This window comes from Geodermatophilus sp. SYSU D00965 (assembly GCF_054050075.1).
Genome location: NZ_JBJGYQ010000022.1, coordinates 57,672 through 99,628 on the forward strand (window position 1 = coordinate 57,672; position 41,957 = coordinate 99,628).

At 75.3% G+C, this 41,957-nt stretch carries 34 protein-coding genes (1 of these 34 only partly in view); 17 read left to right on the forward strand and 17 right to left on the reverse strand.

What is annotated here, in order from left to right:
* A protein-coding gene (locus ACI789_RS19395) for an aconitate hydratase (RefSeq protein ID WP_457010996.1) crosses the window boundary here: on the reverse strand, window positions 1-2,740 show its 5' portion. The gene continues 95 nt to the left of window position 1, outside the view; the window shows 2,740 of its 2,835 coding nt (coding positions 1-2,740); the start codon lies at window positions 2,738-2,740; its stop codon lies beyond the left edge, outside the window.
* Window positions 2,741-2,875: 135 nt separating this feature from the next.
* On the opposite strand from ACI789_RS19395, the gene ACI789_RS19400 reads away from it, so the two are divergent.
* Complete coding sequence (locus tag ACI789_RS19400) at window positions 2,876-3,625, forward strand: SIR2 family NAD-dependent protein deacylase (protein ID WP_457010997.1); 750 nt, start codon at window positions 2,876-2,878, stop codon at window positions 3,623-3,625.
* A gap of 43 nt (window positions 3,626-3,668) precedes the next feature.
* On the opposite strand, the gene ACI789_RS19405 is transcribed toward ACI789_RS19400, so the two are convergent.
* Both ACI789_RS19405 and ACI789_RS19410 read right to left on the reverse strand, forming a co-directional pair.
* Window positions 3,669-5,024, reverse strand: coding sequence for an FAD-binding oxidoreductase (locus ACI789_RS19405; protein ID WP_457010998.1), 1,356 nt, complete (start codon window positions 5,022-5,024; stop codon window positions 3,669-3,671).
* 50 nt (window positions 5,025-5,074) lie between these two features.
* A complete protein-coding gene (locus ACI789_RS19410) occupies window positions 5,075-5,488 on the reverse strand; it encodes a RidA family protein (RefSeq protein ID WP_457010999.1) in 414 nt (137 codons plus the stop codon).
* A gap of 113 nt (window positions 5,489-5,601) precedes the next feature.
* Here ACI789_RS19410 and ACI789_RS19415 point away from each other — a divergent pair, with 113 nt between their 5' ends.
* From ACI789_RS19415 to ACI789_RS19440, 6 genes are all read left to right on the forward strand, one after another.
* Window positions 5,602-6,735, forward strand: coding sequence for a LuxR C-terminal-related transcriptional regulator (locus ACI789_RS19415; RefSeq protein ID WP_457011000.1), 1,134 nt, complete (start codon window positions 5,602-5,604; stop codon window positions 6,733-6,735).
* Window positions 6,736-6,833: 98 nt separating this feature from the next.
* Window positions 6,834-8,369 carry an AMP-binding protein gene (locus tag ACI789_RS19420; RefSeq protein ID WP_457011001.1) on the forward strand — a complete coding sequence of 512 codons (1,536 nt, stop codon included), beginning with the start codon at window positions 6,834-6,836 and terminating at the stop codon, window positions 8,367-8,369.
* A 293-nt stretch (window positions 8,370-8,662) separates the two neighbouring features.
* A complete protein-coding gene (locus ACI789_RS19425; RefSeq protein ID WP_457011002.1) occupies window positions 8,663-9,946 on the forward strand; it encodes an NlpC/P60 family protein in 1,284 nt (427 codons plus the stop codon).
* A 309-nt stretch (window positions 9,947-10,255) separates the two neighbouring features.
* Window positions 10,256-11,569 carry an AAA family ATPase gene (locus ACI789_RS19430; protein WP_457011003.1) on the forward strand — a complete coding sequence of 438 codons (1,314 nt, stop codon included), beginning with the start codon at window positions 10,256-10,258 and terminating at the stop codon, window positions 11,567-11,569.
* Window positions 11,566-12,585, forward strand: a complete 1,020-nt coding sequence (locus ACI789_RS19435; RefSeq protein WP_457011004.1) for a DUF58 domain-containing protein — start codon at window positions 11,566-11,568, stop codon at window positions 12,583-12,585. Before ACI789_RS19430 ends, ACI789_RS19435 begins: the two co-directional genes overlap by 4 nt.
* A complete protein-coding gene (locus ACI789_RS19440) occupies window positions 12,582-13,538 on the forward strand; it encodes a VWA domain-containing protein (protein ID WP_457011005.1) in 957 nt (318 codons plus the stop codon). Before ACI789_RS19435 ends, ACI789_RS19440 begins: the two co-directional genes overlap by 4 nt.
* Window positions 13,539-13,605: 67 nt before the next feature.
* Here ACI789_RS19440 and ACI789_RS19445 read toward each other — a convergent pair whose 3' ends face one another.
* From ACI789_RS19445 to ACI789_RS19475, 7 genes are all read right to left on the reverse strand, one after another.
* Window positions 13,606-14,577 (reverse strand): quinone oxidoreductase family protein, encoded by a 972-nt coding sequence (locus ACI789_RS19445; protein ID WP_457011006.1) that lies wholly within the window; start codon window positions 14,575-14,577, stop codon window positions 13,606-13,608.
* Window positions 14,578-14,675: 98 nt separating this feature from the next.
* Window positions 14,676-15,593 carry a hypothetical protein gene (locus ACI789_RS19450; protein WP_457011007.1) on the reverse strand — a complete coding sequence of 306 codons (918 nt, stop codon included), beginning with the start codon at window positions 15,591-15,593 and terminating at the stop codon, window positions 14,676-14,678.
* 212 nt (window positions 15,594-15,805) lie between these two features.
* Window positions 15,806-16,321: a peptide-methionine (S)-S-oxide reductase MsrA gene (msrA, locus tag ACI789_RS19455; RefSeq protein WP_456917311.1), complete on the reverse strand. Its 516-nt coding sequence runs from the start codon at window positions 16,319-16,321 to the stop codon at window positions 15,806-15,808.
* A gap of 169 nt (window positions 16,322-16,490) precedes the next feature.
* Window positions 16,491-16,904 (reverse strand): helix-turn-helix domain-containing protein, encoded by a 414-nt coding sequence (locus ACI789_RS19460; RefSeq protein WP_457011008.1) that lies wholly within the window; start codon window positions 16,902-16,904, stop codon window positions 16,491-16,493.
* 192 nt (window positions 16,905-17,096) lie between these two features.
* Window positions 17,097-17,900, reverse strand: coding sequence for an MBL fold metallo-hydrolase (locus ACI789_RS19465; protein WP_457011009.1), 804 nt, complete (start codon window positions 17,898-17,900; stop codon window positions 17,097-17,099).
* Window positions 17,901-18,026: 126 nt separating this feature from the next.
* A complete protein-coding gene (locus ACI789_RS19470) occupies window positions 18,027-18,599 on the reverse strand; it encodes a CAP domain-containing protein (RefSeq protein ID WP_457011010.1) in 573 nt (190 codons plus the stop codon).
* Window positions 18,600-18,804: 205 nt separating this feature from the next.
* Window positions 18,805-21,531, reverse strand: a complete 2,727-nt coding sequence (locus tag ACI789_RS19475) for a LuxR C-terminal-related transcriptional regulator (protein WP_457011011.1) — start codon at window positions 21,529-21,531, stop codon at window positions 18,805-18,807.
* A 176-nt stretch (window positions 21,532-21,707) separates the two neighbouring features.
* On the opposite strand from ACI789_RS19475, the gene ACI789_RS19480 reads away from it, so the two are divergent.
* Together ACI789_RS19480 and ACI789_RS19485 are read left to right on the forward strand one after the other, a co-directional pair.
* Window positions 21,708-22,967, forward strand: coding sequence for a 3-deoxy-7-phosphoheptulonate synthase (locus ACI789_RS19480; RefSeq protein ID WP_457011012.1), 1,260 nt, complete (start codon window positions 21,708-21,710; stop codon window positions 22,965-22,967).
* 99 nt (window positions 22,968-23,066) lie between these two features.
* Window positions 23,067-24,131 (forward strand): GGDEF domain-containing protein, encoded by a 1,065-nt coding sequence (locus ACI789_RS19485; RefSeq protein WP_457011013.1) that lies wholly within the window; start codon window positions 23,067-23,069, stop codon window positions 24,129-24,131.
* Window positions 24,132-24,138: 7 nt separating this feature from the next.
* On the opposite strand, the gene ACI789_RS19490 is transcribed toward ACI789_RS19485, so the two are convergent.
* The 4 genes from ACI789_RS19490 to ACI789_RS19505 form a co-directional block, all read right to left on the reverse strand.
* Window positions 24,139-25,116 carry an NAD-dependent epimerase/dehydratase family protein gene (locus tag ACI789_RS19490; RefSeq protein WP_457011014.1) on the reverse strand — a complete coding sequence of 326 codons (978 nt, stop codon included), beginning with the start codon at window positions 25,114-25,116 and terminating at the stop codon, window positions 24,139-24,141.
* Window positions 25,113-27,680 (reverse strand): alpha/beta fold hydrolase, encoded by a 2,568-nt coding sequence (locus ACI789_RS19495; protein ID WP_457011015.1) that lies wholly within the window; start codon window positions 27,678-27,680, stop codon window positions 25,113-25,115. The genes ACI789_RS19490 and ACI789_RS19495 overlap by 4 nt, the downstream gene beginning before the upstream one ends.
* Window positions 27,677-28,702 carry a 3-oxoacyl-ACP synthase III gene (locus ACI789_RS19500; protein ID WP_457011016.1) on the reverse strand — a complete coding sequence of 342 codons (1,026 nt, stop codon included), beginning with the start codon at window positions 28,700-28,702 and terminating at the stop codon, window positions 27,677-27,679. The genes ACI789_RS19495 and ACI789_RS19500 overlap by 4 nt, the downstream gene beginning before the upstream one ends.
* A gap of 142 nt (window positions 28,703-28,844) precedes the next feature.
* On the reverse strand, window positions 28,845-29,759 hold the full coding sequence (locus tag ACI789_RS19505; RefSeq protein WP_457011017.1) for a LysR substrate-binding domain-containing protein: 915 nt from the start codon (window positions 29,757-29,759) through the stop codon (window positions 28,845-28,847).
* A 106-nt stretch (window positions 29,760-29,865) separates the two neighbouring features.
* On the opposite strand from ACI789_RS19505, the gene mdlC reads away from it, so the two are divergent.
* The 3 genes from mdlC (at window position 29,866) to ACI789_RS19520 (ending at window position 34,476) form a co-directional block, all read left to right on the forward strand.
* Window positions 29,866-31,458, forward strand: a complete 1,593-nt coding sequence (gene mdlC / locus ACI789_RS19510) for a benzoylformate decarboxylase (RefSeq protein WP_457011018.1) — start codon at window positions 29,866-29,868, stop codon at window positions 31,456-31,458.
* A gap of 44 nt (window positions 31,459-31,502) precedes the next feature.
* Window positions 31,503-32,462, forward strand: a complete 960-nt coding sequence (locus ACI789_RS19515; protein ID WP_457011019.1) for an ABC transporter substrate-binding protein — start codon at window positions 31,503-31,505, stop codon at window positions 32,460-32,462.
* Between the two features lie 91 nt (window positions 32,463-32,553).
* Window positions 32,554-34,476: an FAD-binding monooxygenase gene (locus ACI789_RS19520; RefSeq protein WP_457011020.1), complete on the forward strand. Its 1,923-nt coding sequence runs from the start codon at window positions 32,554-32,556 to the stop codon at window positions 34,474-34,476.
* A gap of 21 nt (window positions 34,477-34,497) precedes the next feature.
* On the opposite strand, the gene ACI789_RS19525 is transcribed toward ACI789_RS19520, so the two are convergent.
* Both ACI789_RS19525 and ACI789_RS19530 read right to left on the reverse strand, forming a co-directional pair.
* Window positions 34,498-35,193: an EthD domain-containing protein gene (locus ACI789_RS19525; protein WP_457011021.1), complete on the reverse strand. Its 696-nt coding sequence runs from the start codon at window positions 35,191-35,193 to the stop codon at window positions 34,498-34,500.
* A 5-nt stretch (window positions 35,194-35,198) separates the two neighbouring features.
* Window positions 35,199-36,176, reverse strand: coding sequence for an ABC transporter substrate-binding protein (locus ACI789_RS19530; protein WP_457011022.1), 978 nt, complete (start codon window positions 36,174-36,176; stop codon window positions 35,199-35,201).
* Window positions 36,177-36,558: 382 nt separating this feature from the next.
* Here ACI789_RS19530 and fabG point away from each other — a divergent pair, with 382 nt between their 5' ends.
* Genes fabG through ACI789_RS19545 form a run of 3 tightly spaced genes read left to right on the forward strand, consistent with a single transcriptional unit; the run spans window position 36,559 to window position 39,217 of the window.
* Window positions 36,559-37,263 (forward strand): 3-oxoacyl-[acyl-carrier-protein] reductase, encoded by a 705-nt coding sequence (fabG, locus tag ACI789_RS19535; protein WP_456917325.1) that lies wholly within the window; start codon window positions 36,559-36,561, stop codon window positions 37,261-37,263.
* On the forward strand, window positions 37,263-38,036 hold the full coding sequence (fabI, locus tag ACI789_RS19540) for an enoyl-ACP reductase FabI (protein ID WP_457011023.1): 774 nt from the start codon (window positions 37,263-37,265) through the stop codon (window positions 38,034-38,036). The genes fabG and fabI overlap by 1 nt, the downstream gene beginning before the upstream one ends.
* 38 nt (window positions 38,037-38,074) lie before the next feature.
* On the forward strand, window positions 38,075-39,217 hold the full coding sequence (locus ACI789_RS19545) for a ferrochelatase (protein ID WP_457011024.1): 1,143 nt from the start codon (window positions 38,075-38,077) through the stop codon (window positions 39,215-39,217).
* A gap of 95 nt (window positions 39,218-39,312) precedes the next feature.
* Here ACI789_RS19545 and ACI789_RS19550 read toward each other — a convergent pair whose 3' ends face one another.
* On the reverse strand, window positions 39,313-40,050 hold the full coding sequence (locus ACI789_RS19550) for a hypothetical protein (RefSeq protein ID WP_457011025.1): 738 nt from the start codon (window positions 40,048-40,050) through the stop codon (window positions 39,313-39,315).
* A gap of 86 nt (window positions 40,051-40,136) precedes the next feature.
* Here ACI789_RS19550 and ACI789_RS19555 point away from each other — a divergent pair, with 86 nt between their 5' ends.
* Together ACI789_RS19555 and ACI789_RS19560 are read left to right on the forward strand one after the other, a co-directional pair.
* Complete coding sequence (locus ACI789_RS19555) at window positions 40,137-40,580, forward strand: NfeD family protein (protein ID WP_457011026.1); 444 nt, start codon at window positions 40,137-40,139, stop codon at window positions 40,578-40,580.
* A gap of 29 nt (window positions 40,581-40,609) precedes the next feature.
* Window positions 40,610-41,827, forward strand: a complete 1,218-nt coding sequence (locus ACI789_RS19560) for an SPFH domain-containing protein (protein WP_457011027.1) — start codon at window positions 40,610-40,612, stop codon at window positions 41,825-41,827.
* The last annotated feature ends 130 nt before the right edge of the window (window positions 41,828-41,957 follow it).

Below are 41,957 nucleotides of genomic sequence, written 5' to 3' on the forward strand. Positions count from 1 at the left end.
TGGCGTCGAACTCCACGTCACCGGCCTTCACCTTCACCGTGCGCGGGGTCTCGCCGTCGTTGAGCGCGGTGATCCCGGTGATGGTGAACTCCTCGTCGCCGGTCAGGCCCAGCGACTCGCGGTTCTGGCCCTCGGGGAACTGCAGCGGCAGCACGCCCATGCCGATGAGGTTGGAGCGGTGGATCCGCTCGTAGCTCTCGGCGATGACCGCCTTGACGCCGAGCAGCGCCGTCCCCTTGGCCGCCCAGTCGCGCGACGACCCGGAGCCGTACTCCTTGCCGGCCAGCACGACCAGCGGGATGCCCTGCTCCTGGTAGGCGACCGACGCGTCGTAGATCGACGTCGTCTCGCCGGTGAGGTGGTTCTTGGTGACGCCACCCTCGGTGCCGGGCACGAGCAGGTTGCGCAGCCGGATGTTGGCGAACGTGCCGCGGATCATCACCTCGTGGTTCCCGCGCCGGGAGCCGTAGGAGTTGAAGTCGCGGCGCTCGACGCCGTGCTCCTGCAGGTACCGGCCCGCGGGGCTGTCGGCCTTGATCGAGCCGGCCGGGGAGATGTGGTCGGTGGTCACCGAGTCGCCGAGCACCGCCAGCGTGCGGGCGCCGGTGATGTCCTGCACCGGGGCCGGGGTCTCCGGCATGCCCTCGAAGTACGGGGGCTTGCGGACGTAGGTGCTCTCCGCGTCCCAGGCGAAGGTGTCACCGGTCGGCGTGGGCAGGTTCTGCCACTGCTCGGTGCCGGCGAAGACGTCCTCGTAGCTGCGGCCGAACTGCTCCGCCGAGATCGCCTCGTCGATCACCCGCTGGACCTCGGCCGGCGAGGGCCAGATGTCGCGCAGGTACACGTCCTGCCCGTCCTTGCCCTTGCCCAGCGGCTCGGTGGTGATGTCGACGTCCATCGAGCCGGCCAGCGCGTAGGCGATGACCAGCGGCGGACTGGCCAGGTAGTTCATCTTGACGTCGGGGTTGATCCGGCCCTCGAAGTTGCGGTTGCCCGACAGCACCGAGACGACGGCGAGGTCGGCCTCGTTCACGGCCGCCGACACCGGCTCCGGCAGCGGGCCGGAGTTGCCGATGCAGGTCGTGCAGCCGTAGCCGACCAGGAAGAAGCCGAGCTTCTCCAGGTACGGGGTGAGGTTGGCCTTCTCGTAGTAGTCCGTGACGACCTTCGAGCCCGGCGCGAGCGTCGTCTTCACCCAGGGCTTGCTCGACAGGCCCAGCTCGACGGCCTTCTTGGCCAGCAGGGCTGCGCCGATCATGACCTGCGGGTTCGAGGTGTTGGTGCAGGAGGTGATCGCGGCGATCACCACGTGACCGTGGTCGACGAAGGTCTCCGTGCCGTCCTCGAGCACCACCCGGGTGGGCTTCGAGGGACGGTCGGGGACGCGGTCGGGGACGACGTGGTGCGGCTTGCCGGCGTCGCCGTTGCCGTGCGCGAACGGGCTCACCGGGTCCGAGGCCGGGAAGGACTCCTCCGAGGCCTCGTCGACGGCCGACTCGGTGTCGCGCGGGGCGTCGTCGTCGTCCTTCTGCATCTCGTCGACCGGCGCGTAGGTGGGCAGCGCCTGCCGGAAGGAGGCCTTGGCGTCCGACAGCGCGACCCGGTCCTGCGGGCGCTTCGGGCCGGCGATGGAGGGGACGACGGTGGAGAGGTCAAGCTCCAGGTACTCGGAGAAGGACGGCTCGCGGGAGGCGTCGTGCCAGAGGCCCTGCTCCTTGGCGTAGGCCTCGACCAGCGCGACCTGCTCGGCGGAGCGCCCGGTCAGCCGCAGGTAGGAGATGGTCTCCTCGTCGATGGGGAACATCGCCGCGGTGGAGCCGAACTCCGGGCTCATGTTGCCGATCGTGGCGCGGTTGGCCAGCGGGACGGCGGAGACGCCCTCGCCGTAGAACTCGACGAACTTCCCGACCACCCCGTGCTGGCGGAGCATCTCGGTGATCGTGAGGACCAGGTCGGTCGCGGTGGAGCCCTCGGGCAGCTGGCCGGTCAGCTTGAAGCCGACGACCCGCGGGATGAGCATCGACACCGGCTGGCCGAGCATCGCGGCCTCGGCCTCGATGCCGCCGACGCCCCAGCCCAGCACGCCCAGGCCGTTGACCATCGTGGTGTGCGAGTCGGTGCCCACGCAGGTGTCGGGGTAGGCGACGACGCGGTCACCCTCCTGGCGCGGGAACACGACGCGGGCCAGGTGCTCGATGTTGACCTGGTGGACGATGCCGGTGCCCGGGGGCACGACCTTGAAGTCGCTGAACGCGCCCTGGCCCCAGCGGAGGAACTGGTAGCGCTCGCCGTTGCGCTCGTACTCGATCTCGACGTTGCGCTCGAAGGACTCCGGCGTGCCGAAGACGTCGGCGATCACGGAGTGGTCGATCACGAGCTCGGCCGGGGCGAGCGGGTTGATCTTCTGCGGGTCGCCGCCGATCTCGGCCATGGCCTCGCGCATGGTGGCCAGGTCGACGATGCAGGGGACGCCGGTGAAGTCCTGCATGACCACGCGGGCCGGGGTGAACTGGATCTCCTGGTCCGGCTGGGCGTTGGGGTCCCAGCCGGCCAGCGCCCGGATGTGGTCGGCGGTGATGTCGGCGCCGTCCTCGGTGCGCAGCAGGTTCTCGAGCAGCACCTTCAGGCTGAAGGGCAGCTTCTCGGAGCCCTCGACGGCGTCGAGCCGGTAGATGTCGTAGTCGGTGCCGTCGACGCTCAGCGTCGCCCGTGCTCCGAAGCTGTCCTTGCTGGCTGCCACTGCTCTGCGCCTACCCCTCGCTGGTCGATCGCGCTGATTGCCACCCCCGATCATCCCAGCCGCCGTCCGCAGGCGCGCAGGTGAGGCGACCCTTGCCTACGTCGTGACGTCCCGCACGGGCCCTACCGTGGCAGCGTGACCGTGCCCGACCCGCTGCCCGCATGGCTCGTCGAGGCCGGGCGGGTGACCGTCCTGACCGGCGCCGGCATCTCCACCGACAGCGGCATCCCCGACTACCGGGGCCCGAACGGCGTGTGGACGAAGGACCCGGACGCCGAGAAGCTCGTGACGCTGTCGTACTACGTGGCCGAACCCGACATCCGGCGCCGGGCCTGGCTGATGCGCCGCGACCTGCAGGCCCGCGACGTCCGGCCCAACGCCGGCCACGCGGCGCTGGTCGACCTCGAGCGGCAGGGCCGGCTGCGGGCGCTGCTCACCCAGAACATCGACGGGCTGCACCAGGCGGCCGGGTCCTCGCCGGAGCTGGTCCTGGAGCTGCACGGCACCGTGCACGAGGTGGAATGCCTCGCCTGCCGGGACCGGACGACGATGGCCGCGGCGCTGGCCCGCGTCGCGGCGGGTGAGCCCGATCCGGCCTGCCGGCGCTGCGGCGGCATCCTCAAGTCCGCGACGATCAGCTTCGGCCAGGCGCTCGACGCCGCGGTGGTCGAGGCCGCCGCGGAGGCCGCGACCGACTGCGACGTCTTCCTCGCCGTCGGCACCTCGCTGACCGTGCACCCGGCCGCGGGGCTCACCGACCTGGCGGCCGGGGCGGGGGCGCGGGTCGTCGTCGTCAACGCCGAGCCCACCCCGTACGACGGGCTGGCCGACCTCGTCGTCCGGGAGCCGATCGGCACCTCGCTGCCGCGCCTGGTCGCCCGCTGAGCGCCACCCGGCCCCGGTGTCCCCGGGGCCGGGCGGCGGTCGTTCAGCGGGCCGGCGCGAAGACCCCGGACGGGTCCACCCGGTGCCGGACGGCGGCCAGCCGCGCACGGTCCGCGCCGGTCCACAGCCGCTCGCTCGCCGGGGTCCCCAGGAAGTTGAGCAGCGAGCCGCCGGTGGACCACGGCGCGAGCCGGTCGACGACCGACGCGGTGACCGCCGGGACCACCTCGGCCACCGCTCCGGCCATCGGGCCCAGCACCCAGCAGGAGAAGGCGGCGTCCCGCCCGGTGACCGCGTTCGGCACCGCGGCCGGCCGGGCGAGCGCCCCGCCCAGGTGCCGCAGCTCCACCATGACCAGCGGCACGTCGACGTCCGGTCCGGCCACCGCGAGCAGCGCGTCGACGGCCTCGGCCGGCAGCTCGCGCAGCGCCGTCCCCCGGTCGTGGGTGGGCATGGGGTCCGTCGGGTCCATGTGGATGGCGTCGACCGCGGCGAAGGGCATGTCCGCGACGAGGTCCACCAGCGCCGGGGCGACCGCGCGCATCGGCGACAGCAGGGCCGCCCCCTCCTCGGCGGAGCCCAGGTGGGCGAACCGCAGGTGGACCACCGTCTGCCCGCGCAGCGGCTCGGGCAGCGCCGGGTCCGGCGGCATCCGCAGGACGGCGACCGACGTCGTGGTGTCCTCGGACAGCGTCGGCGCCCACTCCCGGTAGGCGTGCAGCAGGTCGGCGGCGGCCGCGCCGGGGAAGAAGATGCCCCCACCGTGCAGCCCGGCGACCGGCACGAGCTCGAACTCCAGGGCGGTGACGACGCCGAAGCCGGTCTTCCCCCCGCGGATCGCCCAGAACAGCTCCGGGTCGCTCTCGGCATCGACGGTGCGGACGGCGCCGTCCGCGGTGACCAGCTCCACGCGGCGCACCAGGTCGGCGGCGAAGCCGTACCGGCGGGCCAGCGGGCCGAGTCCGCCGCCGAGGGTGTAGCCGACCACGCCCACCCCGGACGACGAGCCCGACAGCGGGGCGAGCCCGTGCGGGGCGGCGGCGTCGATCACCTGCCGCCAGCGGGCGCCGCCGCCGACCCGGGCGGTGCGGGTGGCCGGGTCGACCACCACGTCGTCCATCCGCCGGGTGGAGACCAGGACGGTGCCGGCGAGGTCGTCCTGCAGGCCGTGGCCGGTGGCCAGCACGGTGACCGTCCGGCCCTCGCCGGCGGCCCAGCGGACGGCGGCGGCGACGTCGGCCGCGCTGGTCGCGCCCACGACCACGGCCGGCCGCGGGAGGTGGGCCAGGTTGAACCCGGTCACCTCGGCCGGGAAGGCGGGGTCGCCGGGGCGGAGGACGGGGCCGGCCACGCGGGCGGCCAGGGCGGCGGTGTCGGGCAGGACGGGCGTGCTGGTCACGGCGGGCTCCAGGGAGGGGGAGGGGCGGCGGCGGAGGCGGGAGAGGAGGGTCATCGGCCGGCGCTCGCGTCCAGCTCGACGAGCATGCCGGGCAGGGCCAGGCGGGCGACGCCGACGAGCGTGGTCGGCGGCGTGGCACCGACGCGGGCCAGCCGCTCGGTGAGGACGTCGTAGACGGCGAGGACGGCGTCGACGTCGGTGGCGTAGACGGTCAGCCGCAGCACGTCGGCCAGGTCCATGCCGCCCGCGGCGAGCACCGACTCGAGGTTGGCGAGGGCGAGTGCGAGCTGGGCGGCCGGGTCGTCCTCGTGCAGGAGCGCGCCGGTCTCGTCGACCGGGCCCTGGCCGGCGACGGTCAGCAGCCGGGACGGCGCCGGGCGCAGCTGCCCCTGGTCGAAACCGAAGGCCGCGCTCCAGGGGGTGGGGTTGAGCCGCTCGACCGGAGCGGCGGGGGTCGCTGTCATGCCGACGAACCTGTCGGCGCGGCGGCCGGCCGCCCATCCCACGGCCCTGGGGAGTTGCACCCCCAGGCTTCTGGGATACCCGCGGGAGGCCTCCCGGCCCCACACTCTCGGCCGTGACCAGCAGCATGCTCACCGAACGGGTCCGGGCGCAGGTCAGCGGCCTGGCCGCGGGCGGCCTGGACGCGGCGACCTTCGCGCAGTCCGCCCTGGAGGCGCTGGCGCGGGCCGTGCCGTTCTCCGCCGCGTGCTTCGCCACCGCCGACCCGGCGACCCGCCTGGTCACGAGCACCGTGAAGGCCACCTTCGACGACCACCACGACGACGAGTGGGCGCACTTCGAGTACGAGGTGCCCGACCCCTCGGCCTTCCTGGAGGTCAACCGCCGGCCCGGCGGGGTCCTGGGCCTGCAGACGGCGACCGACGGCCGGCTGGACCTCTCGCCGCGGTTCAGCCGGTTCATCCGCCGGCACTGGGACCTCGACGACGAGATGCGCGCCGCGCTCACCGTCGACGGCACGACCTGGGGCTTCCTGGCGCTGTTCCGCGACGGGCCAGGCGCCGCCTTCAGCCCGCTGGAGCAGGAGTTCCTGAGCAGCATCGGCGCGACCCTGGCCGTCGGCCTGCGCAGCGGGCTGCTGGCGGCCGCGGCGACCGACGACGCCGCGCACGTCGACGGCCCGGCGGTGCTCGTCGTCGGTGCGGACGGCGAGATCGCCTCGGCCAGCGTCGGGGCCGCGGCGCGGGTGGCGGAGCTGGGCGGCGGGCCGCTGGGGGACGCGCCGCTGCCGCTGGCCCTGCTCAGCCTGGTGGGCGCCGCCCGACGGACCGCCGCGGACGGGCAGCCGGTGGTCCCGCGGGTGCGGCTGCGCACGCGCTCGGGTCACTGGGTGGTGGCGCACGCGTCGCGGCTGATGGCCCGCGACGGCACGTCGTCCGACGTCGTGGTGACCATCGAGGAGGCGCGCCCGCCCGAGATCGTGCCGATCGTCGTGGCCGCCTTCGGGCTCACCCCGCGCGAGCAGGACGTCGTCCAGCTGGTGCTGCGGGGGGTGGACACCGGCGGGATCGCCGCCGCGCTGCACCTGTCGGCCTACACGGTGCAGGACCACCTCAAGTCGATCTTCACGAAGGTCGGCGTCCGCAGCCGCCGCGAGCTCACCGCGCGGGTGTACTTCGACCAGTACGCGCCCCGGCTGGCGGCGGGCCGGGAGGTCGGGCCGTCGGGCTGGTTCCGCGATCCGGCCTGAGCGCCATACCGCGCCGGTCCGGCGCTAGCGTGACGGGGACCACGTCGAGCGGCTGCCGGGCGCCTGCGCGCGGCGGCCCGACCACCCGGGAGCCGGACATGCGCGTGCCTCTGACCACCCGAGACTTCCTCGACCGCGCCGAGCTGGTGTACGGCGACCGGATCGGCATCGTCGACGAGCCCGACCAGCCGGCGCCGTCCCTGGGCGAGCTGACCTACCGCGAGGTCGCCCGCCGGGCCCGCGCGATGCAGGCCGCCCTCGACGAGCTGGGCATCGAGGAGGGCGAGCGGGTCGCCGTCGTCAGCCACAACTCCGGGCGGCTGCTGGAGATGCTGCTCGGCGTCCCGTCGTCGGGGCGGGTCCTGGTGCCGATCAACTTCAGGCTGGCGCAGGAGGAGGTCGCCTACATCGTCGGGCACTCCGGAGCCCGCGCGCTGTTCGTGGACCCCGACCTGGAGGCGTCGCTCAAGGGCATCGACGTGGAGCACCGCTTCGGCACGGGGGAGGAGTACGAGCAGCTGCTGCGCTACGACGTCGAACCGCGGCCGTGGGCGCAGCCCGACGAGGACGCCACCGCCACGATCAACTACACCAGCGGGACGACGGCCCGGCCCAAGGGCGTGCAGATGACCCACCGCAACGAGTGGGTGAACGCGGTGACGTTCGGCATGCACATGCAGGTCAGCGACCGCGACGTCTACCTGCACACGCTGCCGCTGTTCCACTGCAACGGCTGGGGGATGCCGTACGCGCTGGCCGGCCTCGGCGCCCGGCAGGTGCTGCTGCGCAAGGTGGACGGCGCGGAGATCCTCCGGCGGGTGGAGCAGCACGGCGTCACGCTGATGTGCGGGGCGCCGGCGGTGTGGAACTCGGTGCTCGAGGCGGCGGCCCACTGGGACGGCGAGGTCCCCGGGCGCGACCAGGTGCGGATCGTGGTCGCCGGGGCGCCGCCGCCGTCGCGCACCATCGCCCGCATCGAGTCCGAGCTGGGCTGGCAGTTCAACCAGATCTACGGCCTCACCGAGACCGCTCCGCTGGTCACCGTGAACCGGCCGCGCGAGGAGTACGACGCGCTCGACCCGGAGGAGCGCGCGAAGAAGCTGTCGCGGGCCGGGGTCCCGGCGTTGGGCACCCGGATGCGGGTCAGCGACTCCGGCGAGGTGCTCGTGCAGAGCAACACGGTGCTGGCCGGCTACTGGAACAACCCCGACGCCTCGGGTGAGGCCCTCGAGGGCGGCTGGTTCCACACCGGCGACGGCGGCTCCATCGACGAGGGCGGCTACCTCACCATCTCCGACCGCAAGAAGGACGTGATCATCACCGGCGGGGAGAACGTCTCGTCGATCGAGGTGGAGGACGTCGTCTTCAGCCACCCCGCGGTCGCGGAGGTCGCCGTCATCGGCATCCCCGACGACAAGTGGGGGGAGCTCGTGACCGCGATCGTCGTCCGCGCCGAGGGGCAGGAGGTCACCGAGGAGGAGATCGTGGCCCACTGCCGCGGCCGCATCGCCGGGTACAAGATCCCCAAGCGGGTGGAGTTCCGCGACGCGCTGGCCCGCACCGCCACCGGCAAGATCCAGAAGTTCAAGCTGCGCGAGGCCTTCTGGTCCACCTCGGACCGCCAGGTGCACTAGCGATTCGTCGGCCCCGTCCAGGGCACCGCCCCGAGCTTGCGAGGGGCGGGGAGGACGGGGTCCTTCTTCTCACCGCTCGCAGGCTCGCGGCGAGCCTCTGGACGAGGCCATCCCCGACCCAGGCCGTCGGGGGCCTTCACCCCACGGGGTGAGGGCCCCCTCAACGGCCTGCTCCTTCTCTCCGATCACACCACCAGCAGGCGTCCTGCGGGACGCCGACGGTGTCGGGTCGGGGAGAGGTCGGGTCGGTGGGCAGCGGAACGGACACACGGGGTACGGCCACGAGGGGCGCGGTGCCCCGGTGGCTCCTCCGGGGGATCGGCACGACCGTCGCCGCCCTCGTCGCGGTGGGCGCGGCCCCCGGTGCGGCCCTCGCCGCACCGGGGGACGCCGAGGTCGCCGACGCGCAGGCCGCCCGCGACGCGGCGGCCGCCCAGGTCGGCCAGATCAGCGCGCAGCTCGCCGCGGCCGAGTCCGCCGCGGCCGCCGCGCACCAGGCCGCGCAGATCGCGCTGCAGGAGTACGAGGAGCGCCGCGCCGCCCAGGAGGAGGCGCAGGCCGCCGCCGACGAGGCCGCGGAGGACGCCGACCGCGCCCGGGCGGAGCTGGCCCGCGGCCGTCAGCAGGTCGCCGACTTCGCGCGCTCCACCTACATGCAGGGCAGCACCGCGCCCGGCGCCGAGGCGCTGATGAGCGCCGAGGGCCCGACCCAGCTGCTGGAGCGGGCGGCGCTGCTCGACGCGGCCGGCGACCACCGCGTGGACGTCGTCGACCAGCTGACCGTGCTCGAGCAGGAGGCCGCCGAGGCAGACCGCGCCGCCCAGCAGGCGGTGGCGGAGGCCGAGGCCCGGCAGGACGAGGCGGCGGAGTCGCTGGCCGCGGCCCAGGACCAGGAGATCTCGGCGCGCGCCCAGACGGCGGCGCTGGCCGAGCAGCGGGAGGCCTGGCAGGCCGAGCTCGACGAGGCGCAGGAGGCCCTGTACGGCGCCCAGGGCGCCCAGGCCGCGGCGGCCGCGGCCGCCGCGGCGCAGGAGGCGGCCCGCACCACCCCGCCGGCCTCGACGCCGTCCACCTCGGGCGGCAGCTCCTCGGGCGGCTCGTCCGGCGGCTCCGCCGGCGGTGCGCCGGCCCCCGTGCCGACGACGGCCGACTCGCCCTCGGGCTCGGCGGTGCAGACGGCGATCGCCGCGGCGAAGTCGCAGCGCGGCCTGCCCTACAGCTGGGGTGGCGGCAACAGCTCCGGCCCGACCTACGGCATCACCCCGGACACGGCGATCTACGGCTTCGACTGCTCGGGCCTGACCGAGTACGCCTACGCGCGGGCCGGCGTCGCCATCGGCGGCACCAGCCGCGACCAGTACTGGCGGTTCCGGGACCGCACCGTGGCGGCGTCCGACCTGCAGGCCGGCGACCTGGTGTTCTGGGGCTCCGGGTCGGCCTACACGTCGATCTACCACGTGGCCCTCTACATCGGCGGAGGCCAGGTGATCCAGGCGCCGCAGAGCGGGGACGTCGTGCGGATCTCGTCGATGTGGTTCGGCAGCGACTACTTCGGCGCGGTGCGTCCGACCGGCTGAGAAAGGACCTCACAGGCTCGCGGCGGGCCCCTGCGGCGAGGCCACGCACGGGCCGGGACGTGGGGCGTCGGGCAGCCACGGGGGGAGCTGCCCGACGCAGTGCCGAGGCTAGCAGTCACCCGCCCCCGCGGGCAGGGGTGTGCACACGCCACGCGGACGGTCGGGGCGCCGGATCGCGGGCGACTCGGTGGTCGCCGACGGCGACCCGGCTGCCGTGCAGGAACGTGTAGGACACTGGCGCGGGGACGGGCACGCCGCCCCGTCGCCGGCCTCCTCGAGGCCGCGGACCCGCACGATCATGGGAGTTCCGTGAGCAGCGCCGCCAGCACCCCCCTCGGGCAGTCCGCCGGGTCCCCGGCCGCCGGTCAGCCGGTGCCGCCATCGGCCGACGCGGCGCAGCTGGAGCGCGTGCTCTTCGAGATCAAGCGGGTCATCGTCGGGCAGGACCGGCTGGTCGAGCGGATGCTCGTCTCGCTGCTCGCCCGCGGCCACGTGCTGCTCGAGGGCGTGCCCGGGGTGGCCAAGACCCTCGCGGTGGAGACGCTGGCCACCGTCGTCGGCGGCTCGTTCACCCGCCTGCAGTTCACCCCCGACCTGGTGCCGGCCGACATCATCGGCACCCGGATCTACAAGGCCGGGCAGGACGCCTTCGACACCGAGCTCGGCCCGGTCTTCGCCAACTTCGTCCTCACCGACGAGATCAACCGCGCGCCGGCCAAGGTGCAGTCGGCGCTGCTGGAGGTCATGGCCGAGCGGCAGGTCTCCATCGGCGGGGTCACCCACCCGCTGCCCGACCCGTTCCTGGTGCTGGCCACGCAGAACCCGATCGAGTCCGAGGGCGTCTACCCGCTGCCCGAGGCGCAGCGCGACCGCTTCCTCATGAAGGTGCTCGTCGACTACCCGAGCCCCGAGGAGGAGCGGGAGATCATCTACCGGATGGGGTCGACCCCGCCGGTGGCCGAGACGGTGCTCGCCCCCGGCGACCTGCTGCGGATGCAGCGCACCGCCTCGCAGGTGTTCGTCCACCACGCGCTGGTCGACTACGTCGTCCGGCTGGTGGTGGCCACCCGGGCGCCGCGCGAGCACGGCATGGACGACGTCGCCTCGTGGGTCTCCTACGGCGCCAGCCCACGTGCCTCGCTGGGCCTGATCGCTGCCAGCCGGGCGCTGGCGCTCGTCCGCGGCCGCGACTACGTGCTGCCGCAGGACGTCCTCGACGTCACCGCCGACGTGCTGCGGCACCGGCTGGTGCTCTCCTACGACGCGCTGGCCGACGGCGTGCCCGCCGACCACGTGGTCAAGCGGATCCTCCAGACGGTCCCGCTGCCGCAGGTCACCCCGCGGCAGCGGACCGGCGGCTTCGGCCCGGCCACGCCGGGCGGGCCGGCCGTGCCCGCGTTCGGCCCGCCGCAGGGCGTCCCCCAGTTCGGCCAGCCGGTGCCGCAGTTCGGCGCGCCCGGGCCGGCGGCGGGTCCGTTCGCCGGCCGGCCGGGGGAGGCGCAGCCCGGCACCGGCGTCCAGGGCCACCCGGGTGCCGGCGTGCAGGGCCACCCGGGCCCGGCCCCGCAGGGCCAGCCGGGGCCGGCCGGCAACGGCTACGCGCCCGGGTCGTCGCCGGCGTGATCCTCCGCCGTCGCTCCGGGAGCTCCGGCACCGCGACGCCGGAGCCGCCCGGGCACGCGCCCACGCCCGGGTCCGGGATCGACCCCGGGTCCGGGGACGGCGCCCCGCCGCACTTCGCCGAGGGCCCGGCCGACGTCCTGCTGCAGCGGCTGGAGCTCACCGTCCGGCGTCGCCTCGACGGCCTGCTGCAGGGCGACCACCTCGGGCTGGTCCCCGGGTCGGGCACCGAGGCCGGGGACTCGCGCACCTACCACCCCGGCGACGACGTCCGGCGGATGGACTGGCCGGTCACCGCGCGGACGCAGGTGCCGCACGTCCGGGAGACGATCGCCGACCGCGAGCTGGAGACGTGGGCCGTCGTCGACCTCTCGGCGAGCCTGGACTTCGGCACCGCGCGCTGCGAGAAGCGCGACCTCGCGATCGCCGGCCTGGCCGCCGTCAGCCACCTGACCGTCCGCGGCGGCAACCGGCTCGGCGCCGTGGTCACCACGGGGGAGCGGGTGGACCGCTACCCGGCCGCGGCCGGCCGGCTGGCCGCCGACCGGCTGCTGCGCGCGGTGGTGGCCACGCCCCGGGCCGCCGGGGGACGGCGCGGTGACCTCGCGGCCGCACTGGAGTCGCTGCGCCGCCCGCCGCGCCGGCGCGGGCTGGTCGTCGTCGTGTCGGACTTCCTCGGCGACAGCGACTGGGAACGGCCCCTGCGCGGGCTGGCGGGGCGGCACGAGCTGCTCGCCATCGAGGTGGTCGACCCGCGCGAGCTGGAGCTGCCCGACGTCGGGCTGCTCACCGTCGTCGACCCGGAGAGCGGCCAGACCCTCGAAGTGCCCACCGGCGACGCGGAGTTCCGCGCCCGGTACGCGGCCGGGGCCGCCGGCCAGCGGGAGGCGATCGCCGCGGCGCTGCGCCGGGCGGGCGCCGGTCACCTGCAGCTGCGCACGGACCGCGACTGGCTCATGGACGTCGTCCGGTTCGTCGCCGACCGCCGGCGCGCCGGCAGCGGAGGAGCCTCCCGATGACCTTCCAGGCACCGCTGTGGCTGCTCGGCCTGCTCGCCGTCGTGGCGCTGGTCGCGCTGTACGTCGTCCTGCAACTGCGCCGCAAGGCCTACGCGGCGCGGTTCACCAACGTCGCGCTGCTGGGCAGCCTCGTGCCGAAGCGGCCGGGCTGGCGGCGGCACCTGGCCTTCGGGCTGGTGGCCCTCTCCCTGGCCGCGCTGGTGGTCTCCCTCGCCGTGCCGAGCACCGAGGTGCGGGTGCCCCGCGAGCGGGCGACGGTGATCATGGCCGTCGACGTCTCGCTGTCGATGCAGGCCACCGACATCGAGCCGAGCCGGTTCGAGGCCATGCAGAAGGCGGCCAAGGAGTTCGTCGACGTCCTGCCCGAGCGGATCAACCTGGGGCTGGTGTCCTTCGCCGGCACCGCGACCACGCTGGTCACCCCGACGACCGACCGCGGCCAGGTGCGCAGCGCCATCGACAACCTCGACCTCGCGGAGTCGACCGCGATCGGCGAGGCGGTGTTCACGTCGCTCTCGGCGATCCAGAACTACCAGGCCTCGCTGGAGGCCACCGAGGAGGACCTGCCGCCCGCCCGGATCGTGCTGCTCTCCGACGGCTACAACACCGTCGGTCGCGACGACACCCAGGCCGTCGACGCCGCCGTCGACGCGGGCATCCCGGTCTCCACGATCGCGTTCGGCACCGACTACGGCACCCTCGACCTCGACGGGGAGCGGGTGCCGGTGCCGGTGGACCGGGAGACCCTCGAGCGGATCGCCGACGACACCGGCGGCAGCTACAGCGAGGCGGCCAGCGCCGCGGAGCTCGAGCAGGTCTACGAGGACCTCGGCAGCCAGATCGGCTACACCACCGAGCCGCGCGACGTCAGCTACTGGTTCGTCCGCGGCGGGGTGCTGCTGGCCCTGCTCGGCGTCGTCCTCAGCCTGCTCTGGACCAACCGCCTGCTGTAGCCCCCGCCCGGCCCCGTCCAGGGCCCCGCCGCGAGCCTGCGAGTGGTGGGGAGGACGGGGTCCTTTCTCAGCGGGAGGGGTCGAGGACGAGCTTGCCGGTGGTGCGGCGGGCGAGCAGGTCCTGGTGGGCCTCCCGGACGGCGGTCAGCGGGTAGCGACCTCCGGCGATCGGCCTGAGCGCCCCGTCGGCGACCAGCGGCAGCAGCTCGGTCATCGCGTCGTCCATCATGTGCGGCCGGGTCATGCAGTGGGCCAGCCAGAAGCCGATGACCGCGCGGCTCTTCTGCATCAGCGCGCCGGGGTGCACAGCGGACGCCGGCGTCCGGGCAGCCATCCCGTAGGTGACCAGCCGGCCGAACGGGGCCAGCGCCGACAGCGAGCCGTCGAAGACGTTGCCGCCGGTCATCTCCAGCACCACGTCGACCGGCTTGCCGCCGTTGGCCTCCCGCAGCGCGGCGGTGAAGGCCTTCGGGTCGTCGTCGGCCAGGGCGGGGTCGACGCTGGCGTCGGCGCCGAGCTCCTCGGTCAGCGCCCGCTTCTCCGGGCTGGACGCGGTGGCGATGACCCGGCCGGCGCCCCAGCGCCGGGCCAGCTGGATCGCCAGCGAGCCGACCCCGCCGGCGCCGGCGATGACGACGACGGTGTCGCCGGCGGCCAGGTGGGCGCTGGTGCGCAGCAGGTGCCAGGCGGTGGCGCCCTGGAGGACGACGGCCAGCGCCTGCTCGTCGGAGACGCCGTCGGGCACCGGCCAGGTCAGCCGCGGGTGGGCGGCGACCTTCTCGGCGTAGCCGCCGCCGTCCAGCAGCCCCACCACCCGGGGGCCGCCGCCGGCGGACGTGCCCACGAACTCCGCGCCCGGGACGAGCGGCAGCTGCTGGGGGGCGAGGTAGCTGTCCTCGATCTGGTGGGTGTCGGCGAAGTTGACGCCGGCCGAGGAGACCTCGAAGAGCTGCTGGCCGGGGCCCGGGACCGGGTCGGGCAGGTCGACGACGTCGAGGACCTCGGGGCCGCCGAAGCGGGTGATCTGCACGGCTCGCATCCTCCGAGGCTATGGCCATGCGGTGGACCGACGGTGAGCGGTGGCCTCCGGGCGGGCCCGGTGCAGTGATCGACGTGGAGGACCCGCCGCGGCGCAGCTCAGCTGACGGGCAGCGCTGCGAGCCGGGCGGCCAGTTCCGCGTTGCGCCGCAGGAAGGGCTGCCACCCGGTCGGTGCCCGGGCGCCGGGCGCCGACCTGGTGCAGGTCTCCTGCTCCCAGGCGCGGAGTCGGCCGTCCCGGATCCGGAGCCGGACCAGGACGTCGTCCGCCCAGCCGGTGACGTCCTCGTCGCCCTCCCCGCCGGGCGCGGTGACCCGCTGCGGTGCGACCACCCACTCGACCGCCTCGATCTCCTCCTGGAGCCGGGCCGCGGCCTCGTAGGCCTGCGCCCCGGCCGCGGCGTCGCGCCGGGCGGTGAGTGCCGCCAGTGCGCCGGCGACCGCCGTCGGCTCCCGGTCCAGCACGGACGCCACGGCGCTCGCCAGCCGCGCGACGGGGGTGTCCTGCCCGCCGCGCAGCCGCGCCAGCTCCCGCTCGCCGGCGGTCCGGGTCGGGCCGGCGTGGCCGAGCGGGTACAGCCGTTCCAGTCCGGACACGGCCAGCCGCACCTTGCGGGCCCCGAGGTAGGGGCCGAAGTGGCGGACCCCCGGTGCCGGCCGGTGCGCGGAGGCGAGGCCGAGACGCGGCGCCTCCGGCGAGGGATCCAGGCGGATGCTGACGGGCACCTCCAGGCCGCCGACGATCCGGTTCCACGGTGGCAGCGACCGCTCGAGCAGGTTCCGTTCGGCCCAGGCGGCCTCGTGCGCGGAGTCGCAGACCAGCGCCTCGATCCGGGCGACCCGGAGCACCATCCGCCGCAGGTGGCGGCGGTCCCGCAGGTCGCCCCAGTAGGAGCTGACCCGGCGGCGCAGCTCTGCGGCCCGCCCGACGTACAGCACGCGGCCGCCGTCGTCCCGGAAGCGGTACACGCCCGGAGCGGCCGGCAGCGCGGCGACGGCGTCCGGTCGGGCGGGCATGCCCCCATCGTGCGCACGGCCGCTGCGCCGGTGGTGGCGCCGCGCCCCACGGGCCCCACGCGTCCCACCGGCGCCGTCGTGTCCCAGTACCGGCAGGTGACGCGTCGAGGGGGACGCCCCCGTGCAGGGACGTCCCCCTCGACGTCGTCGCCCCGATGGCCTCGATCGGCGTCCCGGCTCGATCGTCCGGGACGCGCGATCGGGACCTCAGGTCACCGGGTGGTCTGCGCCTCGCGACGCGGGAGCACCCAGTCGGGCCGCACGTAGTGGCAGGTGTAGCCGAAGGGGACCTTCTGCAGGTAGTCCTGGTGCTCCTCCTCGGCCTCCCAGAAAGGGCCCGCCGGCACGACCTCGGTGACGACCTTGCCGGGCCACAGGCCCGAGGCGTCGACGTCGGCGATGGTGTCGAGCGCGACGCGCTGCTGCTCCTCGCTCGTGTAGAAGATCGCCGAGCGGTAGCTCCGGCCCACGTCGTTGCCCTGCCGGTCCTTCGTCGACGGGTCGTGGATCTGGAAGAAGAACTCCAGCAGCTCCCGGAACGAGATCTTCTCGGGGTCGAAGACGATCTCGACCGCCTCGGCGTGGTCACCGTGGTTCCGGTACGTGGCGTTCGGTGTGTCGCCGCCGGAGTACCCGACCCGGGTGGAGAGCACCCCCGGGCGCTTGCGCAGCAGCTCCTGGGCGCCCCAGAAGCAGCCGCCGGCGAGGATCGCGGTCTCAGTGGTCACGTGTGCCTCCCTCTGTCTGCAGCACGACGGGTGAACGCCGCGACCGGTGCAGGTGTTTCCTCCTCGGAGCGCGGCTTCGATGCCGGGACGGTCGATGCACCCGGACAGACGCCGACGGCCCGCCGACCGGGGGTCGGCGGGCCGTCGGCGCAGGTTCGTGCGCGGGGCGTCAGGCGACGTCGGTGCGGGCGTCGGACAGGTACTCGCGCACCGCCGGCTCGGGGACGCGGAAGGACCGGCCGACGCGCACCGCGGCCAGGTCCCCGCCGTGCACGAGGCGGTACACGGTCATCTTCGACACGCGCATGATCGCCGCGACCTCGGCCACGGTGAGGAAGCTGACCCCAGCGCGAGGCGCGGGCCGCTCGATCCCCGGCTGCACCGCGGTCGGGTGCGGGGTCCCCGGTCGCACGGCCATCGGTCGCTGACCCATCGGGCCGGCGCCGAACTGCGGGCGGGCACCCGGCGACGTGGGGCGGGCCGCCGGCTGGGGGCCGGGCACGGCGGGGCGGGTGTAGGGACGCTGGCCGTAGGCGGCCTGGCGGTGGAGAGCCGGAGCGGGGGAGCGCTGGGGCAGGGACACGTCGTTCCTCTCGGTGGCGGTCCACGGGACGCGGGTCAGGCTCGCCGTCGGCGACGCTGTGCGTCCGTGCTGCTACTGACCGTATGGGATCGGCGAGAGTGGTGCGAGGACAGTGACGGACGAGACGGACCGGTCCGGTTCGTCAGGAGTTGACCGTGCGCTCACCGGCGGGACGGCACCGGCGCGGCGTGCTCAGCCGATCCAGCGGCGCACCTGGCCGGTCAGCACGCGGCCGAACTGCAGCTCCGGGAAGTGGGCGCCGGCGCCGTAGGTGGTCTCGCCCTCGAGTTCGCGGAACAGCCGTTCCCGCACCCGCGCGGCGAGCTCGGGGTCGAGGTCGCCCATGGCGTGCCACGAGGTCTCGTCCAGCTGCACGGGGCAGGTGATCGCGTCGCCGAGCAGCAGCGCCCGGTGCACCCCGGAGGACACGACGACCGACAGGTGACCGGGGGTGTGCCCCGGGGTCATCGTGACGTCGACGCCGGGGACGACGGCGGTGTCGTCGCCGACCAGGTGGATGCGGGCGCCGTCCGTGGTCTGCATCCCGTGCCGGATGTGGGGGAGCATCCGGCTCTCCGGGTTGAGCACGAAGTGCTTCCAGTCGCCCGCGCCGAACCAGAGCTCGGCCCGGGGGAAGGTCGGCCGGCCGGCCAGGTCGAAGAGCCATCCGCAGTGGTCGAGGTGCAGGTGCGTGCAGATGACGACGTCGACGTCCTCCGGCCGCACCCCGGCCGCCCGCAGCCCGGTCATGAGCTGGCCGCCGACGAGCAGCCGCCGCGGGCCGTCGTCGTGCAGGTCCGGACCCAGCCCCGCGTCGACCAGCACCACGTGCGAGCCGGTCCGGACCAGGAAGCAGCCGATCGGCAGCCACGCCTGGCCGTGCCGGTTGAAGAGGTCCTCGTGGCCGTGGGCGGTGACGTGCTCCCCGAAGTAGCCGGGGCTCGTCCGGAACGTGCCGTCGGCGATCGGGTGGACGTCGATGTCACCGACCCTCATGAGCTGTCCTCCCCACGGTCCTCCCGCCGACCTTCCCGCAGGTCGACGCCGACGGCCAGCCGAGGAGGAGGACCCGCGTCCGGCCGGGCGGGGCTCGATGGCGCAGCCCCACCCGCCGGCCGGGGGTCAGGAGGTGCCGAACATGACCACCCAGTGCCCCCGCGTGACCTCGGGGTACCCGATGTAGGCCCAGCCGACCCCGAAGGTGGTGTAGTCCGGGCTCAGCAGCAGCGCGTTGTGCCCGGGGGACTGCTGCCACCACGCCAGCGCGGCGGGCCCCAGGGGGAAGTCGCCGCCCTCGCCCCAGTAGTTGATCTCACCGATCGGGCCGGTGTAGCCGCCGCAGTACTCGGCCCGCTCCGCGATCCCCATGCCGCGGGAGTCGATGTGGTCGGATGGCGAGAACCCTCGCTGGGCGGAGTCCAGGGCTCCCCACATGGTCGGCCGGCGCAGCGGCTCGGACGCCGTCAGGGCGGGCAGGCCGTTCTGGGCGCGGTAGGCGTTGATGTTGTCGGCCACCCACTGCTCGTCCTCGTCCCACTGCAGCCCCAGCAGGTCGGGGCCGGAGCCGTAGCCCATGTAGTTGCAGTCCTCGGGCGCGGCGGTGGCCGCGACCGGTGTGGCCAGGACCAGCCCACTGGAGACGGCGACTGCGACGGTGAACGCGCGACCGGTGGTGCGACGACGGCTGCGGGTCATGACGTCCTCCTCGAGGTGGGCGGGCCGGTCCCGACGCAGGGAGGACGCGACCCGCCCGCTCGGGCAGGACCCGGGTTCAGCGACGACCCCCGTCGGGCTGATCGGTGCGGCACCGCCGCAGCGGTTGCCGCAGGAGAGGGTGGCCCCGCGACCGGGCTCCGGTCAGCAGTAGTGCACTACTGCACTCCCGCCCGCACCGCCGCCGCTACTCGCCGTGACCCGTCGCCCCGCCCGCGGGCGACCCGCGGGCGGGGCGCACCGCGGCGACGAGGGCGGCCCGGTCGGCGAGGCCGAGCCGGGTGCAGGCGCGGTAGACGTGGCTCTCCACGGTGCGCACGGACAGCTGCAACCGGTCGGCGATCGCGCGGTTGGTCAGCCCCTCGCCGGCCAGGAGCGCGATCTCCCGTTCCCGGTCCCGGACGGGCAGCGGGCACCTCGCGGCCAGCAGCGCCGGGGTCCGCGCGCCCTCGGACACCTCGGCCAGCGCCGCGGCCCGGCCCGCCGCCGCAGCGGCCTCGGGCCACCGGCCCCGCTCCCGCGCCACCACGGCGGCCTGCGCGGCGGCGTCGGCGGCGAACAGGTACCGCTCGGCCGCCTCGAGGTCGGCCGAGACGGCCAGGAGCGCGACGGCGTCGCCCGCGGCGAGCGCCCGGGCGTGGGCCGCGGCCGCGAGGGCGGCCCGGCCGGCGGGCGCGCGGGCGAGAGCGGCCAGCCGCGGCGCCTGGTCCCGGTCGCCGAGGCAGACGGCGGTGTGGCGCACCAGCACCTCGACGGCCGACTGCCCCGACGCGTGGGCGAGGTCGGCGGCCCGGGCCAGGTGTTCCCGCGCGGCCACCGTCGCCCCCTCCGCCGCCGCGGCCCAGGCCCGGGCCAGCCCGAGGTGGGCGTCGGGGAGCCGGACGCCGGAGCGGGCCGCGCGCTCGGCCTGCGCGAGGGCGGTCCGGGCGGCGGCGGCCTCGCCGAGAACGGCGTGCGCCTGGGTCTGCAGCGCCGCGAGGACCGCCGTCCACCCGCCTCCGTGCCCCGGCAGCTGGGGGAGCACCGCCTCGACGTGCCGGACCGTCGTGCGCGGGTGCCCGCAGGCGAGCTCGGCGCAGGCCGCCAGCAGCGCGCCGAACCCGGCGGCGTGGCTCCCGGTCCGTCCGCGGACCCATCCCAGCCGCAGCCGGGCGCGTGCCGGCTCGCCCTCCAGGCACACCCCGAGGACCTCCGCGAACGCGATGTCGTGCTGCAGCGGCAGCGTCTCGAGGCTCGCTCCTGCCGCCCCGGTGCCGCGGCGGGCCAGGTCGGCGATCGGGTCACCCCGCCCCGACCAGGCCCGCGCGTACACCGCGGCCCAGCTCGCCCAGGCCGACGCCCACGGGGGGACGCCGTCGTCCGCGAGCACCTCCTGGGCCAGCCGCGCGGCGCGCCCGACCTGGCCGGACGCCATCGCGGCGGTGGCGTGCAGCGCCGCCCGGACCCGCTCCCCGCCGGGAGCGATCTCCTCGGTCCGCGCCGCGACCGGCACCCGGTGCGCCCCCTCGGCGCCCGCGGGGCGCACGCAGCGCAGGTACGCGGACGACAGCGCGACGCGGAGGCGTTCGGCGTCGGTGGCGGCCGACGCCAGCGCCGACCCCAGGGCGGTCTCCGCCTCGGTCGCCCGTGCCTGCCAGGAGAGCACGCTGGCGAGTCCGAGCCGGGCCTCGAACCCGCCCCCGGCGTCGCAGGCGGCGCGGAGGAGTCGCTCGGCGAGTTCGTAGTCGGTCAGGTCCACCGCCTGCCCCGCGGCGCGCACCAGCGTCGCGGGGTCCGGGTGCGTGTCGCCGTCGAGCCCGAGGACGGCGCTGCGCAGGGCGTCGCCGGCGCGGCGTCCCCCGGCGAAGACCTCGGAGAGCTCGCGGCGGAGCCGCCGGGCCCGCGGCGAGCTCACCCGTGCCCGGACCGACTCCGCGTACAGCGGGTGGGCGATCCGCACGTCCCACCGCGTGCCCTCCCGCCCGACGGCGGCCAGGCCCCGCTGGGCGACCTGCTCGACCGCCTCCGCGCCGGTGAGCCGGGTCAGCTGGTCCAGACCCAGGGGCTCGCCGAAGGCCAGCAGCTCCATCACCCGGCCCTGCGCCTCGGTCAGGACGCCGATCCGCTGCGCGACCAGCTCGTCCAGGGCCGGCGGCAACCCGGCCGGCCCCGCCCACCGCCACACCCCGTCGGTGCACGCCAGGCGGCCGGCGCGGCGCTCCCCGTCCACGAGGTGGCGCAGCCACAGCACGTTGCCCCGGGTGATCTCGAAGAACCGGTGCTCGCTCGCGGCGGAGACCGGGCCGCCGAGGCCGGCGCGCAGCAACGCGCCCGTCGCCGCCTCGGCCAGCGGCAGCAGGTCCAGCCGCTCGGCCAGGCCGTCCTTCCACAACGCCGTGACCGCGTCCGGCGCAGCCTGACCGCTGCGCACCGTGAGGACCATCGGGATCGCGCGCTCGGCGACGGCCTGCTGCAGCACCGTGGCCGAGACCTCGTCGAGCAGGTGGGCGTCGTCGACCGCCAGCACCCACTCGCGACCGGCGGCCTGCAGGGCCTGGGTGGCCCGCTGCACCGCGGTCACGTCCGGCTCGGCGTCGGAGTCGGTCCCGGTCCACCCCGCCAGCGCCGCGAGCGGGACGTCGCGCGAGGACGCGGTGGCCGCCACGAACCCGTGCCCGGCACCCGGGCCGCCCACCCGCGCGAGCAGCTCCCGGGCCAGCCGGCTCTTGCCCACCCCGGGGGCGCCGGCGACCACCAGGCAGCCGCGCCGCCGCACCGCCTCCACCGCCGACCGCAGCTCGTCGTCGCGCCCGGTGAACGGCCAGGTGTCCATCGACGCCGTCACCCCCAGCACCGTCGTCGGGCGGTGCACCGAGGCGACCGACGCCCCGTGCGCCGCCGGGAGCGGGACGAACCGGATCAGGTCCGGGGACACCGTCGTCCCGACCGGGCACGACGGCAACGGGCCGGCGCGCCGGCTGCGGAGTTCCGGAACCGGCGGGACGCGGCCGGTCACCCGGGGCAGCCGGGGCGGCCTCCGACGGCCCTCGGCGAGCCACCCGCCGCGGACCGCCGGGCGCGGCCGCGGCGCGGTCGTGGACAGTGGGGACCATGCAGGCACCTCTCCCGGCCGACCGGATCCTGGACGTGGCGACGCGGATCGCCGACCAGCTGCTGGAGGTCCAGACCCGGGTCAACGGGCAGATCGACGCCGCCCTGGCCGACCTGCTGCCCGGCGTCCAGGAGCGGCTGGACGTCCGACCGGCGGACGACGTCGACCTCTCCGACCTGGTGAACGCCCGGATCACCGGCCTGAGCGTCGTGGTCACGCCCGCGGCGGTGGCCACCGTCGTCCCGCTGTCGGCCGCCTCGGCCGCCACGACGCGGGCCGGACGCCGCGCCATGACCGAGATCGTCACCGGTGCCGACGACCGCCTGGCCGTCATCGCCGGCCCCTGCTCGATCCACGACCCGGCCGCCGCCGTCGAGTACGCCGGCTTCCTCGCCCGCATGCGGGAACGGCACGGCGACGACCTCGAGATCCTGATGCGGACGTACACGGAGAAGCCGCGCACCGAGGTCGACTGGAAGGGGTTCGCCTACGACCCGTTCCTCGACGGGTCCAGCCGCATCAGCGTCGGCCTCGTCGCCACCCGGGTGCTCATGTGCCAGATCACCGCCCTGGGCGTGCCGGTGGCCGCCGAACCGCTCAACGCGCTGACGCCGCAGTACGTCAACGGCCTGGTCACCTACAACGGCGTCGGCGCGCGCAACGTCACCGACCAGACCGCCCGCGAGCGGGTGTCGGGCTTCTCGTCCGTCGTCGGCTTCAAGAACTCGCCGGAGGGCAGCATCGAGGCCGCCATCTCGGCCGTCGTGGCTGCGCGGGCGCCGCACGAGTTCCTCGGTGTCGACCACCACGGGGTGTCGGCCCAGCTGTCGACGACGGGCAACGACACCGGCCACGTCATCCTGCGCGGCGCCCAGGACGGCCCCAACTACTCGGCCGAGCACATCGCGGAGACCAAGCGGAAGCTCGCGGCGCGCGGTCTGCCGGAGGTGGTCGTCGTCGACGCCTCCCACGGCAACAGCCGCAAGGACCACCGGCGCCAGATCGAGGTCGTGCGCGACCTGGCCGGTCAGGTGGCCGGCGGCGAGCGGGCGATCCGCGGCGTGATGGTGGAGAGCAACCTGGTCGCCGGCCGGCAGGACCTCGACCGCCGGCACCCCGAGGCGCTGGAGTACGGCAAGAGCGTCACCGACGCCTGCATCGACCTCGACACCACCGAGGTGGTGCTGGCCGAGCTCGCCGAGGCCGCCCGGGTGCGGCGGGGGACCCGGCAGCGGGAGGGCAGCTCCGCCGGCGCGTGACCCCGCGCAGCCGCAGCAGGCCGTCGTCGACGTGATCGGGCGGGACGGTCGGTCGCTGGGCTGGGGGTCTGTCGCTCTGTTGGGCTACCCTGACGCACCGTGCGCGCCCCGTCGGACACGCCTGACTCGAGCCTCCTGCGGGACGTCCGGGCGCGGGACCCGCAGTCCGCGGCGCGCAGCGCCGCCCTCATCCTGCTGCTGGCCGCCGTCGCCCTGGCCGGGTGGGCGCTCCTCGAGCACTCGACGCAGGCCCCGCTCGCGCGCGGGCTCTGCTGGTCGGCCGCCGGGCTCCTGGCCGCGTTCGCCGTCGTCCACCGGGTCGTGCCGGCGGAGCGCCTGGACCGGATGGCGGCCGGTGCGCTGATGTCCGTCGGAGGCGTCCTGCTCGGGGCGTTCCTGTCCCTGCTCACCGACGACACCTCCGCCGCGGCGCAGTCCTTCCTCTCCCTGCCGGTCCTGTGGGCGGCGGCCCACCTGAAGACCGCGGGCGTCGTCCTGGTGACCGGGACGACGGTGCTGGTCGACGCCGGGACGCTGCTGTACCTGCTGCCGGTCCGCGAGGCGCTGACCAACCTCGTCTTCGTGGGGGCCGTGCTGGTGCTGATGGCGGCCGTCCTCTGCCGGGCGGCGGTCCGCCAGGAACAGCTGGTCGCGGCGCTGCAGACGCAGGCGCAGGTCGACACGCTGACCGGCCTGGTGAACCGCCGCTTCTTCCAGGAGGCGCTGGTCCGGACGACCGTGCGCCGGCCGGCCCCGGGCACCGCGCTGGTGCTCATCGACGTCGACGCGTTCAAGTCGATCAACGACGCGCACGGCCACCCGGCCGGCGACGAGGTCCTCGTCCACCTGGCCGGGGTGCTGACCGAGCAGGTGCGTGCCGACGACGCCGTCCTCTCCCGGCTGGGCGGTGACGAGCTGGCCGTGCTGCTGCCCGGCTGCTCCGCGCGCACCGCCCAGCGCCGGGCCGAGGCCCTGCTGGAGGCGGTGCGCCGGACCCCCGTGACGCTCACCGACGGCACGACGCTGGCCCTGTCCATCAGCCTCGGGGTGGCCCACCTGCCGCAGGCCGCGGACAACCTGGCGGCGCTGTACGAGATCGCGGACGCCGCGCTCTACGACGCCAAGCGCGCCGGGCGCGGCTGCGTCGCCGTGGCCGCGGCCTGAGCCGCGCTCAGCTCGGGACGGCGGCGCGGTACCAGTCGCGCAGGCGCGCGAACCCCTCCTCGAGGGTCACCTCGGGACGCCACCCCAGCGCGGCCCGCGTCCGTCTCTGGTCGAACCAGTGGGCGGTCGCCAGCTGCTCGGCCAGGAACCGGGTGAGCGGGGGGACCGCGCGACGGCGCGTGGCCGCCCAGACCCCCTCCACGGCGGCGCCGGCCAGCCAGGCCGCACCGAACGGCACCCGGCCGCGCGGCCCCGGCACCCCCGCGGCCCCGCACAGCCGGCCCAGGACCTCCGCGACCGGGCGCGGCTCCCCGTTCGAGACGACCAGGGCCTCGCCGTGCACCGGCCCGCACGCGTCCACGGCGGCGACCAGGGCGGCGGCCGCGTTGTCGACGTAGGTCGTGTCGATCAGCGCCGCCCCCGACCCGATCACCGGCAGCCGCCCGGCGCGGGCCCGTTGCACGATGCGCGCGACGAGCTGGGTGTCACCGGGGCCCCAGACCAGGTGGGGGCGGACCGCCAGCACGGCGAGCGACGGGGAGTCCGCGGCCAGGGCGTCGGACTCGGCCACGGCCTTGGAGCGGGCGTACCGGCCGCGGGCCCGCGCGGGGTCGGCGGGCCCGGCGCCCACGCCGGTCAGCGGCGTCCCGGCGTGCGCGACGGACGGCGACGAGACGTGCACCAGCCGGCCGACACCCGCGGCCCGGCAGGCGCCCAGCACGGTGCGGGTGCCCTCGATATTGGCGGCGACGTACTCGGCCCACGGGCCGGTGACGTCCACCTTCGCGGCCAGGTGCAGCACGGCGTCCTGCCCGCGGGTGGCCCGCGCCACCACCGCGGGGTCGGCGACGTCCCCCAGCACCTCCGCGCACGGCAGGCCCGACGGGCGGCGCTGCAGCACCGTCACCTCGTCGCCGCGCTCCAGCAGTCCGCGGGCCGTGGCCCGGCCGAGCATCCCGCTCGCGCCGGTGACCAGCACCCTCACGGTCGGCGGGGAGCCCGGGCGCCGGCCAGCAGCCGTGCGGCGCGGCGGGCGACCTCGGCGCGGTCCACCTTCGACTGGTGCCGCACGTCGACCGGCAGCCGTGCCGCGGTCAGCACCGCCGCGACGTCGGTCCCGGCGGCGGCCCGGACCGCGGCGGCGACGTCCTCCCCGGCCAGCCGCAGCGCCGTCCGGCCGCCGCGGCGGGGGCGGACGCCGGAGGGCACGACGACCAGCACGACCGCCTGCGTCCCCGCCGGCCCGACGCCCACGGCCGCGGCGGCCGACACCCCGGCGAGCGCCTCCACCCGCTGCTCGACCCCGACCGGCGTCACCGGACCGGCCGCGGTGGTGATGACGTGCTGGAGACGGCCCTCGACCCAGAGCCGCCCCTCGGCGTCCAGGTGGCCGACGTCGCCGGTGCGGTGCCAGCCGGGGTCCCGCGACGTCGACCGCTCGAGCGCCCACAGCGCGTCGTAGCGGTCCTTGACGTGCGCGGCCCGCACGCAGACCTCGCCGGGGACGCCCGGGCGGTCGGTGAGCTCGCCGTCGGCCCGCCCGTCGGCCGACAGCGGGCTGATCCGCACGTCGACCCCGGGCAGGGGCCGGCCCACGCACACGCCGTCGCCGGTGCCCGCGGCGTCGATGCCGGCGAGGGAGACGTCGGTGACCGGCAGGACCTCGGTCATCCCGTACGGCGTGTGCGCGTCGGCGGCGGGCAGCACCGCGCGCAGCGACCGCAGCAGGGACGCCGGGACGGGGGCGCCGGCCGACATCAGCAGCCGGACCCCGGCCAGGGCCGTGCGCTGCTCGTCCGACAGGTCCGCCGCCGTGGCGGTCACGCGGCGCAGGGCCGCGGGGGAGGCGAAGACCACGGTCGCGTCGACGGCCGCCGCCGCGTCGGCCAGCGCCGCCGCGGTCAGCGAGGCCGGCGCGGTCACGTCGACGTCCGGGACGGCCGACCCGATGCCCAGCGCCGGCCCGAGGATCGCGAACGGCGCGAACGCCGCCACGAACCGGTCCTCGGCGGTGAGCCCGTAGGCGCACCGCACGAGGTCGAGCTGGGCGGCGGCCTGGCGGTGCGTGTAGACGACCCCCTTGGCCGGCCCCGTCGCCCCGGAGGTGAACAGCACGGCGCAGTCGGCGTCCAGCGGGGCCTCGGCCGGGGCGGGCGCCGTGCGGCCGAGGGCCTCCAGCCCGGCCAGCGTGTGCGCCGCCCCCAGCGCGCGCAGGGGCGCCGGGCCGGCCGCGATCCGCGAGCCGGGCAGGCCCATCAGGCGGGCGGCGGCCAGACCGGCCCGGCTGCCGACGACGGCGTCGACCGCCGCGCTGCGCAGGGCCCGGCGCATCCCGGCCAGCCCCAGGCCCTTGTCCGCGACGACGACCACGGCACCGGCGCGCCACACCGCGTACACCGCGGCGGTGAGGTCGGCCGACGGCTCCACGAGGAGGGCCACCCGGTGCCCGGGCCGGACCCCGGACGCCGCCAGCCCGGCGGCGAGGTCGGCCACCCGCCGGGCCAGCCCGGCCCAGCTCACCGTCGTGCCGCCGACCTCGACGACCGCGGGTGCGTCGTCGCCCGACCGCTCGTCCAGGGCGGACCACAGGCGGCGTCCGGCGTCCCCCACCGGGCGGGCCGGCGACTCCAGCGGGCCGGTCCCCAGGTCGGCCACCCACCGGGCCACGGCCGCGGCGTACTCCGGCGCGTCCTCGGGGAGCAGGTGCGAGGCGCCCTCGTAGCGGTGCAGCCGGGCCTGCGGCAGGCGGCGGCGCAGGTCGGCGAGGTACCGCTCGCCGAACACCGGGTCGCGCGGGCCCCACAGCAGCAGCGCCGGGACGTCGAGCGTGCGGACGCCCTCGGCGATCGCCTCCTGCGCCGGGCGGGACGGGTGGCCGGGGGAGAAGGGGATGTCGGCGACGAAGTCGCCGACCGACCGCCGGCGCGACGGCGACCGGTAGGGCGCGGCGAAGGCGTCGCGGACGTCGGCGGGCAGCGCGGGCCGCGACAGCGCCGTGGTCGCCCGGACGAAGACGGGGGTGCCGACGGTGACCGCCGCGCGCACGCCGGGCACGTCGGCCAGCCGGATCAGCGCCGGCCCGAGGTCGCCCTCGGGCATGGCGACGGCGGTGTTGGCCAGGACGACGCCGTGCAGGCCCGCCCGGTGCTCGAGGGCCCACCCGAGGGAGATGACGCCACCCCAGTCGTGCCCGACCGTGACCACCGGCCCGGCAACGCCGAGCGCCGCCGTGAGGTCCCCGAGGTCGGCCACCCGCTGCGCCAGCGACCTCGGCCCGGCCGGGCGGTCGGACCAGCCCATGCCCAGCTGGTCGGGGGCGACCACGCGCCAGCCGGGCGGGGCGGCGGCCAGCAGCCGGCGCCACAGGTAGGACCACGTGGGGTTGCCGTGGACGCACAGCAGCGTGCCGGCCGGGTCCCGGACGCCGTTGTCGAGGACGTGCCAGGTGTGCTCGACGCCGGTGCGGTCGGTGACGGGGACCAGCCGGGACCACGCAGGGTCCAGACCGGGGAGTGCCGGCGGGGGGCTCGCGGCGTCGTCCGCCCTCACCAGGCGATCTCGAGGCAGGACGCGTTGAGGCCCGAGCCGATCCCCATGAGCAGCACCCGGTCGCCGTCCACCAGCGAGTCCTGCTCGCCGGCCAGTGTGAACGGGACCGACGCCGGGCCGAGGTTGCCGCGGGTCGGGAACGTCGTCGGCACCAGCGCGGGGTCGACGGAGAACCGGTCGCACATGGCCTTGGTGTGGACCTTGGACACCTGGTGCATGACGTAGCGGCTCATGCCCTGCGCCCAGTCGAACTCCTCCGCGGCGTCGGCCCACATCTGCAGCGAGAGGTCGAGGCCGGCGTCCAGGAGGCCCTTGAGGTCGGTCCGCATCATGTCGTTGTCGCCGACGCACAGCTCGTGGTGCTCGGTGCCCGCCCGGCTCACCGACCCGACGAGGCGGTGCCCCTCCGGGTGGCGGTCGGCGCGGCCCAGCACCATGGCGACGGCTCCGGAGCCCAGCGTCAGGGTCGCGAACTGCGCCAGCACGTCCTTGGACACGGTGTCGGGCTGGTTGAGCCGGTCGACGGTGCGCTCCTGCACGGGGCGGGAGTCCTCGCCGTTGACGATCAGCGCGTGCTCGACCATCCCGGAGTCGATCATGGCGGCGGCGAGCTCCATGCCGTTGACGAAGCCGAGGCAGGCGTTGGTCACGTCGAAGTTCTGGCAGGACCGCGGCAGGCCCAGCGCGTGGTGCACCGCGACCGCGGTCGAGGGCTCCAGGTACCGGCGGCTGACCGAGGTGTTGATCATCACGCCGATCCCGGCCGGGTCGACCCCGCTCTCGCTGATGGCCTTGGCCCCGGCCGTCGCGGCGCCGTCGACGAAGGTGACGCCCTCGGGCCACCAGCGGCGCTCCCGGATCCCGGCGAGGCGCTCGAGCAGGCCGGGACGCAGCCCGACCCGCTGATAGGTGTCCGCGAGCGCCTCGTCGAGCGCGTCGGAGGTGACGACGCGGGAGGCGTCGGCGGTCTGCACGGTCAGGACGGCCGTGTTGCTGAACCGGTGGGTGGCGCTACGGCTCATGTGCGACGTCCCGTTCTCCGTTGGGCTGACTTCCGGATCCGCCGCGCCCGCTTTCATCGGCCACTACCCGACCTCCCCGACGCTATGCCACGGGCCGCCGCGGGGGAACGGGCGGGGCGCGGCGGCCGGCGACGTCCCCCGGTCAGGCCGCGCCGGCCGGTGCCGCCTCCGCGGCCAGCGCGGCCACGATGGCTCGGCGGAACCACAGCTGGGCCGCCGTCTCCCGGTGCCGCGCCTGCCAGTACAGCCGCACCTCGAAGGTGGGGATGGGGAACGGCGGGTCGACGACGACCAGCGGCCGGCCGCCGAGGACGGTGGAGCCGGCGAAGACCGGGAAGATCGCGATGAGGTTGCACCGCTCGACCAGGTGCGGCAGCGCCGAGAAGTGCGGCACCGTGACCGTCGTCCGGCGGTCCAGGTGCAGGTCGGCGAGGGTCTGCTCGGCCAGCCGGTGGCCGGTGTTGGCGGCGACCACGGCGTGCCGCCCGGCGAGGAAGTCCTCCAGGGTCATGCGGCCGTCGACCAGGGGGAAGTCGGCCCGGACCAGGCAGCCGTAGCTGTCGTCCAGCACCACGGTGCTGCGCAGGTCGCCCGGGACCGGCGTGCTCGCGATGGCGGCGTCCACCCGCCCGGCGGTCAGCCAGTCGGCGACGTGCTCGAAGTCCATCGGGACCACCTCGAGCTCGACCGACGGCGCCTCCTCCGCCAGCCGCTCCAGGATGCGCGGCAGCAGGCTCATCTCGCCGATGTCGGTGAGGCAGAGGCGGAACCGACGGGTGGCGGTGGCGGGGTCGAAGCGCCGGGTGCTCTCGACGGTGAGGTCGATGCCGCGCAGGGCGGTCCGGAAGCCGGCGTAGAGCTCCGCGGCCACGGTGGTCGGCTCCATGCCCCGGGGGCCGCGGACGAAGAGCGGGTCACCGAAGTGGTGCCGCAGGCGGGAGAGCGCGTGGCTCACCGTCGGCTGGGTCACCCGGAGGGCCTGGGCGGTGCGGGTGAGGTTGCCGGTCTCGTACACCGACACGAGCGTCCGCACGAGGTTGAGGTCCAGTTCCGCCACGCGGCCGACCATAGACGGCGTCTATGCGGCGGGGGTCAGATCATTCATTGGACCGGGCTCGGGTGGGTTCCTACGCTCCAGCGGGACCCGATCCGAGGAGCTGCGCGTGCCCACCGTCCGCACCACCACCTACGACCTCCTGCGACGGGAGGGGCTCACCACCGTCTTCGGCAACCCCGGGTCGAACGAGCTGCCGTTCCTCGCCGGCATGCCCGAGGACTTCCGCTACGTCCTGGGCCTGCACGAGGGCGCCGTCCTGGGCATGGCCGACGGGTACGCCATGGCCTCCGGGCGCCCGGCGTTCGTCAACCTGCACGCCGCGGCCGGCACGGGCAACGCCATGGGCGCCCTCACCAACGCGGTCGCCGCGCACACGCCGCTGGTCGTCACCGCCGGCCAGCAGGTCCGGGCCACGCTGGGCGTCGAGCCGCTGCTGGCGATCGCCGAGCCGGCGCAGCTGCCCCGGCCCCTGGTGAAGTGGAGCGCAGAGCCGGCCAGCGCCACCGACGTCCCGCGGACGATCAGCCAGGCGGCCCACACCGCCCGGCTGGAGCCGCAGGGTCCGGTCTTCGTCTCCGTGCCCTACGACGACTGGGGCCAGGAGGCCGGGCCCGACAGCGAGCACCTGGCCGACCGCGCCGTCGCCCAGGCCGCCTGGCCGTCCCCGGCGCAGGTCGACGAGCTCGTCGCCGTCCTGTCCGCCGCGCGGAACCCGGTGCTGGTGGTCGGGGGAGCGGTGGACGCGGTGGCCGCGAACGGGCTGGCCGTCGAGCTCGCCGAACGGCTGCGGATGCCGGCCTGGATCGCGCCGTCGGTGTCCCGGTGCCCGTTCCCCACCCGGCACGCCTCCTTCCGCGGCGTCCTGCCGGCGGCGGTGCGCGGCATCTCCACGCTGCTGGCCGGCCACGACCTCGTCGTCGTCCTCGGGGCGCCGGTCTTCCGGTACCACCAGTACGACCCGGGCTCCTACCTGCCCGACGGCGCCCGCCTGGTGCACGTCACCTCCGACCCGGCGGAGGCCACCCGCGCGCCGATGGGCACGGCCCTGGTCGGCGACCTGCGGGCCGTGCTGGAGGCGGTGCTCGAGCGGCTGCCCCAGGCCGACCGCCCGATGCCCACGCCCCGGCCCGTGCCGGACCTGCCCGAGCCGCAGCCCGGCGCGCTGTCGCCGGCCGAGGTCTTCAGCGTGGTGGACGCCGCCACGCCGGAGGACGTCGTCTACGTCAAGGAGTCGACGTCGACCACCGGCGTCTTCTGGGACCACGTCGACATCCGGCACCCGCGCAGCTTCTTCTTCCCCGCGGCCGGCGGCCTGGGCTTCGGCATGCCCGCCGCGGTCGGTGCCGCCCTGGCCCGCCCCGAGCGCCGCGTCGTCGCGCTCATCGGTGACGGCTCGGCCCACTACGGCATCACGGCCCTGTGGACGGCGGCCGCCTACCGCGTGCCGGTGGTCTTCGTCGTCCTCAAGAACGGCACGTACGCGGCGCTCAAGGCGTTCGCCGGCTACATGGGCCTGCCCGACGTGCCGGGCCTGGACATCGGCGGCATCGACCACTGCGCGATCGCCGAGGGCTACGGCGTTCCGGCAACGCGGGTCGACGACCGGGCCGGTCTGGACAAGGCGCTGCGCGAGGCGCTGGCCGGGGACGGGCCGGTGCTCATCGAGGTGCCGACCGCCTCCACCAACCCGTTCGAGTGATCTTCCCTCCACCCCCGACCGCACCTTCGAAGGGACCCCCCGCGATGAGACGATCAGCGCTGATCTCCGTGCTCGCACTCTCCCTGGCCGCCTTGAGCGCCTGCGGCTCCGACGAGGCGGCGTCCCCGGCCACGCCGGGGGAGGGCGGCACCACCGCCATCACCGTGGGGGCGCTGCCGGTCCCCGACGCTGCGGCCATCCACGTCGGCATCGACCAGGGCTTCTTCGCCGAGGAGGGGCTCGACGTCACCGTGCAGTCCACGACCGGCGGTGCCGCCGCGGTGCCCGGCGTCATGTCCGGTGACTACGCCTTCGCCTTCGGCAACTACATGTCCGGCATGGTGGCCAAGGACCAGGGGCTTCCGCTCGAGTACGTGACCAACGCGGCGGCCGCGACCGAGACCGGCGGCTTCCAGGCCGTCGTCGTCCCGACCGACTCGCCGATCCAGGAGCCGGCCGACCTGGCCGGCAAGCGGGTGTCGGTGAACAACCTGTCGAACATCAACGACACCACCATCCGCGGCATCGTCGACGCCGACGGCGGCGACTCCTCGACGATCCAGTTCCTCGAGGTCCCCTTCCCCGACGCCGTGGCCGCGGTCGTCAACGGCGACGTGGACGCCGCAACGGTCAACCCGTGGACCGAGGACATGGCGACGACGAACGGCCTGCGGGTCGTCACCTACAACTTCACCGACTTCGTGCCCGACCTCGACATCGCCGGCTGGTTCACCACTCAGGAGACCGTCCAGAGCCAGCCCGAGCTGGTCGAGGCGTTCCGGTCGGCGATGAACCGGTCGCTGGAGTTCTGCCAGGAGAACCCCGACGAGGTGCGCCGGGTCATCGGCACCTACACGCAGATGACGCCGGAGCTGCTCGACAACCTGACCCTGCCGGTGTACCGCACGGACGTGAACCAGGAGGCGCTGGCGGCCCTCGGGGCGGCCGCGGTCGAGTACGGCACCCTGAAGGCGGAGCCGGACCTCGACGCCCTGCTCTGGTAGCCCGCGTGGGCGCCGGGTGGCGCCCGTGGTGTCCTGAGAGACGGCGGACGTCCCGGGTCGACGACGCCGGACCGGATCGGAGGAGGCCCTCGTGCAGTTCTACCTGGACGGCTACCACCCCGGTGACCCGGAGCTGCCCCCCGGCGCGGAACCGCGTGCCGAGGGGGAGCCCGGGGAGCTCCCCGCGGAGGTCGACGTCCTCGTCGTCGGCACCGGCCCGGCCGGGCTGGTGCTGGCCGCGCAGCTGGCGGCCTTCCCCGGCATCACCACCCGGGTCGTCGAGCGGCGGCCCGGCCCGCTCGAGCTCGGCCAGGCCGACGGCGTCGCGTGCCGCTCCGTGGAGATGTTCGAGGCCTTCGGCATCACCGAGCGGCTGCTCAAGGAGGCGTACTGGGTCAACGAGACCGTCTTCTGGCGCCCGGACGACGGGGACCGCACGCGCATCGCGCGCAGCGGCCGGATCCAGGACGTCGAGGACGGCCTGTCGGAGATGCCGCACGTCATCGTCAACCAGGCGCGGATCCAGCAGCACCTGCTCGACCTCATGCGGCGCTCGCCCGGGCGCGTGACGCCGGACTACGGCCTCGAGGTCCGCGACGTCGTCGTCGGCGACTCGGGCGACCACCCGGTCGAGGTCACCCTCGCGCGGACCGGCTCCGACCGGGAGGGGGAGGAGGTGACCGTCCGTGCCCGGTACGTCGTCGGCTGCGACGGGGCGCGCAGCACGGTGCGCCGCTCGATCGGCCGGGAGCTGCGCGGCGACTCGGCCAACCAGGCCTGGGGCGTCATGGACGTCCTCGCCGTGACCGACTTCCCGGACATCCGGTTCAAGGCGGTGATCCAGTCCGAGGCCGGCAACATCGTGCTCATCCCGCGCGAGGGCGGCTACCTCGTCCGGTTCTACATCGAGCTCGAGGACCTCGCGCCCGGCGAGCGCGTGGCGGCGCGCGGGATCACCGTGGACCGGCTGATCGAGTCGGCCCGGCGGATCCTCTCCCCGTACACGCTCGACGTGCGGGACGTCGTCTGGTGGTCGGTGTACGAGATCGGCCAGCGGCTCACCGACGCGTTCGACGACGTCCCCGCCGACCAGGTCGGGTCCCGCCTGCCGCGGGTGTTCATCGCCGGCGACGCCTGCCACACGCACAGCCCGAAGGCCGGGCAGGGCATGAACGTCGGGATGCAGGACGGGTTCAACCTCGGCTGGAAGCTCGCCGCGGTCGTCGAGGGCCGCGCCGCACCGGAGCTGCTGGGCACCTACTCCGCCGAGCGCCAGGCGGTCGCGCAGCGGCTGATCGACTTCGACCGCGAGTGGGCGGCGAAGCACAGCGCCCGGCCCACGGACGCCGGGGGCGAGGGCGGCGACGCCCCGGACCTGCAGCGCCTCTACTCCGAGCAGGGCCGGTTCACCGCCGGCGTGGCGACGCACTACGAGCGCTCGCTCATCACCGGCGCGACGACCTCCCAGGACCTCGCCAAGGGGTTCGTCATCGGCGAGCGGTTCCACTCCGCGCCCGTCGTCCGGCTCGCCGACGCCAAGGCGGTGCACCTCGGGCACGTCGCGCGGGCGGACGGCCGGTGGCGGCTCTACGCGTTCGCGGACGCGGCCGACCCGCGCGCTGCGGACTCCCGGCTGCGGGCGTTCTGCGAGTTCCTCGCGGAGTCCGACCGGTCGCCGGTCCGGCGGTACACGCCCGAGGGGGTCGACGTCGACGCGGTGTTCGACCTGCGCGCCGTCGTCCAGCAGGGCCACCGGGATCTGTCGGTCACCGGGCTGCCGCCGCTGCTGCTGCCGCGGAAGGGCCGGTTCGGCCTGGTCGACTACGAGAAGGTCTTCTGCCCCGACCTGAAGGCCGGGACCGACGTGTTCGACCTGCGCGGCATCGACCGCGCGCAGGGCTGCCTGGTCGTCGTCCGTCCCGACCAGTACGTCGCGCACGTCCTGCCGCTGGACGCCACCGACGAGCTGGCTGCGTTCTTCGCCCGGTTCATGGTCGAGCCGGGGGCCCGGTGAGCGCGGCCGGCGACTCCCGGCTCAGGCCTGGTGCACGCTGGTGACGCGGTAGACGCCGGGGGCCGAGTCGGTCATGTCGATGAACCGGCGCTCGTCCTCGAGCACCTCGGGGCGGGCGTTGACCATCACCGCCCGGTAGGCCTCCGGGTCGTCGAAGTAGGCCATCGCGAACCCCTCGTACTCGTGGCGGCCGACCCCGGCCGCGCGGGCGGCGAAGGAGCTGGCCTTGGGGTCGGCGTGGAACTGCCGGTACCCGCTGCCCCGCGCGTCCGCTCCGGGCTTGACCAGCCACCCGTGCCGGTTGAGCCAGTGCGAGTGGTGGGCGTCCCAGCTCATGGTCAGCGCCCGGCTGATCACCACGAGCGTCACGACGTCGGTCTCCCGCGGCGTGAACGGGTAGACCGTGCCGACCTGGGCGTAGGAGTCCCCGGCGTCCACCAGGTCCCCGAGCCGGCCGGCCAGGCCCGCGAAGACGGGCACGAGCTCGGCGAGGGGAGCGTCGTCCCACCCGGCCTCGATCTCCGCGTCGAAGGGCTGCCCGCCCATGGCCAGCTGGTGCGAGCTGCCGTCGACCACCCCGTCGAGGAGGTCCAGCACGCGGACCCGGGCCCCCGGACGGTCCCCGACCTGACCCCACACGCGGGCCGCCTCCTCCTCGAGGGTGGCGCGCAGCCCCTCGCGGTCGCCGGAGCCGGCGCGCAGGAGCAGCGACGTCATGGTCTTCACGGGGCGGTCACGAACGGCGAGGCGTCCAGCTCCTCGGTGACGAAGTCGTGCTCGACCATCAGGTCCGCGAGGTCCTGGAGCTCGTCGGTGTCGTCCGGCGCGATGTAGGTCGGCAGGGCCACCTGCTCGATGAGCTCCGGGGACAGCGTCGTGTAGGTGCCCAGGATGTCGCGGACGGCCTGCGGGTCGTCCATCGCGATGTCGGCGCCCTTGGCCAGCGCCCGCTGGAAGGCCGCCACGGTGTTCGGGTTCTGCTGGGCGAACTCGCGGCTGACGGCGAAGCCGCCGACCGGGATGCCGGTGAGCTGGTCGTTGACCGCGTCGAGCACCTGCCGCGCGCCGGCCGCCTCGATCATGGTGGTGAACGGCTCCACGCTGAACGAGGACTGGATCCGGCCGGCCTCGAGCGCGGCGGGCATGTCGGCGAGCGGGATCTCGACGAAGTCGACGCCGCTGGGGTCGACCCCCTCGTCCTCCAGGTCGATCAGCGTCCGCAACTGCGTGATGTTGTTCAGCGTGTTGATCGCGATGGTGGTGCCGGCCAGGTCGGCCGGCCCCTGGATCGGCGACGAGGCCGCCACGAAGACGCCGTTGCCCGGCTCCTCCTCGCCGATCGCCGTGGTCTGGCCCACCGACAGCAGCGGCAGCCCCTGCTGGACGCCGACGAGGAAGGCGACGTTCTGGCCGAACGTCACGTCGAGGTCGCCGGCGATGAGGGCGGGGACGGCGGCCGCGCCACCCTGGGTGGCCTCGGCGGTGACGGTGAGCCCCTCGTCCTCGAAGAAGCCCTCCTGGATGGCCAGGTAGAGCGGCGCCACCTCGGGGATGGGGAGCGTGCCGACGGTGAGCTCGGCCTTCTCCGGTCCCCCCGTGCCCGACCCGCTGGGGGCGGCGGCCGGCTCGGCACTGCCGTCGTCACCCCCGCACGCCGCGAGGGTCGCCACCAGCACGCCGGCGGTCAGCGTGCTGGTCATCCACCTGAGCTTGGGCACGGCAACTCCGGGGCGTCGAGGGAGGTGGGAGGGAATGCATACGTATTCCTAGTGATGCGCGCCACAGGCGTCAAGGCGGCGCACGCGGACACGCACCCAGGTCGCACGGCCGGCGCGGCGCGGGGGAGGAGGACGGTGAGACGGGCGGGGCCGGCATGACTCCGTATGCCCGGTCGGGCACTCCCCGATGCCGTCGGCCGGGGCGGCCGCTCGGTGTCGGCCGCGCCTCCCGGTCCCGGCCGCGGGAAGCGGGGACCGGCCCGATCGACCGCCCCGGCCCCGGACCCCGCACTGCGCGGGTGTGACCTGCGGCCACCGACTAGGTTCGGCACCCGACGGAGTGGTCGGCGCAGGGGAGTGGCACGTGGGCAGATCGGTGCTCGTGACCGGCGGCAACCGGGGGATCGGGCTGGCCATCGCCCGCTCCTTCGCCGAGCAGGGCGACTCGGTCGCGGTCACCCACCGCGGCAGCGGCGCCCCCGACGGGCTCTTCGGCGTGCAGTGCGACGTCACGAGCGCCGAGGACGTCGACCGGGCGTTCGGCGAGGTCGAGGAGCACCAGGGCCCGGTCGAGGTGCTGGTCAGCAACGCCGGCATCACCCGGGACGGGCTGCTCATGCGGATGAAGGAGGAGGACTTCACCGACGTCCTCGACGCCAACCTCACCGCCGCCTACCGGGTGTCGAAGCGGGCCGCGGCCAAGATGGTGCGGGCCCGCTCGGGCCGGATCGTCTTCATCTCCTCCGTCGTGGGGCTGCTGGGCTCGGCCGGCCAGACCAACTACGCGGCGTCGAAGGCCGGGCTGGTGGGCCTGGCCCGCTCGATCGCCCGGGAGCTGGGCAGCCGCGGCATCACCGCCAACGTGGTGGCGCCCGGCTTCGTCGAGACGGACATGACGGCGGCGCTGCCGGAGAAGCGGCAGCAGGAGATCCTCGGGCAGGTGCCGCTGGGGCGCTACGCCTCGGCGGAGGAGATCGCGGGCGTGGTGCGCTTCCTGGCGAGCGACGCGGCCGGCTACATCACCGGGGCGGTCGTCCCGGTCGACGGCGGACTGGGAATGGGGCACTGATGGGCGGCATCCTCGAGGGCAAGAAGGTCCTGGTCACCGGGGTCCTCACCGAGGCGTCGATCGCGTACGCGACCGCGCGCATCGCGCAGGAGCAGGGCGCCACCGTCGTCCTGTCCAACTTCGGCCGCGCCCTGTCGCTGTGCCAGCGGATCGCCAAGCGGCTGCCCCAGGAGGCGGCGGTCATCGAGCTGGACGTCACGAGCACCGAGCACCTGTCGACGCTGGCCGACCGGCTGCGCGAGCAGGGCTTCGACACCCTCGACGGCGTCGTCCACTCGATCGGCTTCGCCCCGCAGGAGGCGATGGGGGAGGGCTTCCCCGAGGTCGCGTGGGAGCACGCCGCGACGGCGTTCCAGGTCTCGTCGTGGTCCTATGCCTCGCTCACCCAGGCCTGCCGGCCGCTGCTGGCCAACCCGTCCTCGGTCGTCGGGCTCACCTTCGACGCCTCCGTGGCCTGGCCGGTCTACGGCTGGATGGGGGCGGCGAAGGCGGCGCTCGAGTCCGTCAGCCGCTACGTGGCGCGCGAACTCGGTCCCGAGGGCGTGCGGTCCAACATCGTCGCCGCCGGCCCGCTGCGGAGCATGGCGATGAAGTCCATCCCGGGCAGCGCCCAGTTCGAGGAGGCGTGGGAGGGCCGCGCCCCGCTGGGCTGGTCGGTCACCGACACCGAGCCCGCCGGCAAGGCCGTCGTCGCCCTGCTGTCGGACTGGTTCCCCGCGACCACCGGCGAGATCGTGCACGTCGACGGGGGTTTCCACGCCGTGGGCGTGTGACCGCATCCGTCGTCGCCCCTCCCCGAGAAAGAACGGACGTGCCCCGCTCCACCGTCGAGATCACCCCAGCAGGACAGCGACCCGACGAGGAGCCGTCGCTGGCCGTCCGCAACAACGGCGGGATCCTGCCGTCGTCCGACCCCGCTCCGGCCGGACGACGGGACGCGCTGCTGCTCCTGTCCTTCGGCGGGCCGGAGGGGCACGACGACGTGATGCCGTTCCTGGAGAACGTCACCCGCGGCCGCGGCATCCCCCGGGAGCGGCTCGAGGCGGTCGCCGAGCACTACCACCACTTCGGCGGGGTCAGCCCGATCAACGAGCAGAACCAGGCGCTGCTCGCGGCGCTGGAGGCCGAGCTGGCCGCGGCCGGGGTGGACCTGCCGGTCTACTGGGGCAACCGCAACTGGGCGCCCTACGTCGAGGACGTGTGGCGGCAGATGGCCGACGACGGCGTCGAGCACGTCTACGTGCTGGCGACGTCGGCCTACGCGTCGTTCTCGGGCTGCCGCCAGTACCACGAGGACGTCGCCCGGGCGCGGGCCGCGCTCTCCGGGGACGCCGCCGCGCCGGGCGGCCCGACCGCGGAGAAGCTGCCGCACTACTTCGACACCGCCGGCTTCGTGCAGGCCAACGCCGATGCGCTGTCCGCGGCGCTGGCCACCCTGCCCGACGACGTCCGGGACACCGCCCGGCTGGTGGCGACCGCGCACAGCATCCCGGACTCGATGGCCGCCGTCGCGGGCCCGGCCGGCGGGGCCTACCAGGCCGAGCTGCTCGTGACCGCGCAGAAGGTCGTCGACGCCGCCGTCCCGGGCCGGCCCTTCGACCTGGTCTGGCAGAGCCGCAGCGGCCCGCCGTCGGTGCCGTGGCTCGAGCCCGACGTCAACGACCACCTGCGGGCGCTGGCGGAGCGCGGCGAGCGGGCCGTCGTCGTCTTCCCGGTCGGCTTCGTGAGCGACCACCTCGAGGTCGTCTGGGACCTCGACAACGAGGCGGAGCAGACGGCCCGGGAGCTGGGGCTGGCCTTCGCTCGGGCCGGGACGGCGGGCACGCACCCGGCGTTCGTCCGCTCGCTGGTGGACCTGCTCCGCGAGCGGCGCGCCGGGGGCCCGCCGCGGCTGGGCACCAGCTGCCCCGCCGCGTGCTGCTTCGTGGCGCCGCGGCCCCGCCCGACCGGCTGAGCCGGCCGCCTGACCCCCATTGCCGGGGCTTCTCGTCCGTTGCCGGTCCTGCAGCACCGGCACAGCGCGAGGAACCCCGGCAACGCCGCCGCGGACTACCTCGGGACGGCGTTGAAGGCGGCGGTGACCGCGTCCCGCACGGCCTCGCCCAGCGGGCGCAGCGCGTCGTCGCGGGCCGCCGCCTGGCCGTGGGTGACGGCGCCGCCCGGGGCGTCGGTGAGCGCGAGGTCGAGCACGCGGGCCAGCCGCTGGGCGCGGGCGAGCAGCGACAGCGCCAGCGGGTCCGAGCCGGGCGGCATGCCGGGGACGTGTGCGGCCTGGGCCAGCCCGGCGAGCAGCGTCGGGACCTCCGGGTGCCAGCGGGCGAGGTCGAGCCGGCCCAGCGTCCGCGCGGCGTCGGAGATGGCCAGGTCGAGCTCTCCGGAGACCGCGCGCAGGTTCCCCTCGACCGGCGGCGGTGCCGGCGCGGCGCCGTCCAGGGAGAAGGCGCTCCACTGCACGGCCTCGGGCCCGAGCGGCTCGGGCACCAGCGCGAGCCGGTCGCCGACGGCGGCCTGCCCCGCCTCCAGCGCCAGCTCGGTGAGCCCTGGCACGCGGGGCAGCCCGCGGACGTCGCCCGGCACCGGCAGCACCAGCCGGAACCGGCGCTCGCCCAGGCCGCGCAGCGCGGTCAGGGCCCAGCCGAGGGGGACCGCCTCGTCGGTCCCGGGGAGGCCGGAGACCCGGTGCGCGGTGTCGCCGACCAGCGCGTCGAGCGCCTCGTCGTAGGAGCTGCGGCCGGAGAGCCAGGCGGTCGCCCAGACCGCGAACCGGCCCGCGGGGAAGTCGTGCACCCAGCGAGGTTATGCCGGGCCCCCGGCCAGGTGACGATGGTGTTGAGATCGGTCACACTGCCGTCCGATTCTGCGAGAGTGATCACGTGGACGCCTGGCTGCTGTGGCTCATCGCATCGGGCCTGTTCGCCGCGGGGGAGATGGCGAGCATGGACCTGGTGCTGCTCATGTTCGCCGGTGGCGCGCTCGGCGGGATGACCGTCGCCCTGCTCGGCGGTGCCGTCGTCCTGCAGCTGGTCGGGTTCATCGTCGTCTCGGCGGTGCTGCTGGCCCTGGTCCGGCCGCTGGCCAAGCGGCACCTGACCCAGCGCACCCCCGAGCAGCTGGACGGCGTGGCGACGCTGATCGGCCGGACGGCCCGGGTGACCCAGGCCGTCGACGGGCACGGCGGCCGCATCCGGCTCGGCGCCGACGAGTGGACCGCCCGCAGCCAGTACGGCGGCGAGAACTTCCCCGTGGGGGCCACCGTCCGGATCCTCCAGGTCGACGGGGCCACGGCCGTCGTCGGCGACGCCCTCGAGCTCGACTGAACCCCGCACCACCCGACGAAGGGAACTCCGTGGAGCCCGCACTCATCGCCTTGATCGTCATCGCGCTGCTGGTGGTCATCGTGGTCGCCAAGAGCGTGACGATCGTGCCGCAGGCGCAGGCCAAGGTCGTCGAGCGCCTCGGTCGCTACAGCCGCACGCTGTCGCCGGGCCTGTCGATCCTGGTGCCGTTCATCGACCGGGTCCGCGCCACCATCGACCTGCGCGAGCAGGTCGTCTCCTTCCCGCCGCAGCCGGTGATCACCGCCGACAACCTGCAGGTCGGCATCGACACCGTCGTCTACTTCCAGGTGACCGACCCGCGGCTGGCCGTCTACGGCATCGCGAACTACATCACCGGCATGGAGCAACTGACCACCACGACGCTGCGCAACGTCGTCGGTGGGCTCAACCTGGAGGGCGCGCTGACCGGCCGCGACGGCATCAACAGCCAGCTCCGGGAGGTGCTCGACGGCACCACCGGGCCCTGGGGTCTGCGCGTGGCCCGCGTGGAGATCAAGGCGATCGACCCGCCGCCGTCCATCCAGGACTCCATGGAGAAGCAGATGCGCGCCGACCGGGACAAGCGCGCGGTGATCCTCACCGCCGAGGGGCACCGGCAGGCGGCGATCACCTCCGCCGAGGGCGAGAAGGCCTCGGCGATCCTGTCGGCCGAGGGCCGCAAGCAGGCGGCGATCCTCGAGGCGGAGGCCGAGCGGCAGAGCCGGATCCTGCGGGCCGAGGGCGAGCGGGCGGCGCTGTTCCTGCAGGCGCAGGGCCAGGCCAAGTCGATCGAGACGGTCTTCCAGGCCATCCACGACGGCAAGCCCGACCAGGGGCTGCTGGCCTACCAGTACCTGCAGACCCTCCCGCAGATCGCGCAGGGTGACGCCAACAAGATGTGGATCGTCCCCAGCGAGTTCAGCAAGGCGCTGGAGGGGCTGGCCAACCTCGGTGGCGCCGGCAGCGGGACGTCGTGGATGGACGTCGGCTCGTCCGGCGACGGCGGCTCGCGCCCGGCGGACGGCGGACTGGACACCAGCGGCTGGTTCGAGTCCCAGCTGCCGCGGGCGGCCGACCAGCCGGAGGCCCGGATCGAGCTCTCCAGCATCACCGACAGCGCGCCGGCCATCCCGACCCCGCCGCCGCTGTCCCAGGTGACCGAGGACGTGCTCGACAGCGGGCCGGCCGCCGACCCGGCCGTGCGGGAGCAGTTCGGCGGGAACGGCGACGCGCCGCCCCGCGGCTGACCACCCTCACCACACAGTTGATCATGGGGTTGTCGGCCCGCGCCCGCGGGGACAACCCCCAGGTCACTTGGATGGCCATCCTGCACGGTCCCCCCCCCACCCTGGGCTCGGGGGGGGGGCGGGGTGGCCA

Excerpts from the sequence above, each read along its gene's own strand:
- ACI789_RS19440 (WP_457011005.1), top strand. The coding sequence starts at position 12,582 with ATGACCTTCCAGGCACCGCTGTGGCTGCTCGGCCTGCTCGCCGTCGTG.
- ACI789_RS19450 (WP_457011007.1), bottom strand. The coding sequence starts at position 15,593 with ATGCCCGCCCGACCGGACGCCGTCGCCGCGCTGCCGGCCGCTCCGGGC.
- fabI (WP_457011023.1), top strand. The coding sequence starts at position 37,263 with ATGGGCGGCATCCTCGAGGGCAAGAAGGTCCTGGTCACCGGGGTCCTC.
- ACI789_RS19525 (WP_457011021.1), bottom strand. The coding sequence starts at position 35,193 with ATGACGTCGCTGCTCCTGCGCGCCGGCTCCGGCGACCGCGAGGGGCTG.
- ACI789_RS19445 (WP_457011006.1), bottom strand. The coding sequence starts at position 14,577 with ATGCGAGCCGTGCAGATCACCCGCTTCGGCGGCCCCGAGGTCCTCGAC.
- ACI789_RS19530 (WP_457011022.1), bottom strand. The coding sequence starts at position 36,176 with ATGACCAGCACGCTGACCGCCGGCGTGCTGGTGGCGACCCTCGCGGCG.
- ACI789_RS19470 (WP_457011010.1), bottom strand. The coding sequence starts at position 18,599 with ATGACCCGCAGCCGTCGTCGCACCACCGGTCGCGCGTTCACCGTCGCA.
- ACI789_RS19420 (WP_457011001.1), top strand. The coding sequence starts at position 6,834 with ATGCGCGTGCCTCTGACCACCCGAGACTTCCTCGACCGCGCCGAGCTG.
- ACI789_RS19410 (WP_457010999.1), bottom strand. The coding sequence starts at position 5,488 with ATGACAGCGACCCCCGCCGCTCCGGTCGAGCGGCTCAACCCCACCCCC.
- ACI789_RS19500 (WP_457011016.1), bottom strand. The coding sequence starts at position 28,702 with ATGAGCCGTAGCGCCACCCACCGGTTCAGCAACACGGCCGTCCTGACC.
- ACI789_RS19465 (WP_457011009.1), bottom strand. The coding sequence starts at position 17,900 with ATGAGGGTCGGTGACATCGACGTCCACCCGATCGCCGACGGCACGTTC.
- ACI789_RS19480 (WP_457011012.1), top strand. The coding sequence starts at position 21,708 with ATGCAGGCACCTCTCCCGGCCGACCGGATCCTGGACGTGGCGACGCGG.
- ACI789_RS19515 (WP_457011019.1), top strand. The coding sequence starts at position 31,503 with ATGAGACGATCAGCGCTGATCTCCGTGCTCGCACTCTCCCTGGCCGCC.